At 62.1% G+C, this 56,366-nt stretch carries 56 protein-coding genes (2 of these 56 running past the window's edge); 22 read left to right on the top strand and 34 right to left on the bottom strand.

Translation table 11 applies throughout. The annotated features are described in order from the left end of the window. The 3 genes in view from mobB to AC6GQJ_RS14815 are tightly spaced (at most 46 nt apart) and all read right to left on the bottom strand, a layout consistent with a single transcriptional unit that may run on beyond the window. Positions 1-434: the 5' portion of a molybdopterin-guanine dinucleotide biosynthesis protein B gene (gene mobB / locus AC6GQJ_RS14825; protein ID WP_500769602.1), read on the bottom strand. The gene continues 58 nt to the left of window position 1, outside the view; only the first 434 of its 492 coding nucleotides appear in the window; the start codon lies at positions 432-434; its stop codon lies beyond the left edge, outside the window. Then, positions 431-1,033 carry a molybdenum cofactor guanylyltransferase MobA gene (gene mobA / locus AC6GQJ_RS14820; protein ID WP_500769600.1) on the bottom strand — a complete coding sequence of 201 codons (603 nt, stop codon included), beginning with the start codon at positions 1,031-1,033 and terminating at the stop codon, positions 431-433. Before mobA ends, mobB begins: the two co-directional genes overlap by 4 nt. A 46-nt stretch (positions 1,034-1,079) precedes the next feature. Continuing rightward, positions 1,080-1,970: a formate dehydrogenase accessory sulfurtransferase FdhD gene (locus tag AC6GQJ_RS14815; protein ID WP_500769598.1), complete on the bottom strand. Its 891-nt coding sequence runs from the start codon at positions 1,968-1,970 to the stop codon at positions 1,080-1,082. A 49-nt stretch (positions 1,971-2,019) separates the two neighbouring features. Between AC6GQJ_RS14815 and AC6GQJ_RS14810 the strand changes: the two genes are divergently transcribed. The 3 genes from AC6GQJ_RS14810 to AC6GQJ_RS14800 all read left to right on the top strand — a co-directional run bounded on the left by AC6GQJ_RS14810 (position 2,020) and on the right by AC6GQJ_RS14800 (position 3,502). Continuing rightward, complete coding sequence (locus AC6GQJ_RS14810; protein WP_500769595.1) at positions 2,020-2,757, top strand: AzlC family ABC transporter permease; 738 nt, start codon at positions 2,020-2,022, stop codon at positions 2,755-2,757. Further along, entirely contained in the window at positions 2,754-3,077 is a 324-nt protein-coding gene (locus AC6GQJ_RS14805) for an AzlD domain-containing protein (RefSeq protein ID WP_500769593.1), read from the top strand. The genes AC6GQJ_RS14810 and AC6GQJ_RS14805 overlap by 4 nt, the downstream gene beginning before the upstream one ends. Before the next feature lie 101 nt (positions 3,078-3,178). Continuing rightward, positions 3,179-3,502: a DUF3775 domain-containing protein gene (locus tag AC6GQJ_RS14800; RefSeq protein WP_500769592.1), complete on the top strand. Its 324-nt coding sequence runs from the start codon at positions 3,179-3,181 to the stop codon at positions 3,500-3,502. A 61-nt stretch (positions 3,503-3,563) separates the two neighbouring features. On the opposite strand, the gene AC6GQJ_RS14795 is transcribed toward AC6GQJ_RS14800, so the two are convergent. The 6 genes from AC6GQJ_RS14795 to AC6GQJ_RS14770 form a co-directional block, all read right to left on the bottom strand. After that, a complete protein-coding gene (locus tag AC6GQJ_RS14795) occupies positions 3,564-4,103 on the bottom strand; it encodes a GNAT family N-acetyltransferase (protein WP_500769590.1) in 540 nt (179 codons plus the stop codon). 38 nt (positions 4,104-4,141) lie between these two features. After that, positions 4,142-4,747, bottom strand: a complete 606-nt coding sequence (locus AC6GQJ_RS14790; protein ID WP_500769588.1) for a hypothetical protein — start codon at positions 4,745-4,747, stop codon at positions 4,142-4,144. Positions 4,748-4,776: 29 nt separating this feature from the next. Next, the gene (locus AC6GQJ_RS14785; RefSeq protein ID WP_500769586.1) at positions 4,777-4,911 is read right to left on the bottom strand and encodes an aa3-type cytochrome c oxidase subunit IV; all 135 of its coding nucleotides are present in this window, start codon (positions 4,909-4,911) and stop codon (positions 4,777-4,779) included. 91 nt (positions 4,912-5,002) lie between these two features. Continuing rightward, positions 5,003-5,461, bottom strand: coding sequence for a DUF6173 family protein (locus tag AC6GQJ_RS14780; RefSeq protein ID WP_500769584.1), 459 nt, complete (start codon positions 5,459-5,461; stop codon positions 5,003-5,005). A 10-nt stretch (positions 5,462-5,471) separates the two neighbouring features. Further along, entirely contained in the window at positions 5,472-6,518 is a 1,047-nt protein-coding gene (locus AC6GQJ_RS14775; protein WP_500769582.1) for an MBL fold metallo-hydrolase, read from the bottom strand. 3 nt (positions 6,519-6,521) lie between these two features. Further along, a complete protein-coding gene (locus AC6GQJ_RS14770) occupies positions 6,522-8,231 on the bottom strand; it encodes an acyl-CoA dehydrogenase (RefSeq protein ID WP_500769580.1) in 1,710 nt (569 codons plus the stop codon). Between the two features lie 149 nt (positions 8,232-8,380). Here AC6GQJ_RS14770 and AC6GQJ_RS14765 point away from each other — a divergent pair, with 149 nt between their 5' ends. After that, complete coding sequence (locus AC6GQJ_RS14765) at positions 8,381-9,307, top strand: L-threonylcarbamoyladenylate synthase (RefSeq protein ID WP_500769578.1); 927 nt, start codon at positions 8,381-8,383, stop codon at positions 9,305-9,307. 7 nt (positions 9,308-9,314) lie between these two features. Here the strand turns inward: AC6GQJ_RS14765 and AC6GQJ_RS14760 are convergent, their stop codons facing one another. Beyond that, a complete protein-coding gene (locus AC6GQJ_RS14760) occupies positions 9,315-9,869 on the bottom strand; it encodes a YqgE/AlgH family protein (RefSeq protein ID WP_500773939.1) in 555 nt (184 codons plus the stop codon). 177 nt (positions 9,870-10,046) lie between these two features. Here AC6GQJ_RS14760 and AC6GQJ_RS14755 point away from each other — a divergent pair, with 177 nt between their 5' ends. Continuing rightward, a complete protein-coding gene (locus AC6GQJ_RS14755) occupies positions 10,047-10,868 on the top strand; it encodes a protein-disulfide reductase DsbD domain-containing protein (RefSeq protein ID WP_500769576.1) in 822 nt (273 codons plus the stop codon). 14 nt (positions 10,869-10,882) lie between these two features. Here the strand turns inward: AC6GQJ_RS14755 and AC6GQJ_RS14750 are convergent, their stop codons facing one another. The 5 genes from AC6GQJ_RS14750 to AC6GQJ_RS14730 form a co-directional block, all read right to left on the bottom strand. Then, positions 10,883-14,503, bottom strand: coding sequence for an efflux RND transporter permease subunit (locus AC6GQJ_RS14750; protein ID WP_500769574.1), 3,621 nt, complete (start codon positions 14,501-14,503; stop codon positions 10,883-10,885). A gap of 2 nt (positions 14,504-14,505) precedes the next feature. Beyond that, on the bottom strand, positions 14,506-15,966 hold the full coding sequence (locus tag AC6GQJ_RS14745) for an efflux RND transporter periplasmic adaptor subunit (protein WP_500769572.1): 1,461 nt from the start codon (positions 15,964-15,966) through the stop codon (positions 14,506-14,508). Positions 15,967-16,064: 98 nt separating this feature from the next. After that, entirely contained in the window at positions 16,065-16,607 is a 543-nt protein-coding gene (gene moaB, locus AC6GQJ_RS14740) for a molybdenum cofactor biosynthesis protein B (protein ID WP_500769570.1), read from the bottom strand. Then, a complete protein-coding gene (locus tag AC6GQJ_RS14735) occupies positions 16,604-17,215 on the bottom strand; it encodes a LysE family translocator (RefSeq protein WP_500769568.1) in 612 nt (203 codons plus the stop codon). Before AC6GQJ_RS14735 ends, moaB begins: the two co-directional genes overlap by 4 nt. Continuing rightward, complete coding sequence (locus tag AC6GQJ_RS14730) at positions 17,208-17,978, bottom strand: uracil-DNA glycosylase (protein ID WP_500769566.1); 771 nt, start codon at positions 17,976-17,978, stop codon at positions 17,208-17,210. Before AC6GQJ_RS14730 ends, AC6GQJ_RS14735 begins: the two co-directional genes overlap by 8 nt. Before the next feature lie 129 nt (positions 17,979-18,107). On the opposite strand from AC6GQJ_RS14730, the gene AC6GQJ_RS14725 reads away from it, so the two are divergent. From AC6GQJ_RS14725 to AC6GQJ_RS14705, 5 genes are read left to right on the top strand one after another with little or no spacing between them, the layout of a single operon-like run. After that, the gene (locus tag AC6GQJ_RS14725) at positions 18,108-19,052 is read left to right on the top strand and encodes an aspartate carbamoyltransferase catalytic subunit (protein ID WP_500769564.1); all 945 of its coding nucleotides are present in this window, start codon (positions 18,108-18,110) and stop codon (positions 19,050-19,052) included. Next, complete coding sequence (locus tag AC6GQJ_RS14720; protein WP_500769562.1) at positions 19,049-19,612, top strand: hypothetical protein; 564 nt, start codon at positions 19,049-19,051, stop codon at positions 19,610-19,612. Before AC6GQJ_RS14725 ends, AC6GQJ_RS14720 begins: the two co-directional genes overlap by 4 nt. Next, positions 19,609-20,892, top strand: coding sequence for a dihydroorotase (gene pyrC, locus AC6GQJ_RS14715; protein ID WP_500769560.1), 1,284 nt, complete (start codon positions 19,609-19,611; stop codon positions 20,890-20,892). The genes AC6GQJ_RS14720 and pyrC overlap by 4 nt, the downstream gene beginning before the upstream one ends. A gap of 17 nt (positions 20,893-20,909) precedes the next feature. Further along, a complete protein-coding gene (plsY, locus tag AC6GQJ_RS14710; RefSeq protein WP_500769558.1) occupies positions 20,910-21,524 on the top strand; it encodes a glycerol-3-phosphate 1-O-acyltransferase PlsY in 615 nt (204 codons plus the stop codon). Then, on the top strand, positions 21,521-21,778 hold the full coding sequence (locus tag AC6GQJ_RS14705) for a hypothetical protein (RefSeq protein WP_500769556.1): 258 nt from the start codon (positions 21,521-21,523) through the stop codon (positions 21,776-21,778). The genes plsY and AC6GQJ_RS14705 overlap by 4 nt, the downstream gene beginning before the upstream one ends. Before the next feature lie 54 nt (positions 21,779-21,832). On the opposite strand, the gene AC6GQJ_RS14700 is transcribed toward AC6GQJ_RS14705, so the two are convergent. From AC6GQJ_RS14700 to AC6GQJ_RS14685, 4 genes are all read right to left on the bottom strand, one after another. Further along, positions 21,833-23,203: a glutamate--cysteine ligase gene (locus AC6GQJ_RS14700; protein ID WP_500769554.1), complete on the bottom strand. Its 1,371-nt coding sequence runs from the start codon at positions 23,201-23,203 to the stop codon at positions 21,833-21,835. A gap of 169 nt (positions 23,204-23,372) precedes the next feature. Next, complete coding sequence (locus AC6GQJ_RS14695; protein WP_500769553.1) at positions 23,373-23,909, bottom strand: hypothetical protein; 537 nt, start codon at positions 23,907-23,909, stop codon at positions 23,373-23,375. Continuing rightward, on the bottom strand, positions 23,906-24,781 hold the full coding sequence (locus AC6GQJ_RS14690; RefSeq protein ID WP_500769551.1) for a GNAT family N-acetyltransferase: 876 nt from the start codon (positions 24,779-24,781) through the stop codon (positions 23,906-23,908). Before AC6GQJ_RS14690 ends, AC6GQJ_RS14695 begins: the two co-directional genes overlap by 4 nt. Continuing rightward, on the bottom strand, positions 24,778-25,497 hold the full coding sequence (locus AC6GQJ_RS14685; RefSeq protein ID WP_500769549.1) for a 16S rRNA (uracil(1498)-N(3))-methyltransferase: 720 nt from the start codon (positions 25,495-25,497) through the stop codon (positions 24,778-24,780). The genes AC6GQJ_RS14690 and AC6GQJ_RS14685 overlap by 4 nt, the downstream gene beginning before the upstream one ends. Positions 25,498-25,508: 11 nt before the next feature. Here AC6GQJ_RS14685 and ubiA point away from each other — a divergent pair, with 11 nt between their 5' ends. From ubiA to AC6GQJ_RS14670, 3 genes are read left to right on the top strand one after another with little or no spacing between them, the layout of a single operon-like run. After that, a complete protein-coding gene (ubiA, locus tag AC6GQJ_RS14680; protein ID WP_500769547.1) occupies positions 25,509-26,495 on the top strand; it encodes a 4-hydroxybenzoate octaprenyltransferase in 987 nt (328 codons plus the stop codon). Between the two features lie 60 nt (positions 26,496-26,555). Next, positions 26,556-28,466 carry an OmpA family protein gene (locus AC6GQJ_RS14675; protein ID WP_500769545.1) on the top strand — a complete coding sequence of 637 codons (1,911 nt, stop codon included), beginning with the start codon at positions 26,556-26,558 and terminating at the stop codon, positions 28,464-28,466. Next, complete coding sequence (locus AC6GQJ_RS14670; protein ID WP_500769543.1) at positions 28,459-28,785, top strand: hypothetical protein; 327 nt, start codon at positions 28,459-28,461, stop codon at positions 28,783-28,785. The genes AC6GQJ_RS14675 and AC6GQJ_RS14670 overlap by 8 nt, the downstream gene beginning before the upstream one ends. 105 nt (positions 28,786-28,890) lie before the next feature. Here AC6GQJ_RS14670 and AC6GQJ_RS14665 read toward each other — a convergent pair whose 3' ends face one another. The 10 genes from AC6GQJ_RS14665 to AC6GQJ_RS14620 form a co-directional block, all read right to left on the bottom strand. Continuing rightward, the gene (locus tag AC6GQJ_RS14665) at positions 28,891-29,331 is read right to left on the bottom strand and encodes a molybdenum cofactor biosynthesis protein MoaE (RefSeq protein WP_500769541.1); all 441 of its coding nucleotides are present in this window, start codon (positions 29,329-29,331) and stop codon (positions 28,891-28,893) included. Between the two features lie 3 nt (positions 29,332-29,334). Then, on the bottom strand, positions 29,335-29,580 hold the full coding sequence (gene moaD, locus AC6GQJ_RS14660; RefSeq protein ID WP_500769539.1) for a molybdopterin converting factor subunit 1: 246 nt from the start codon (positions 29,578-29,580) through the stop codon (positions 29,335-29,337). Between the two features lie 5 nt (positions 29,581-29,585). Then, on the bottom strand, positions 29,586-30,245 hold the full coding sequence (gene pgsA, locus AC6GQJ_RS14655) for a CDP-diacylglycerol--glycerol-3-phosphate 3-phosphatidyltransferase (RefSeq protein WP_500769536.1): 660 nt from the start codon (positions 30,243-30,245) through the stop codon (positions 29,586-29,588). 57 nt (positions 30,246-30,302) lie between these two features. After that, positions 30,303-32,189 carry an excinuclease ABC subunit UvrC gene (gene uvrC / locus AC6GQJ_RS14650; RefSeq protein WP_500769534.1) on the bottom strand — a complete coding sequence of 629 codons (1,887 nt, stop codon included), beginning with the start codon at positions 32,187-32,189 and terminating at the stop codon, positions 30,303-30,305. A 286-nt stretch (positions 32,190-32,475) separates the two neighbouring features. Then, complete coding sequence (locus AC6GQJ_RS14645; RefSeq protein ID WP_500769532.1) at positions 32,476-33,336, bottom strand: SDR family oxidoreductase; 861 nt, start codon at positions 33,334-33,336, stop codon at positions 32,476-32,478. Beyond that, the gene (locus AC6GQJ_RS14640; RefSeq protein ID WP_500773937.1) at positions 33,279-34,232 is read right to left on the bottom strand and encodes a calcium/sodium antiporter; all 954 of its coding nucleotides are present in this window, start codon (positions 34,230-34,232) and stop codon (positions 33,279-33,281) included. The genes AC6GQJ_RS14645 and AC6GQJ_RS14640 overlap by 58 nt, the downstream gene beginning before the upstream one ends. Before the next feature lie 176 nt (positions 34,233-34,408). Continuing rightward, the gene (locus AC6GQJ_RS14635; protein WP_500769530.1) at positions 34,409-35,203 is read right to left on the bottom strand and encodes a S49 family peptidase; all 795 of its coding nucleotides are present in this window, start codon (positions 35,201-35,203) and stop codon (positions 34,409-34,411) included. Positions 35,204-35,282: 79 nt separating this feature from the next. Further along, positions 35,283-36,044 carry an ABC transporter permease gene (locus AC6GQJ_RS14630; protein ID WP_500769528.1) on the bottom strand — a complete coding sequence of 254 codons (762 nt, stop codon included), beginning with the start codon at positions 36,042-36,044 and terminating at the stop codon, positions 35,283-35,285. Further along, the gene (locus tag AC6GQJ_RS14625) at positions 36,041-36,979 is read right to left on the bottom strand and encodes an ABC transporter ATP-binding protein (RefSeq protein WP_500769526.1); all 939 of its coding nucleotides are present in this window, start codon (positions 36,977-36,979) and stop codon (positions 36,041-36,043) included. Before AC6GQJ_RS14625 ends, AC6GQJ_RS14630 begins: the two co-directional genes overlap by 4 nt. 88 nt (positions 36,980-37,067) lie before the next feature. After that, on the bottom strand, positions 37,068-37,589 hold the full coding sequence (locus AC6GQJ_RS14620; RefSeq protein WP_500769524.1) for an SRPBCC family protein: 522 nt from the start codon (positions 37,587-37,589) through the stop codon (positions 37,068-37,070). Between the two features lie 111 nt (positions 37,590-37,700). On the opposite strand from AC6GQJ_RS14620, the gene AC6GQJ_RS14615 reads away from it, so the two are divergent. After that, positions 37,701-38,675, top strand: a complete 975-nt coding sequence (locus AC6GQJ_RS14615; RefSeq protein ID WP_500769522.1) for a DMT family transporter — start codon at positions 37,701-37,703, stop codon at positions 38,673-38,675. On the opposite strand, the gene AC6GQJ_RS14610 is transcribed toward AC6GQJ_RS14615, so the two are convergent. From AC6GQJ_RS14610 to AC6GQJ_RS14595, 4 genes are all read right to left on the bottom strand, one after another. Continuing rightward, positions 38,659-39,624: an NADPH:quinone oxidoreductase family protein gene (locus AC6GQJ_RS14610; protein ID WP_500769520.1), complete on the bottom strand. Its 966-nt coding sequence runs from the start codon at positions 39,622-39,624 to the stop codon at positions 38,659-38,661. The two genes, AC6GQJ_RS14615 and AC6GQJ_RS14610, sit on opposite strands and share 17 nt — an antisense overlap. Positions 39,625-39,644: 20 nt before the next feature. Continuing rightward, a complete protein-coding gene (locus tag AC6GQJ_RS14605; RefSeq protein WP_500769518.1) occupies positions 39,645-39,920 on the bottom strand; it encodes a hypothetical protein in 276 nt (91 codons plus the stop codon). 81 nt (positions 39,921-40,001) lie between these two features. Beyond that, complete coding sequence (gene putA, locus AC6GQJ_RS14600) at positions 40,002-43,673, bottom strand: bifunctional proline dehydrogenase/L-glutamate gamma-semialdehyde dehydrogenase PutA (RefSeq protein ID WP_500769516.1); 3,672 nt, start codon at positions 43,671-43,673, stop codon at positions 40,002-40,004. A gap of 3 nt (positions 43,674-43,676) precedes the next feature. Continuing rightward, the gene (locus AC6GQJ_RS14595; protein WP_500769514.1) at positions 43,677-44,585 is read right to left on the bottom strand and encodes a carbon-nitrogen hydrolase family protein; all 909 of its coding nucleotides are present in this window, start codon (positions 44,583-44,585) and stop codon (positions 43,677-43,679) included. Between the two features lie 234 nt (positions 44,586-44,819). Between AC6GQJ_RS14595 and AC6GQJ_RS14590 the strand changes: the two genes are divergently transcribed. The 5 genes from AC6GQJ_RS14590 to AC6GQJ_RS14570 all read left to right on the top strand — a co-directional run bounded on the left by AC6GQJ_RS14590 (position 44,820) and on the right by AC6GQJ_RS14570 (position 50,340). Further along, positions 44,820-46,157: an aminotransferase family protein gene (locus AC6GQJ_RS14590; RefSeq protein ID WP_500769512.1), complete on the top strand. Its 1,338-nt coding sequence runs from the start codon at positions 44,820-44,822 to the stop codon at positions 46,155-46,157. Continuing rightward, positions 46,154-47,083, top strand: coding sequence for a 3,5-dioxohexanoate:acetyl-CoA acetone transferase (gene kce, locus AC6GQJ_RS14585; RefSeq protein WP_500769510.1), 930 nt, complete (start codon positions 46,154-46,156; stop codon positions 47,081-47,083). Before AC6GQJ_RS14590 ends, kce begins: the two co-directional genes overlap by 4 nt. A gap of 269 nt (positions 47,084-47,352) precedes the next feature. Then, on the top strand, positions 47,353-48,357 hold the full coding sequence (gene dctP, locus AC6GQJ_RS14580) for a TRAP transporter substrate-binding protein DctP (protein ID WP_500769508.1): 1,005 nt from the start codon (positions 47,353-47,355) through the stop codon (positions 48,355-48,357). 79 nt (positions 48,358-48,436) lie between these two features. Then, a complete protein-coding gene (locus AC6GQJ_RS14575) occupies positions 48,437-49,051 on the top strand; it encodes a TRAP transporter small permease (protein WP_500769506.1) in 615 nt (204 codons plus the stop codon). Continuing rightward, positions 49,048-50,340, top strand: a complete 1,293-nt coding sequence (locus AC6GQJ_RS14570; protein ID WP_500769504.1) for a TRAP transporter large permease — start codon at positions 49,048-49,050, stop codon at positions 50,338-50,340. The genes AC6GQJ_RS14575 and AC6GQJ_RS14570 overlap by 4 nt, the downstream gene beginning before the upstream one ends. Positions 50,341-50,861: 521 nt before the next feature. Here AC6GQJ_RS14570 and AC6GQJ_RS14565 read toward each other — a convergent pair. Beyond that, a complete protein-coding gene (locus tag AC6GQJ_RS14565; RefSeq protein WP_500773935.1) occupies positions 50,862-54,473 on the bottom strand; it encodes a hydantoinase B/oxoprolinase family protein in 3,612 nt (1,203 codons plus the stop codon). A gap of 112 nt (positions 54,474-54,585) precedes the next feature. Here AC6GQJ_RS14565 and AC6GQJ_RS14560 point away from each other — a divergent pair, with 112 nt between their 5' ends. From AC6GQJ_RS14560 to AC6GQJ_RS14550, 3 genes are all read left to right on the top strand, one after another. After that, on the top strand, positions 54,586-55,551 hold the full coding sequence (locus AC6GQJ_RS14560; protein ID WP_500769502.1) for a TRAP transporter substrate-binding protein: 966 nt from the start codon (positions 54,586-54,588) through the stop codon (positions 55,549-55,551). A gap of 102 nt (positions 55,552-55,653) precedes the next feature. Then, positions 55,654-56,178: a TRAP transporter small permease gene (locus AC6GQJ_RS14555; protein ID WP_500769500.1), complete on the top strand. Its 525-nt coding sequence runs from the start codon at positions 55,654-55,656 to the stop codon at positions 56,176-56,178. 1 nt (position 56,179) lies between these two features. Then, positions 56,180-56,366 carry the 5' portion of a TRAP transporter large permease gene (locus AC6GQJ_RS14550; RefSeq protein WP_500769498.1) on the top strand. Its footprint extends 1,115 nt past the window's final position, so only the first 187 of its 1,302 coding nucleotides appear in the window; it begins with the start codon at positions 56,180-56,182; the stop codon falls past the right edge of the window.

The raw sequence follows: 56,366 nt of genomic DNA, 5'->3' as shown, positions 1-56,366 counted from the left end.
AAGGCAGGGATATCCAGTTCAAGCGGCATGTCGCTGGCAACGGCGCGCACCGTCGGATCATCGGGCGCGATTAGCGGGTTGCCGGTCACGGCGCGATGCGCCTCGACCTTGGGATGAGCGTCGCGCTTGTACCCTTCGATCAACACCAGATCGACCGGAGACAGTTTGGTCAGCAGTTCGGCCAGCGCGGGTTCATCCGCGTCACGCAATTCGTGCATCAGGGCAAAACGGTTGCGCGAGGCAAGCAGCACCTCGGTCGCCCCTGCGACGCGGTGGCGGTGGCTGTCCTTGCCCGCATGATCCACGTCGAAACTGTGATGGGCATGCTTTACCGTCGACACCGAAATGCCGCGCCCCGTGATCTCGGTCACAAGCCGCTCCATCAGGCCGGTCTTGCCCGCGTTCTTCCACCCTACGATGCCGTATAGTCTCATTGCATTGCCTCGGCCCGCGCCAGATCATCCGGCGTGTTGACGTTGAAAAAAGCGGCCTCGTCCGGAAAAGTGGCAAAGCGTGCATCATGGCGTGCGGTCCATTGCACCACCTTGCGCACACCGTCCTGCAACGCGGCGCGCAGATCGTCGCGCAGTGCCACGGGCCACAGGCCAAAAGTCGGGTGACGGGCAAGGCCGCGTTCGGGATCGGGGGTCGCGGCCAGTGCCAGCGGATGCGCCATCCCCTCGCTCGCCAATTGCAGGCGCGGCACCAGATCACAGGGAAAGAACGGCGTGTCGGCGGCTGCGGTCACAATCGCCTCGGCCCCTTGTGACGCGGCCCAGTCCAGCCCCGCCAGAACCCCCGCAAGGGGGCCGGCGAACCCTTCGACACTGTCGGCAATCACCGGCAGGCCCAACGACGACAGGCGCGCCGGATCGCCATTGGCATTCAGCGCCAGCCCGTCCACCTGCGGGTCGAGACGGTCGATCACATGGTCGATCAGACGCCGCGACCCGATGCGCAACATGCCCTTGTCACCACCGCCCATGCGCGTGGCCTGCCCCCCGGCCAATATGACCCCGAGCGGCGCAATCATGGCGCCACGCCCCAAAGGACGGACGCGCCCGTAGCAGTCAAAAGGCTCATACCGACGCCCCCTTGCGCCGGTACTTTGCACTGTCCTCGGGCACGGCATCGGGATCGGCATCGCGGATCAGTCGGTTTTCCCCACTTAGGCAGACAAAACGCTGCCCCCGCATCCGGCCGATCAACGTCAGGCCTACCTGCTGGGCAATCTCGACCCCCCAAGCAGTAAAGCCCGAACGCGAGGCCAGCGCAGGGATACCCATCATCGCGGTCTTGATCACCATTTCAGAGGTCAGACGCCCAGTGGTGTACAGGATCTTGTCCTCGGCGGTGGTGCCTGTCGCCATCATCCAGCCCGCGATCTTGTCCACCGCATTGTGGCGGCCCACGTCCTCCATATAGACCAGCGGCTGATCCTGCTGACACAACACCGTGCCGTGGATCGCCCCCGCCTCAAGATACAATGACGGGGTGCGGTTGATTCGCGCCGACAGCGCATACAGCCATGAGGTCCGCAGCGGTGTGGCAGGCAGAGTCACGCCCTCCAGCCCCTCCATCATGTCACCGAACACGGTACCCACCGCGCAGCCGCTGGTACGGGTCTTCTTGCGCAGCTTTTCCTCGTGATTGGTCGGGGTCTCTGTGCGCACTACGACAGTTTCCAGTTCCTCGTCATAATCGACGCGGGTCACAACCTCGTCCGCGGCCAGCATCCCCTGATTGCGCAGAAACCCAAGCGCAAGGTAGTCGGGATAATCCCCGATGGTCATCGCCGTCACGATCTCTTGCCCGTTCAGAAAGATGGTCAGGGGGCGTTCCTCGATCACGGAGATATCCGTGGCCGCGCCCGTCTGGTCATAGCCCGTCACACGGCGGGTCAGCCGCGCCGCTGACGGATCAGGGGCAATCAGGTATCCGTCGATGTCGTCGCGTTGTGCCAATTGCATCCCCCCTGCCGGACCGCTAAGCGTTACAGGACCAGTCTAAGGCCCCTACATGCCCTTCACCACCACCAAATCCGCCTTTTGGGCGGGCGTACGCGACGGCGCGCCTTTCATGGCAGTCGCAGGGCCTTTTGCGCTTTTGTTCGGCGTGTTGGCGACCGAGGCGGGGCTGAATGTCTTTGAAGTCATGAGCTTTTCCATCGTGGTGATCGCGGGCGCGGCCCAGTTTACCGCGCTGCAACTGATGCAGGATCAGGCCCCGACAGTGATCGTTTTGCTGTCCGCCCTTGCGGTGAACCTGCGGGTGGCGATGTATTCGGCGGCGCTGACCCCGTTTCTGGGACGTGCGCCGATCTGGCAGCGCGCCTTTGCCGCCTATCTGCTGGTCGATCAAAGCTATGCGCTGAGCCATGCGAAGTTCGACGCGGACCCCGCAATGACGGTACCGCAGCGCATGGCCTATTACTTCGGCACCTGTTTTCTGGTGCTGCTGGTGTGGTTCGGGTGCAGCTATCTGGGCGCGGCCATCGGCACCACGCTGCCCGCCGATCTGCCGCTGGATTTTGCGCTGCCCATCGCCTTTCTGTCGATGGTCGCACCGATGATGCGCACCGTGCCGCACCTGATCGCCGCCGCTGTTGCGATTGTGGTCAGCCTGTTTGCCGTCGCGATCCCCTATTCCCTTGGCCTGATCGTCGCGGGCACCGCTGGCATGATCGCGGGCGCACAGGCCGAACTGTGGTTGAAGACCGAACCGATGCTGCCGCCCGACCCCGAGGACGCGCCATGATCGACAAACAGACATTGTGGATCGTGATCTTTGGCCTTGGCGTCGGCAGCTTTCTGTTACGCTTTGCCTTTCTGGGCTTTGTAGGCGACCGCCCCTTGCCCGCATGGCTGGTGCGGCACCTGCGCTATACGGCGGTGGCGATCCTGCCCGCGCTGGTGGCGCCGCTGGTCGTTTATTCCGGCGAAGGCGGCACAACCGAACCGTCGCGCCTGCTGGCGGCGATTGCAGCCCTTGGCGTCGGCATGTGGACGCGCAATGTCTTTGCCGCCATCGCTGCGGGGGTTCTGGTGCTGTTCGCCATGGTCTACGGGCTGGGCTGACGCGGCCAAACCGCCCATACGGCGATGGCAGCCTTGCCAAACACCGCGCGCCACGTTTGACTGTCCCTACCACCGACGCATCAGCGAAAAAGGGGGCCATCATGCCAGAGATCAGTTCGAACAAGGTCGTGCGCGTCATTTTCCTAGCCCGCGAATACGGACCGGAAAGCCATCAGTTCCACGACTATGTCCAAAGCCTGAACGAAGACGAGGCGGCAAACCTTGTCGCGATCATGTGGGTTGGACGCGACAGTTTTGATGCCAGCGATTGGGACGAGGCATTGGCCACAGCGCGGGCCGAAGCCACCGCACCGACCGCAGATTACCTGACCGGCATTCCCGAACTGCCCGACCATCTTGAGGCAGGTCTCGAAGCGCTCGGCATCGACGTTGCAGATGCCGAGGACCATTTCGACGGGCGGTAAGGGACGGCGGGCGGGGCGTCTTTTGCGGCACGCAAAACAGCGTCCGCACGACGTTGCGCTGCTACCAGAGTTCGGGTTTTTCCAGCGCGGGCACGCAATGCGACGGCCCCTTCAGCGGCTCCGCCCCTGCTTCTGTCAGCGCCTGCATCAACCACCCCTCAGGCTGGCTAAGCGTGAGCGGCGGGCGCGCTTCCTGCTCGCTAATCTGCGCAAAACCGGTTTTGCCGTAATATTGCGGATCGCCATAGGTCAGCGCCACATCCACGCCCCGCGCACACAGATCGTCCAGCCCATGTCTGATCAGGCGCTGGCCCACACCGCTTTTCTGGCTTTCCGTGCGAACGGCCACCGGCGACATAATGAAGACTGTGCGCGCATCCTGCGGATAGCGCATGCGCGAAAACATCGCGCCGCCCAGCAGTACGTCGCCGTCATAGGCAGACCACACCACCAGATCATCGGGCGGGGTCGATTGCATCATGTCAGTGACAAAGGCGCTGATCGCCGCGCCTTCTTCGGCCCCTGCGGCATCGCCGAAGGACTGCGTGAACAGGGTGCGAATGTCATCTTCGCGGCCTTTATGGCCCAATCGGAAGTCCATTGGCATTTCTCTGTCGGCTGCCACGCGGGCGCTTTGCCTTAATCGGGCAGTACGATGCCTTGGACGCCATCAACAATGCTGCCCTCGTCATCTTCATAATATTTCTCTTCGATGACGCCTGCGCGGGTGGAAAGCTGTTCCATCAACTGGGTCGGGAAATAGGTGCGCTTGATATCCGAAAACCCCGGAACCTGTTGCAGCAGTCCAGTGGTCGCATCGGCGCAGAACGCCCCTGCCACGGCCCCGTTTGTCTGCGCAAGACGCAGCGCCACGGCGGCCTGTTCGGGTGTCACGTTAAAGGTCTGGCTGACCACGTGATAGGTGCTGCGGGCATGGGCGCTTTTGTATCCGGCCAGCACAGCAGGGGTGACGCCATAAAGGACGTCTTCCTGCTCGGGCACGCGCTCGTTCTCGAACGAACCGGCGGGGTCAAAGATAACCCGCTGGCTGCCATTGATCATCAGCGCGGAATGCGCGCCTTTGCCGGTGCGGTTGCTGACCATGGTGAACACGGTCAACGACGCCGGACCGGGGGCGCGATAGGCCACTGCGGCCACACGCTCGTCCGAGGCATAGGGGATATCCGGTGCTTCGGCACATGCCGCAAGCCCGAGGCACAGCGCGACCGCCGCCAAAACACGCATAACAAGCACTCCCTGCCCCGTACCGTCTATCAGGTGATGAAAATCGCCATACCGACGATGATCGCCAGAATCACGATCACCGACCAAGTTGTAAACTTCATGAAACCGTCAAACGTCTTTTCTTGCGCTTGGTAGTCCATTTCACCGTGCTTGTGGTCTGCCATGTGGGGTCCCTTTTCGAAATTGGTTGGCCGCGATGTAGCCTATCACGCGGCCCGTGTCACTGCGTCTTTGGCGCGCGCCTGCACCAAAGGGTTATGCCTCGTCCAGATCCTGCGCAAGACGAAAGCCGATGCGCCGCGGTGCGGCCTGTTTGACCTCTTTGGGCAAGGCGCGCAGCAGCACATTCATCTGCGTCACGTGTTGCACCAGTTGCGTTTTGGCCCCCGTAGGATCGCTGCCATAGAAGGTCACGATGTCAGGATCGAAATAACCCATGCCCTCGATCCGCAACACGCCCGCATCGCCACCGGCAAAACCCATGGCGACCTCGTGTTCATTGTCGAGGTTCTCTTCGAAGTTCTTGAGGTAGATCACCAGCCGCTCATAAGCCCATTGTGCGGGGCTTTTCTGGGCGGTCGGGGTCTTTTTCACCGATGCAGGCACCGGTTTGGAGGCGACATTGGGCGTATCGGGGTCGGTGTGGACCTCGTGACAACGCGGCAACGCCTCGGCTTCGACAGCTTCGGCTGTTGTCTTGATCTGGTCATCCATGTGTCACCCTTTAGCCTGCGCGCTGGTACACCCACGCGCCATCCTCGCGCCGCTGCCGTGTGGCGGCACCCGTCTGGTAAAGGTGCGACAGATGCGCGACGGATTCAACCAGTGCCAGCCCGTATTCCCCCGCCCCGATCCGGCGTTTGAACAGCGGTGCAAAACACTCCGCCGCCGATTTGGGCGTGTCGATATGATCCAGCAGACGCGCAAGCGCGCCATGGTGGTTGTCGATCAACTGACGCATCCGCGTCGGCAATCCGGTAAAGGGCAGCTTGTGCCCACCCAGCACCAACTGGTCCTCCCTCGCCAGCGGGCGCAGCCGCTCGCACGCCTCAAGCCATTCGCCAATCGGGTCGGCCATCGGCTCGGTGGCATAGACCCCGACATTCGGGCTGATCGACGAAAGGATCTGGTCACCCGAGATCACCAGATGGTCATCGCGGCTCCAGAAGGTGGCGTGTTCCGGCGCGTGCCCGTTGCCCATGTGGATGTCCCATGTGCGCCCGCCCATGGTGATCGTTTGACCCTGCTGGATGCGGGTAAAGCCCAAGGGCATTGGCGCGACGATGTCGGCAAAGTTGAAGGGGCGTTCGGCGGCGCGCTGCGCAAAAATCTCGGCATCCATGCCCGCACTACGCCAGAAGGCCAGCGTTTCGGCCACGGGGGTTTCCTGCACATCCAGCGTCAGCATCCGCGCAAACAGCCACGCGGTGCGCGTTGTAACCAGCTCCGCGCCGAACTCACTCTGGAACCAGCCCGCCAGTCCCACATGATCGGGATGATGGTGCGTCACCACCACGCGGGTGACAGGCTTGCCCGCCAACGGGCCGTCCATCAACGAACGCCAGATGCCGCGTGTCTTGTTGGAGGCAAAGCCGGTGTCGATAACCGTCCAGCCGTCGCCGTCATCCAGCGCGTAGACGTTCACATGGTCCAGCTTCATCGGCAGCGGCAAGCGCATCCACAGCACACCTGTCGCCACCTCTATGGCCGCGCCCTGTTCAGGCGGGGTGTCGAACGGATATCTCAGACCGGCGGGGCTGCCATCCGCCACGGGTCAGGCTGCCAGTTCGTCAACGGACAGGGCAAAGAGATCGTCCGCACCCGCCTGCGCCTGTGCCAGCAGGCTGACATGTTCGGGCAACAGGCGCTGGATATAGAAACGCGCCAGTTTCGTGCGCGCACCGCCCTTGTCCGACATGGCCGCCTTCAGGTGCATATAGCCGCCCAACACGCGGGCAAAGGCGCGCAGGTAAGGCACTGCCCCCGCGAAACGCTGTTGCAGATCGCTTTGCCCGACCAGCCAGTCGGTCGCTTCACGCAAGGATTCGCTGGCCTGCCAAACGGCTTCGGCCATGTTCGGGAAATCGGCGCGGGCGGATTCTGCGCATTCCTCAATCTCGTCCAGCAGACGGCCTGCGGCCTCGCCCCCGTCCATCATCTTGCGTGCGACAAGGTCCATGGCCTGAATGCCGTTGGTACCTTCGTAGATCGCGGTGACGCGCACATCGCGGCTGTATTGTGCCGCGCCCGTTTCCTCGACAAAGCCCATGCCGCCGTGCACCTGCACCCCTTGGCTGGCCACGTCAATGCCCACATCGGTGCCGAACGCCTTGGCAATCGGGGTCAGGAAGGCGGCGCGCGCTTTCCAGTCCGCGTCGCCCGTCGCGGTGGTCATGTCGATGGCCACGGCACAGGACAGGCCGATGGCGCGGGCGGCAAAAATATCTGCCTTCATGCCGGTCAGCATGCGGCGCACATCGGCATGATCGACGATGGTGCCGGTGGGGCCAGCGGTCTTGCCCTGTTTGCGTTCCAGCGCATAGGCCAGCGCGTGCTGATAGGCACCTTCGGCCGCGCCCACACCCTGCCCGCCGACGCCCAGACGCGCGTTATTCATCATGGTGAACATCGCCGCCATGCCGCCACCTTCGGGCCCGATCATCCACCCCTTTGCGCCGTCATATTGCATCACGCAGGTGGGCGATCCGTGCAGGCCCATCTTGTGTTCAAGGCTGACGACCTTGAGGCTGTTGGCCACGCCTGCATTGCCGTCTTCATCCGGCAGGTTGCGCGGCACCAGAAACAGGCTGATCCCCTTGGTGCCCGCAGGTGCACCGGGCAAGCGGGCCAGTACCAGATGGCAGACGTTTTCGGTAAAGTCGTTGTCGCCCCACGAGATATAGATTTTCTGACCCGTGATCGCGTAGGTGCCGTCGCCGTTGTCCTCGGCCTTGGAGGTCAGCGCGCCCACATCCGATCCGGCCTGCGGTTCGGTCAGGTTCATCGTGCCCGCCCATTCGCCCGAAATCAGCTTCGGCAGGTAGAGTTCCTTGATCTCATCACTGGCGTGGTGTTCCAGCGCCTCGATCTGGCCTTGGCTCATCAACGGGGCCAGTTGCAGCGACAGGCAGGCCGCGCTCATCATCTCGTTCACCGCCGAGGTCACGGTCATTGGCAGGCCCATGCCGCCATATTCGGGATCGGCGGACATGCCGACCCAGCCGCCTTCAGCAATCGCCTTGTAGCCCTCGGCATAGCCGGGCGATGTGCGGACAACCCCGTTTTCCAGCCGCGCGGGATGCAGATCACCGGGACGTTGCAGCGGGGCCATGATATCCTCGCACAGCTTGCCCGCTTCGGTCAGGATGGCCGATGTCACATCCGAGGACGCCTCGGCAAAGCGGTCTGTCGCCGTGACCTGATCCAGTCCGACAACATGGTCGAACAGAAAGGAATAGTCGTCTACGGGTGCGCGATAAGGCATGGGCAACAGGCTCCGGCTCAGAGTGACTTGGCAACAGTTCAGCGCGCGCGTAAACCGCGCAGTGTTACGGCATGTTTGCGGAAGCGCATGGGTATGCGCAACTGCAACGCGGCGTCACGGGAACCCGCAGGCGGATCGAACAGGATAAAATGCACACGCAACGGCTTTTGGTGGAAAACGACGGGATCGCGCAGGCGGCGGCCATTCTGGCGCGCGGCGGTCTGGTCGCTGTGCCGACCGAAACGGTCTATGGCCTTGGCGCGGATGCGCGCAATGGCGATGCCGTGGCCCGCGTTTTCGCCGCCAAAGACCGCCCCACGTTCAACCCGTTGATCGTACATGTCCCATCGCTTGAGGCCGCGCAGCGCTATGGCCGGTTCGACGCCGAGGCGCGGGCCTTGGCCGACGCGTTCTGGCCCGGTCCGTTGACGATTGTTGTGCCTCTGGCTGACGGGCATGGCCTGTCGTCGCTGGTGACTGCGGGGCTCGACACTGTGGCGCTGCGGGTGCCTGCGCACCCTGTGGCCCAAGCATTGCTCGCGGCCTTTGACGGCCCCGTCGCCGCGCCGTCGGCCAACCCGTCGGGGCGGATCAGCCCGACCACCGCCGATCATGTCCTGAATGGTCTGTCGGGCCGGATCGAGGCTGTGCTGGATGCGGGTCCGTGCGCCGTGGGCGTCGAATCCACCATTGTGGGTGGTGCGCCCTTGGCCCTGCTGCGCCATGGAGGCGTTGCGCAGGAACGGATCGAGGCGATTACCGGCCCGCTCGCCGCCGCTGGCCCCGCCATCACCGCACCTGGCCAACTGGCATCCCATTACGCGCCGCGCGCCTCTGTCCGGCTGAACGCCAACCACGCGCAGATGGGCGAGGTGCTGTTGGGCTTTGGCCCCATGCAGTCGGATCTGAACCTGTCGCTTGAAGGGGATCTGGTCGAAGCCGCCGCGCATCTGTTCGAATATCTGCATATGCTGGACGCGCGCGGGCATCCCATCGCCGTGGCCCCCGTTCCCAACATCGGTCTGGGGCGGGCGATAAATGACAGGCTGAAACGCGCCGCAGCACCACGGCCCTAAGGTCAGGTCAGGCGCGCCCCGCCATGCCGGACAGGCCCAGCGGATCAATCCCCAACGTGCCAAGTGCGGCCGCCCATTTCGCATCATCGTCCGGCCCGAAAACCAGATCGGCCTGCGCATCGACCGTCAGCCAGCCGTTATGCGCTAGTTCCGCCTCAAGCTGACCCGGCCCCCAACCGGCATAGCCCAGCATTACCAGCGCATCCTGCGGCCCGTTGCCCGAGGCGATATCCTCCAGCACATCCAGCGTCGCGGTCATGCCAAAGGACGCGCCGACCTCTAGCGTCTTGAGTTGCGAGCTATAGTCGTTGCCGTGCAGAACGAAACCGCGGGCCGGTTCCACCGGACCGCCGATATAGACCTGCGTCTGGCTCAGTCCCTCGGCCACGGGGATGTTCAACTGTTCCATCAACGCGCCCAGCCTGACATCCGAGGCGGGCTTGTTCACGATCAGGCCCATCGCACCCTCGCCCGAATGGGCGCAGATAAAGATGACCGAGCGATCAAAGCGCGGGTCATTCATGCCCGGCATCGCCACCAGCATTTTTCCGGTCAGGTCCATCGAAAACGGGTCGGGCATCGCTGCCTCCTGTCGGGCACGGCACATCGGTTGCGTCTGGGTGTGAGGCCACAATGGCCCCCCGCGCGCCCTGCGACAAGCCCCGTCGCCGTAATGGGCAAAGCGGCGCGCACCGGATCGTGACTTGGATTTCATCGCGTGCGTAGGCACATAGGGGCCATGAACGCGAAAACACACCTGCTGGCCACTGCCGCCGCCCTCGTCACCATGCTTGGCCCTGTGGCGGCCATGGCGCAGAACACTTTTGTCAGCCCGATCCGCCACGAGGTGCTTCAGGGCTGGGACATGCCCGACGGGCGACGTCTGGCGGGCCTGCGCCTGACCTTGCAACCGGGGTGGAAGACCTATTGGCGCAGTCCGGGCGATGCAGGCATCCCGCCGCAGTTCGACTGGACCCGCGCACGCAATCTGGCCGGAGTCGCCATCGCATGGCCCACGCCTGAGGTGTCCGAAGAAAACGGCATGCGGTCGATCGTCTATACCAAGCAGGTGGTAATCCCGCTTTATGTGACGCCCGCGCGGTCGGGCAAGGATGTTCGGCTGCGCGGCACCATGTCATTGGGCGTCTGCGCCGACATCTGCATCCCGCACGAGATCAACATCGACACGCTGCTTGATGCGCCCGACACATCCCCCACACCAGAGATTGTCGCCGCCCTTGCCGACCGCCCCTATTCGCAGGCCGATGCAGGTGTACGCGCCGCCACCTGCCGCCTGCGCCCCACCGATCAGGGCATGCAGATCGAGGCCCGTGTGACCCTGCCCCATACCGGCGGGCGCGAGGTCGCAGTGATCGAAACCGGCACCGCGGGGCTGTGGATCAGCGAAAGCCGCACCAGCAGACAGGGCGACACGCTGATCGCTGTCAGTGACATGATCCACCCCGATGGCGGTGCCTTTGGCATTGATCGGTCCGATGTGCGGATCACGATTCTGGGCGGCAAATACGCCGTGGATGTCCAAGGCTGCACAGCGGGCTAACACAAGCCGATCCGTTAGGGCGCTTCGCGCCGCGCCCGCATCATCTGGAACAGCGTCACACTGACGATATAGGCGACCAGCCCCACCACCAGCACGCCCAAGCTGAACAGCAACAGCGCCGCCAGCATCGGGCTACTTGCGGCAAGGGCGGGCATCAGTGCGGCCAGACCGCTCGGCAAATCCCCATAGACCAGCGCGTGCCCCATGGTCAGCGCCAGCCAGCAAAGCACCAACGCCCAGATGCCGACAATACCCAACCGGATTGACGCCGCAGGCGAGGACAGGCCGCGCCGCATCGACTGCACCTGCCGTGCCACGTCGTGCTGCACCGCGATCAGCGCAGGCACCACCAGCAGAACCAGCACCATGCCAAAGCCAAGCCCGTAAACCAGCGTCACAATCGTCGGCTTGAGGAACTGCGCCTGTTGCGACGTTTCATATAGCAGGGGGCTCATCCCCAGAACGGTGGTCAGCGTAGTAAGCATCACAGGGCGCAACCGATCCGCCGCGCCGTCGATGATCGACGGCACCAGACCGCGTTCGCCCGCGTATTCGTCAATGGTGGTCACCAGCACAATCGAGTCGTTGATGATGATCCCCGTCATGCCTAGCAGGCCCACGACGGTGAACATGCTTAGCGGGATATCCCACAGCGCGTGACCATAGATCGTTCCGACCAGCCCGAAGGGGATCACCGCCATCACAACCATCGGGCGCGTCCAGCTTGAGAACACCCAAGCCAGCACAAGATAGATGCCGGTCAGCACCAGCGTCAGCCCCGTAAGGCTATCACTCAGGAATTCGTCCTCCTGCTCGCTCAGTCCCGCCTGTTCATAATCCACCTGCCGTTCGGCGGCGATGGTGGGCAGGATATCATCGGCCAACGCCTGATTTATCTCTGTGGCGCGGGCAGGGTCGTCTTCGGAAATGTCCCCCGTGACCGAGATCAGTCGCACGCCGTTCTCGCGCCGCACGGTGGAAAAGCCGGTGCGCCGTTGCACGCTGACAATATCGGCCAGTGGCACATATTGACCGTCCGGCGTGCGCATCTGGGTGCGGTCCAGAAAATCCGCCGTCAACTCGCCCTCTGGCAATTCCACACGGATTTCGGCGCTGCGCGGCCCGTCAGGATACGTCGCCGCCTCGATCCCGTTCAGGCGTGCGCGCAGGGCGCTACCCAATGTGTCGATGGTGAACCCAAGCGCCTGCCCTTGGGGGGTCAGATCAAGGATTAACTCTTCTTTATCGTAGGCGAGGTTATCTTCGACTGCGCTGACCTCGGGGTACTGGCGCAGGGCGCGTTTCAGATCCTCGGACGCGGCCTTGAGCGTATCGGTATCCGCGCCAAAGAATTCCACATCCAGCGCATCGCCACCGGGACCGGAGCGCCAGCCGCGAAAGCTGACCGTTTCGGCCATCGGGTGATGCACCACCGCATCCTGCAACTGCGTCACAAAGGCGAACGAGGTGTAGGGGCGCAAATCCGCGTCGATCAACTCGATCGAGATACCCCCCAGCAGGTCCGCATCCTTGGTGTCCGTGCCCGACAGGCCGCGCCCCGCATTGCCGCCGATTTCCGCGATCACATAGTCGATGGGATTGCGGCCATGCTTGGCCTCCAACTCCGCGCCTAGCGCCTCGGTCGCGCGCTGCATCTCACGCATCATCTCAAGCGTATCGGCGCGCGTGGCCCCTTCGACCATGGCAAAATTGCCGGTGACCGACCCGCGCTCTGGCGCGTTGAAAAAGCGCCATTGAACGTCGCCATTGATGAACAGCGCCACTTGCGAGGCCAGAATGGCGCAGACACCGGCCAACACCACATAGCGGCAGGTGATCACCCCTGCCATGAACGGGCGGAAGACGCGTTCGCGCATCCATTCAAAACCGCCGTTCACAATAGCCGACGGCGTATCAAGCCCGCGCAGCGCCATCAGGTTCAGCCATGCAACCTTCTTGGGCCGTGGCGACAGCATGAACAGCGCCGCCGCGATCACCGGTCCGATCAGCAGATAGGGCACCGCACTGGCCAGTCCCGTCATCGCATCAGGCCACAGCACAAAGCATACCGCGCCCGAAATCACGGCACTGAGCACGGCGATACTCGCCACCGCCACGGCCAACCGCGTGCGGCTGAACTGCGTCGGGTTGGACCCCGCCAGCGCATGGGACATGTGGTGCGGCAGGATCAGGAAGCATTCGACCAGCGAAGCGATCAGAACCACGATCACGGTAAAAGGAATGTCCTGTATCAGATCGCCAAAACGCCCCCCCACAGCCACCAAGCCGAAAAAGGCAATCACAGTCGTCAGGGTCGCGGCAAAGACAGGCATCGCCATCCGCTTGGCCGCGTTTTCGGCAGCTTCGGCGGCGCCCTCCCCATAGGCGCGAAAGCGGTGATCGGCATGTTCGCCCACCACGATGGCGTCATCGACCACGATGCCCAGCGTGATGATCAGCCCGAAAAGCGAGATCATGTTGATCGTCAGCCCGCCCGCATACATCAGCGCAATCGCCGCCAGCAGCGCCACGGGAATACCTGCCGCCACCCACAAGGCAGTGCGCGCATTCAAAAACAGGAACAACAGCGCAATCACCAGCGCCAGCCCCGCAATCGCATTGTCCACAAGGATGTCGAGCCGTGCGGAAATCGCCTCGGCCCGCGTGCGGATCAGTTGCACCGTGACGGCGGGCGGCAAGGTGGATTGCAACGCATCCGCCGCCTCTTGGACCTGCGCCTGCATTTCGATGGCGTCGCCACGGTTGGAACGGTCAATGCGGATCGACACCGCCGGATTGTCGCCGACAAAATAGCTGCGGTTACGGTCGGCCCCCAATTGCTCTACCCGCGCCAGATCACGGATGCGGAGTTTTGATCCGTCAGGGTTGGACCGCAGCACGATGCCGCCGATCTCGTCGGGTGTGCGTTTCTGCGTGCCGGTGCGCACACGGGCGTTTGCGCCGGTCACATCGCCTGCAGGGTCAGTGTCGACCTCGGAGGCGATGGCGGCAGCGATCTGCGACATGGTGACGTCATTGGCGATCAGTTGCAGCGACGGCACTTCGATCAGGGTTTGCGGCGCGGCGATGCCACGGATCGTGGTCCGAGTGATCCCTTTGGCAAACAGGCGCACAACAAGTTCGTCCGCGAACAGGCCCAGTTGTTCTGTCTCGACAGGGCCGGTTATGACCACATCGGTAACCCGATCCCGCCATGCGCCGCGCCGCACGCTGGGTTCGTCCGCGTCATCCGGCAGGGTCGTGACTGCATCAACCGCGGTCTGCACGTCATCCGCCGCACGGCCCATATCCCAGCCCGGTTCGAATTCGAGGGTGATCGACCCGCCGCCCTCACGCGATGTGGCGGACGAGGATTCGACCCCCTCCACCGCCAGCAATCCGGGCTCCAGCACCTGTACGATGCCTGCATCCACATCCTCGGCACCCGCCCCGTCCCAGTTCACGGAGACCGTGACATTGTCGATGATCACATCGGGAAAAAACTGGGCGCGCATATTCGGAACCGCAGCGGCCCCCGCCACCAGCATCAGCAGCAGCAACAGGTTCGCAATGGTGCGATGGCGCACAAAGTAACTGAGGATACCGCCCGCTGCCGGAGGGATGCTGCGCGCCATGCTCAGCCCCCCATCCGGCTTTCAATCCGCTCAACCATCTGGGCAGGCACGCGGGCTTCGGCCAGTTGGGCTAGCACGCGGGCCTTAGCCTCGGCAGGCATGCGCGCATTGCTTTCGACAAAGGCAATCAGCCGCGCGCGCCGTTCCGAGGATAGTTCCAGCATCTGCGGCTCAGCCGGGGTGGCGTCCGCCGATTGCGGGTTCAGTGGCCGGACCGAGATTCCGGGGCCAAGCAGCGGCGTGCGGGATTTAACCACATCGCGCCCCGCAATGTCGGGACTGCGCACCAGCACATCATCGCCTTCGCGGTGCATCACCGTCACCTCCAGTGCCTCAAGGCGGCTGTCTTCGGTCAGGACCAGCACCGTGTTCGACGCATCCACCGCCGAGGCGGGCAAACGCACCACGTTTTCCAAGGGCGGTTCCTGCACGGTCACCGTCACAAAATCACCGGGTTTGAAGCCACGCGGCGCATCCAGTCGGGCAAAGATTAAGCGGCCGGTCTGCATTTCGCCGGCACCGGCACTGGCGCGATTAATCACGCCCGTTGCCTGCAAATCCACACCGGACACTTCCAGCGTTGCGCGGATCGGCGCGGCCATGATCTGCCCGTCCTCATCCAGCAGGCGGGCATATTGCGCGGTGGACACGCGAAACGCGACCTCAAGCGCGTCAGCGTCAATCAGCACGGCCAACTTTTCATTGGCCGACGCCAGACGCCCCGCAACCACATCCGTTTCACTGAGAGTACCGTCAAAGGGGGCAACCAGCGTAGTGTCATCCAGCGCGCGCTGCGCCTCGTCCAGCGCGATATTGGCACGGGCCAGACGGGTCTGGGCCTGATCAATACGCGCCTCAGCCACGGTCACGGCCTGCCTGCGTGCCAGCACCGACTGGCGCGCGGACGCCGCGGCGAGTTCGGCCGTTTCCACCGCTGCCGCAGTACCAACGCCGCGATCCGCCAGATCGACCTGCCGTTCATAGGCGCGCTGTTGCAAATCGGCCTGATCCTGCGCGGCGGCCTCTTCATCCAGCGACAATAGCAGGCCCCGTTCCGCATCGCGCACCTCGGCCTGCGCATCCATCAAATCGGCTTCGGCCCGGCTTAGCGCCGCATCGGCATCCGCCGGATCAATCCGCACCAGCACTTGGCCTGCCTTGACGGCGCCGCCATCCTCAAACCCGTCATATAGTTCGATGATCCGCCCAGAGGCGGCTGCGCGCAGTTCAAGCTTGCGACGGCTGTCCACCTCTCCGAAAGTCTCAAGAACTGGGTCTTCCCGCCCCGGCACGGCGCGCATCACCCCCACTGCAAAGGTCCGTTCACGTGCAGGGGCGGCACGGGTTTCGCGTGCCATACGGTCCTGCACCGCGCTGCCCACCAGCTGTGCCGCATAGACCATCAACCCGAGGCTTAGCGCCGTAAGGACCAAGCCGATCAGGCTTTTCCGAATGAATCGCATAAATCCAATGCCCGTCATTTTTGCTGCGGATATCCTAGCACAAAAGCTAGAATGCCAAGAAATTTAACCAATAAACAAAACTGTTACGCGCCCGTCGGCTATTTACGCCGCTGATGTTCATCCAATCGCGGCAGAATCTCCACAAAGTTGCAGGGCCGGTGCCGGAAATCGAGCTGTTTTCCAAGGATTTCATCCCACGCATCCTTGCACGCACCGGGACTGCCGGGCAGCGCGAACAGGTAGGTACCGTTGCGCACGCCGCCCGTGGCGCGGCTTTGGACGGCGCTGGTGCCGATCTTTTGCATGGACACGATGGTAAAGACGGTGCCGAAGGCGTCGATTTCCTTTTCATAGACATCGCGATGCGCTTCGACAGTTACATCCCGCCCCGTCAGTCCCGTCCCACCGGTCGAGATCACGACGTCAATGTCGGCATCCTCGCACCAGTCACGCAACTGCGCGGCAATCTGCGCCCGCTCATCCGGCAGGATCTTGCGGTCGGCCAGCACATGGCCTGCCCCTTCGATCCGCCCAACCAGCACATCGCCCGAACGGTCCTCGTCCAGCCCGCGCGTGTCGCTGACGGTCAGCACAGCGATGCGCACAGGGATAAATTCCTTGGTCTCGTCTATCCGGCTCATGTCCGCTCCAGTATTGCTAGGCGCAGGGCGAGGGCGGCAAAGATACTGGCCGACACCGTGTCAAGAACGCGACTGCCACGGGCCAGTCTGCGCCCCGCCCCACCGGCAAACACGCCCACCGCGCCATTGATGACAAAGCCGCCCACGCTCAGGATCAGGCCAAAGGTCAGGAACTGTCCCAACACGGAGCCCGCTTCGGGGACGACAAATTGCGGCACAAAGGCCAGCACGAAAAGGATCACTTTGGGATTGGTCAGGTTAACAAGGAACCCCGCCCGAAAGGCGCGCCGTGGCGTGCTCACCGGCACATCGCCTGCCTGACCCGCGTGGCGCAACGTCTGCACCGCCAGCCAAAGCAGATACGCCACCCCGATCCAGCGGATCACCTCGAACGCGACAGGCACCGTGGCGACCAACGCGCCAAGGCCCAGCCCCGCCAACGCGGCATGCACAAAGGCTCCCATCGAAATGCCCGCACTTGCCGCCAAAGCCGCACGCGGTCCCGACCGCAGCCCCTGCCCAAGACAGAACATCATATCCGCCCCCGGCGTCAGGTTCAGCGCCAGCCCCGCAGGCACAAAGGCCAGCATCATGACCGGATCAACCATCCCGCAACCGCGCCTTCAGGGCCAGCAGATCGGCCCACGCCTCGCGCTTGCTTGCCACATTGCGCAGCAGATAACCGGGGTGGAACATCGGCAGAACCGGCTTGCCCACCGCCTCGGTCCAGTCCCCGCGCAAGCGGGTGATCCCGCGCTTGCCCAACAGGGCCTGACAGGCCTGATTACCAAACACCACCACCACATCCGGCGCGGCCAGCGCAATATGGCGGTGCAGGAACGGTAACATCATCGCAATCTCGTCCGGCTTTGGGTCACGGTCCTGCGGTGGCCGCCACGGCAACACATTGGCCAGATAAACGGAACTCTCACGACTCAGATCAATTGCGGCCAGCATCCGGTCCAGCAACTGGCCCGTCCGCCCGACAAAAGGCCGCCCCTCGCGGTCCTCTTCGCGGTCCGGCGCCTCGCCGATGATCATGACCCGCGCACCCGGCACCCCGTCCGAAAACACCATATTTCGCGCACCACGCTTCAACTCGCACTGCTCGAACCCCGCGAGTGCGGCACGCAAACCGTCAATGTCCTGCGCCGCATCTGCTGCCGCACGGGCCATTGCCACCGCATCCACCTCAACCGGACGCGGCATCGCGCCACTGGGTGCAACAGGGGCCGCCGCAGCGGCAGGCTTGGCCACACGTGCAGGCACGTCATAGCGGTTCACCGGCGTGTCCCCGATGGTTTCATCGGCCCCCAACTCGATCTGCCAAGCCAATGCGCTCAGCGCGCTATGATATTCCGCCGATTCCATGGTGACAGACTACTCCGCCAAATCCCAAAGCTGAATGCCCCATCATTGTTCTGATAAATATGCAGGCACCGACGCTTGCCGCCAGCGCACAGCACCGCATATAAGGGCGCAACAGCGACAGGGATCTGCATGACCTTCACCCACCGCCACCTTCTGGGCATCGAACATCTGCGCCCCGATGAAATCACCACCCTTCTTGATCTTGCCGAAACCTATGTGGACCTGAACCGCTCTGCCGAGAAACACGGCGATGCGCTGACGGGCCTGACGCAGATCAACATGTTCTTTGAAAACTCGACCCGCACTCAGGCCAGTTTCGAACTGGCGGGCAAGAGGCTCGGGGCGGACGTGATGAACATGGCGATGCAGGCCAGCTCGATCGCCAAGGGCGAGACGCTGATCGACACCGCCATGACCCTCAACGCGATGCACCCTGATCTACTGGTCGTGCGCCATCCGCATTCCGGCGCGGTGGACCTGCTGGCGCAAAAGGTGAACTGTGCGGTGCTGAACGCAGGCGACGGGCGGCACGAACACCCCACGCAGGCGCTGCTGGACGCGCTGACGATCCGGCGCGCCAAGGGGCGGCTGCACCGCCTCAATATCGCCATCTGCGGCGACATCGCCCATTCCCGCGTGGCGCGGTCCAACATCATCCTTCTGGGCAAGATGGAAAACCGTATCCGCCTGATCGCGCCGCCGACGCTCATGCCCTCGGGCATCGGCGAATTCGGTGTCGAGATTTATGACGACATGGCCAAGGGGCTCAAGGACGTGGACGTGGTGATGATGCTGCGGCTGCAACGGGAACGTATGGATGGCGGCTTTATCCCGTCCGAGCGGGAGTATTTCCACCGCTACGGGTTGGATGCGGACAAGCTGGCCCATGCCAAGCCCGACGCCATCGTCATGCACCCCGGCCCGATGAACCGCGGGGTCGAGATTGACGGCGAACTGGCCGACGACATCAACCGCAGCGTCATTCAGGATCAGGTCGAGATGGGCGTCGCCGTGCGCATGGCCGCGATGGACCTGCTGGCCCGCAATCTGGTGGCGGAACGGGGCGCGGCATGACGACGCCGCTGCATATCCCCGCCCACGAGGCTGGCGTGCTGCGCCTGTTTTCCCTGTCCATGACCGAGGAAGAGGCGCAGGCACTGCTGCAAGCCCCCGAAGACGAAGATGCCCCGCACCCGTTGAAAACCGCCCTTGGCGCAGAAACCCTTGATACCGAGTTTGTCGAGGTCTTCCCGATCAGCAATCTCGAAGGGCTGGGGCTGGCCGGATACCTGCACGAAGGCAACGATGTCCCGCGCGAGGCACTGAAACCCGACGCGGCAAAACTGGCCAAGCTGGGCGGTTGGGTGCTGATCGCCCATTCCAGCGCCTTCAGGGATGCGGCCCAGACCCTGCGCCCTGCGCCCGAACTGACCCTTGTGGGCACCTACCCGCAGGAAGGCACCGATTGGCGCGCCACTGAAAACGTGGCCTCGGAAGCCGCCAAGCCCTATACCGCGCCCCCCGAAACGGTGAAAAAGCGCCCCTCGGACGCGGCCATGTCGGGGCGGATCGCCACCGTTGTGCTGATCCTGCTGGGTCTGTTCACATGGGCCATAATCTGGATCGCAGGATGACCGATACCCTTTTCACCAACGCCAAGCTGATCGACCCCGAAGCGGGCACCATCACCACGGGCGCAATCGGCGTCACCAATGGCAAGATCACCGCGATCATCACCGATGACAGCCCCCTTCCCGAGGCGGGCACGGTCGTGGATTGCAAGGGCAAGCACCTTGCCCCCGGCATTGTCGATATCGGCGTGAAAGTCTGCGAACCGGGCGAACGGCACAAGGAAAGCTTTGGCTCTGCCGGATTGGCGGCGGCTGCAGGCGGCGTGACTACTATGGTCACGCGGCCCGACACGGACCCTGCCATCGACAACCCCGAAACGCTGGAATTCGTGATCCGCCGCGCGCGCGAGGCCGCACCTGTCAACGTGCTGCCCATGGCCGCCCTGACCAAAGGGCGCGCAGGGCGCGAGATGACCGAAATCGGCTTCTTGCTGGATGCGGGCGCTGTGGCCTTTACCGATTGCGACCATGTGGTCACCGACAGCAAGGTTTTTGCCCGCGCACTCAGCTATGCGCGCAGCCTCGGCGCACTGGTGCTGGGCCATCCGCAGGACACGGGCCTGTCCAAAGGAGCGGCTGCGACCTCGGGCAAGTTCGCATCCTTGCGCGGCCTGCCTGCCGTGTCCCCCATGGCCGAACGCATGGGGCTCGACCGCGACATCGCCATGGTCGAGATCACCGGCGCGCGCTATCACGCTGACCAGATCACCGCCGCCCGCGCCCTGCCCCCGCTGGAACGCGCCAAAAGCAATGGCTTTGACATCACCGCTGGCACCTCGATCCACCACCTGACGCTGAACGCGCTGGATGTGGCCGACTACCGCACCTTCTTCAAGATCAAGCCGCCCCTGCGCGACGAGGAAGACCGCGTTGCCATCGCCGAAGCGGTTCAAAGCGGGCTGATCGACGTGATCAGTTCCATGCACACCCCGCAGGACGAAGAAAGCAAACGCCTGCCGTTCGAGGCCGCCGCCTCTGGCGCGGTTGCGCTGGAAACATTGCTGCCTGCGGCCATGCGCTTGTTCCATGCCGATCTTATCAGCCTGCCCGTGTTGTGGCGCGCCATGTCGCTGAACCCCGCGCGCCGTCTGGGTCTGCCCTGCGGGCGGATGGCGGTGGGTGCGCCCGCCGATCTGGTTCTGTTCGACCCGCACGCCCCTTTTGTGATGGATCGCGCCACCTTGCGGTCCAAATCGCGCAACACCCCCTTTGACGGCGCGCGGATGCAGGGTAGGGTTCTTGCAACTTATGTGGGCGGCTCCTCCGTCTTTACGCACTCCTGATATTTAAAGTTTTATTGATGCCCCTGATCGAATCCTCCGCTTCCGTTTTGCTGCTTTGGGCCGTGCTTGGCTATCTTCTGGGGTCGATCCCCTTCGGGATGGTGCTGGCGCGGGTGATGAACCTTGGCAACCTGCGCGAGATCGGGTCCGGCAATATTGGCGCGACCAATGTGCTGCGCACCGGCAACAAGACTGCCGCCGCGCTGACCCTACTGCTGGATGCGGCCAAGGGGGCCGTGGCGCTGCTGCTAGCCCGTGCGATCACGGGACACGAGGACGCCGCGCAGATTGCGGGCCTCACTGCGATGTTGGGGCACTGCTATCCCGTTTGGCTGCGTTTTAACGGTGGCAAGGGGGTTGCGACCTTCCTTGGCCTGCTGCTGGCGCTGCATTGGCCTGTCGGTGTGGGGACCTGCATCGCGTGGTTGCTGGGTGCCGGTATCAGCCGGATGTCGTCCATGGGCGCGCTGGTCGCTGCCGCTGCGTCGACCTTCCTGATGATGTTTCTGGGCATGCCGTCCGCGATGCTCCTGGGTGTGATCCTGACGCTGCTGATCTATTGGCGCCACCGCGCCAACATCACCCGCATCCGCGCAGGCACCGAACCCAAGATCGGCGCCAAGACCAAGTGAACGCGTTTGCCACGGCCCTCGACGCGCTGCCCTTTGGTACGTTTCAGGGATACGCGCAGGGGCGGCGGTATGTCGTCACTAAATCCGGCTTTGCCGATGGCCGCGCCATCAAGCTGGTGGCCGAGGAACTGGGTGGTTCCGACTACATCAGCTTGAACTGGTATATCCTGGCCTCTGGCGCGCGCCTGAAACCCTGCGAGATGTCGTCCGAGAAGGTCACAGATTTTGTGCTGGACCTTGTGCCCGACAGCTAAGGGCGACGCCCCTGCCCTTCCGGCCGTGGGCGCGTTGCCGCGCCCGACGCCTGATCAATAGGAATAGGCCCCGAACACTTTGGTCACGTCGCCATTCCAGTCGCCGTGGTAATGTTCGATCAACTCGTCCGCAGGCGCCTTGCCGGTCTCGACACTTTCCTGAAGCGCGTTCAGGAAATGCGTTTCGTCCGGCACCAAACCGCCCGCGCCAGTGCGCGCACGCGCCACCAGACCCGCACGGGAAATCGCCACCGCCTCACGGGCGAGGTCGATCATCTTGATCCCGTTCACCTCGGCCTGCAAACCGTCAACCGAGGCCGCAACGCGTAGCGCTTCGCGGGTTTCGGCATCAAAGCCTTTGACCAGGTCCCATGCGGCATCCAGCGCCGTCTGGTCATACATCAGCCCCACCCAGAACGCGGGCAGCGCGCAAAGCCGCCGCCACGGGCCACCATCGGCGCCGCGCATCTCGATGAACTTCTTCACGCGTGCCTCTGGGAAGGCGGTTGTCATGTGGTCCGCCCAATCGCTGAGCGTCGGCGTCTCGCCCGGCAGGGCGGGCAGCTTTCCGGCCATGAAGTCGCGGAAGGACATGCCGAGCGCGTCGATATATTTCCCGTCGCGATAGACAAAGTACATCGGCACATCGAGCGCATATTGCACCCAGCGTTCAAAGCCGAAGCCTTCCTCGAACACAAACGGCACCATGCCAGCGCGCACGTTATCGGTGTCGCGCCACACGCGGCTGCGCCATGATTTGTGGCCGTTCAGCTTGCCCTCAAAAAAAGGCGAATTGGCGAACAGGGCCACCGCGACAGGTTGCAGCGCAATGGCGACGCGCATCTTTTGGACCATGTCCGCCTCGGACGAAAAGTCGAGGTTCACCTGAACCGTGCAGGTGCGCCGCATCATGGTGCGCCCCATTGTGCCAACGCGGCCCATATAGGCGTCCATCAGCTTGTAACGCCCCTTGGGCATCAGCGGCATTTCTTCGTGGGTCCAGTGCGGGGCCGCGCCAAGGCCGATAAAGCCCGCGCCGATATCCTCGCAAATGTCTTTTACTTCGGACAGGTGCTGGTTCACCTCGTCACACGTCTCGTGGATCGTCTCAAGCGGCGCGCCCGCCAGTTCCAGCGCCCCGCCCGGTTCGAGGGAGATGTTGCACAGGCCTTTTTCCAGCCCCGTGAGCTTGCCCGCTTCGCGCACTTCGGACCAGCCGTGGCGGTCGCGCAAGCCGGACAGGATCGCGTCAATCGACCGCGGACCTTCGAAGGGCAGCGGTTTCAGCGTGTCGATGCAATAGCCGAACTTTTCGTGTTCGGTGCCGATGCGCCAGTCTTCCTTGGGTTTGCAGCCCGAGGCCATGTATTCAGCCAGTTGATCGTGATGTTCGATCGGCCCGCCGCCGGATTGAGGAATAGACATGGGCGCGCGCTCCGGTTTTGTCTGCGTTGAAGGTCTAGGGATGGTGCGATTTGTGCAGGGTGTCAATGCTGCGACGTGCCTTGGCGATCACGAGATTGCGCGTGCAACGCGATGCAGCTTTGGAACCATGGGTGGGGCAACAAGGCGGCAGGATGCGGTACGACCGCCCCTAGGCACGCCCCCGCGGTTTCATCTGCGCCAGCGTCGGCACGGGCCGTTCCCAGATCACAACAGGTTTGCGCGGTGCAGCGCGCAATTGGGACAGCATGTGTTCGGTTTTCAGTTCCGGCAGACTGGCAAAGGCATCAAACAGCGCATCGGCCCCGTCCGCGTCTACTGGGATCATAACGGGCGGATGGTCGGGCTGTTCCAGACGCCAATGGGCGGGGCGTTGTCCGCCATCCAAGGTCAGCCGCGACAGTTCCCGCATCGCGATGGTGCCGCCCGTTAATGGCCCGAAATAGGTCACTTGCCCCTCGTCCACCTGCACCGTGCCAAGGCCGCCGCCCGCGCCGCGAAACCGCCCGCGTTGCAGGCCGATCATGATCAGTGCCCCCGCCGCAACCAGCAAGGCAGGTGCGACAAAGCCCAGCAATCCACGCGGCCCTGCCAGCCACCACAGCGCCAGCACCGCCACGGCGATACCGACCAGAACCTCGCGCCAGCGCCATAGGGTCGCGGTTGCCTCGGGACGGAAAAAGCTCATGCGGTGTCTCCTATGATGCGGGGGGTCAGCAGCAGCGCAACGCGGTAATCCCCGACGCGTCGATAGCCCAACGCCTCGTAAGCGCTGGCGGCAGCGTCGTTGTTGGCAAACAGAACTGACTCGGTCACGCCCTGCGCCGCGCAGCGTCGCAACAGGCCCGCAACAGCGCGGCGGGCATAGCCGTTGCCGCGCAAACCGTCCGGTGTGAACACGCCGCCGACCTGTACAATGTCGGGCAGGCGCGCATTGATCCCCGCCATCGCTAGCGGTTCGCCGTCTTCTTCCAGAATCACAACATCCTCACTGCCAATCGCGGCAGCGGCTCGGGCGCGGGCCGCCTCGGACGGGCCTTCGTCGGGCAGCGCCTGTCCGGTATCAAGCTCGTAGGTCGCAAACCATTTTTCCAGCAGCGGCAGATCGGCGGCGACGGGGGTGCGGACCTCGCCCTCGACCTCGGCAAGATCGGACAGGGGCAAATGGTACAGTGGATCATCCGCCAGCACCCGCCACGGCCCCAAGGCCAGACCGCAAGCGCGCAAACAAGCCTGCACCTGCACAGGGCGTCCGGTCATGCCGATCACTCTGCGCCCCGAGATGGCAGCGGCGAAACCCGCCCACGCGTCGTCCGGCGCATCCGGCGCTTGCGCCATGAGTTGCCCCGCATTGGTGATCCCGAAGACCCCCGTGATACCCTGCCCTGCCTCGGTTACGTAAAAGGCCGTGCCGTGTGGGTGGTCCAGATTATCAGTGCCGAAGCCTGCAAGATTGCTACGCAGGAACAGGGATGTCGCCGCATGCGTGGACAGGAACGCATCCAGCGCCGCCGCATCATCCGCCATGGCGCGGCGCAGGGACACGTTGGCGTCACTCACGTCCAATCCCCCAAGTGCTGCTGCCAGACCGTCATCGCCGCCACCGCCGCCGTATCGGCACGCAGGATGCGCGGGCCAAGTGATACCGGATGGGCATTTTCAAGCGCGTGCAGTTTGGCCCGCTCCGCGTCCGAAAACCCGCCTTCGGGCCCGATCAGGATGGCCCAAGGCCCTGCAATGTCGGGCAAGGTACGGTCCTCTCCGGCCAAGGCTTCGTCACAGAACATCAACTGGCGCGTGCCCAGACCGGCGAGCATCGCGTCGAACTTTATCAACTCTTCGACCTGCGGCACAAAAGTGCCACCGCATTGTTCCGCCGCCTCAACCGCGTGGGCCTGAAGGCGGTCACGCTGCACGCGGCCCGCGTTGGTAAAGGCCGTCTGCACCGGCACAATGCGGCGCGCGCCCATCTCGGCGGCTTTTTCGACAATGAAATCGGTGCGCGCCTTTTTGATCGGAGCAAAGATCAGCGACAGGTCGGGCGGCATTTGCAGATCGCGCGTCTGCGCGGCGCACACCAGCACACCACCGCGTTTGCCTGCCTCGACCACGTCGGCGCGCCATTCGCCATCGCGCCCGTTGAATAGCAGAACCGCCGCCCCGACAGACAGGCGCATCACCCCGAAAAGGTAGTGCGCTTGGTCCCGCGACAGAGCGACCGATTGCGTTGGCCCCAAAGGGTGATCTACATACAGGCGGATTTTCGGCTCATTCATGGACCCTACATATGACCAACATGCCCGCATCGCCAGATGGTCCTGACAGGAACGCCGCAAATGATCAGGTGGCTGACGCGGTTTCCGGCAACTGGGTCGATACATGGGCCCCCGCCGCAACCCGCCCTTATCTAAGGCTTAGCCGCGCGGACCGGCCCATTGGTACGTGGCTGCTGTTGCTGCCCTGTTGGTGGGGGCTGGCGCTGGCCATGATCCACGATCAGCAGATCGGCTGGTTCGACGGCTGGATCGCACTGGGCTGTGCGGCAGGCGCGTGGCTGATGCGCGGTGCGGGATGCACATGGAACGACATCACCGACAGCGACTTCGACGGACGGGTAGAACGGACACGTTCGCGCCCGATCCCGTCGGGTCAGGTCAGTGTGCGCGGGGCGGCCATCTGGATGTGCGCGCAGGCGTTGATCGCCTTTGCGATCCTGCTGACCTTCAACACGAATGCGATTTTGCTGGGTGTCCTCGCGCTGCTGCCTGTCGCCATCTATCCCTTTGCCAAACGGTTCACATGGTGGCCACAGGTGTTTCTGGGGCTGGCGTTCAACTGGGGCGCGCTGCTGGCATGGACTGCCCATAGCGGCACGCTTGGCGCGCCTGCTGTGGTGCTGTACCTTGCGGGCATTGCATGGACGCTGTTCTACGACACGATCTACGCCCATCAGGATACCGAAGACGACGCCCTGATCGGCGTAAAATCCACCGCCCGGCTGTTCGGCACCAAAACGGCTGCATGGTTGCGCCGCTTCCTGATGGCGACCGTCGGGCTAATGGGGATCGCAGTGATCTTTGCCGCGCTCGACAACGCCTCGGTGCTGGCGATGGTGCTGGCCCTTGGCGGGCCGTGGGCGATGGGTTGGCACATGGCATGGCAGCTGCGCGGGCTGGACATTGACGATCCGGCCAAATGCCTGCAACTCTTCCGTGCCAACCGCGACACCGGCATCATTCCGCTTCTCTTTTTCTGTGCTGCACTGCTCGCTTGATTGAAACCTGCCGCACAGGGGCTTAGACCTGTCGCGCAGACACTACACAAAGGCATCTACATGCGCTTGTCCTCGCTTCTCATGGTCGTCGGTATGTTTTTCGCAGCTGCGCTGCTGTCGCTGGTCGCTGCCAACATGTCGGTGAAACTGATCGAGGAAAGTTCCGAAATCGGCGTACGTGACGCACTGGACGAACGCGGCATGACTTGGGCCGAAGTACAGGCAGACGGCCTTCAGGTGCGCCTTGCGGGCCTCGCCCCGACCGAGGCGGTGCGCTTTTCCGCCCTGTCCACTGCTGGCACCGTGGTCGATGCGGCACGGGTCATCGACGACATGCAGGTCGAAGCCGCCGCCGCCCTTGCCCCGCCACGGTTCTCGGCCGAAATCCTGCGCAATGATGCGGGCCTGTCGATCATCGGCCTGATTCCCACCTCGACCGACCGCGAGGAAGTACTGGACCGTGTGCGCGCGATCAGTGGCAACCAGCCCGTCACCGACCTGATCGAGGTCGCCGACTATCCCGCCCCGGATGGCTGGGAAGATGCACTAAGCTACGCGCTGAACGCGATGGAGCGTTTGCCACGGGCCAAAGTCTCGGTCGAGGCGGGCCGCGTGACCATCACCGCCATCACCGACAGCGCCGATGAAAAGGCCCTGCTGGAAAAACAACTGCGCCGCTTGACCCCTGCGGGCCTTCTGGTGGCGCTGGACGTGGCTGCGCCGCGCCCCGTCATCACCCCGTTCACCTTGCGTCTGGTCAAGGACGAAACCAGCACCCGTTTTGACGCCTGTTCGGCAGATACCGAATCCACCCGCTACCAGATCCTGTCTGCCGCGCGGCAGGCCGGTATGGAAGAACAGGCCACCTGCACCGTCGGCATGGGCGTGCCCAGCCCGAACTGGGGGCGTGCCGTGTCCATGGCCATCGCGGCAGTGGATGAACTGGGCGGCGGTTCTGTCACGTTCTCGGATGCGGACATTACGCTGGTCGCCGCAGAAGGCACTCCGCAAAGCGACTTTGACCGCATCGTCGGGGAACTGGAAACCAAGCTCCCCGCCGTTTTCGCCCTCTATGCCAAACTGCCCGAAACCGTTGACCCCAACCAAGGTCCGCCCGAATTCGTCGCCACGCTCAGCCCCGAAGGGCTCGTGCAATTGCGCGGTCGCCTGACGGACGAGAACCTGCGCAACGTGGCCGACAGCTATGCCAAGGCAGCGTTCGGTTCCTCCAATGTCTACACCGCGACGCGCATGGTCGAAGACCTGCCAAACGACTGGCCTCTGCGCGTGCTGACCGGCCTTGAGGTTCTTTCGCAACTCTCCAACGGTGCGGTCACCGTGACGCCCGATACGCTGGTCGTGTCCGGCAACACCGGCAACCCCAAGGCCAGCACCAATATCGCCTCCCTGCTCGCCTCCAAACTGGGCGAGGCCGAAACGTTCGAGATCAGCGTTACCTATCAGGAAAAACTCGACCCCGTCGCCGCCATGCCCACCGCCGAGGAATGCGAGGCCGAAATCGGTGAAATCGTCGCCACCTCGAAAATCAACTTCGAACCAGGCAGTGCGACCATCGACGCCGCTACCTTGGGCACCATGGACGACATCGCCGAAGTGCTGAAGCAATGCGGAAACATCCCGCTTGAAATTCAGGGCCATACCGACAGTCAGGGTCGCGAGGAAATGAACCTGAACCTCAGTCAGGCCCGCGCCCAGTCGGTCCTGAACGAATTGCGCGCCCGCCGCGTGCTGACCTCGACCTTCACCGCCAAAGGCTACGGCGAGGCCGATCCAATCGCCGATAACGAAACCGAAGAAGGCCGCGAAGCGAACCGTCGCATCGAATTCAAACTGCTGCGCACCAAAGCAAGCCTGCGATCAGGTGAAACAGCGCTGGAATCCCTCGCCCGTTCGGGCGATACAGACGACAGCACTGAAGAAGACACCGAGGGAACAGGCGCCGATGAGTAGAACCGAGTTCGTCATAGCCACAGCGATTGTTCTGTTTGTTGCCTTCTGTTTGGGATGGTTCGCCAATTGGCTGATCCACCGCTTTACCCGCGTCGCGGCAGGGGATGTGGCCGAACTCGACCGGATGAGTCAGGAACTGCACGAAGCCGAAGAAACCCGCGATCAGGCGATCACCTATCTGCAACAGCGCGAGGCGGAACTGACAAACCAGCTCAGCCAGACCGAAGCAGAACTGCGCGCCGCTATGGACGGTCTGCGCGACGCGCGCCACGAAACCGAAGAACTCCGCGCCTGGATCGACCGCCAACAAGCCGGCTAACTCCACGCCCCCTTCTCTGTTCGAAAAAAATCCCGGGGAGTCCGAAGGACGGGGCAGAGCCCCTAAAACTTCGTATCGCGTAAGCGGCCTTTGGATCAACGCGGCTTACCAGCGTTTCAACGCATCTTCGTCCTCGTCACGCGCCGCCACCCATGCCTCGCCGTCTTCCGTGATCTCACGTTTCCAGAACGGGGCTCGGCTTTTGAGGTAATCCATCAGGAACTCCGCCGCCTCGAACGCATCCTTGCGGTGCCGTGCGGCGGTGGCGACCATCATGATCATCTCGCCCACGGCCAAGGATCCATGCCGGTGGATGACCAGCGCATCCTCCAGCGACCAGCGCTCCATCGCTGTTTGCGCAATATCGCGCAGGGCTTTTTCCGTCATGCCGGGATAATGCTCGATCTCCATCGTCTTGAGGGAACCGTCGACATCGCGCACCACGCCGGTGAAGGTCACGATGGCCCCCGACACGCTGCGCCCATGCGCAAAGCGCGCGGCCTCGGCACCGAAATCGAACGGGTCGGACTGGACGGTTACCTGCACAGCCTACCCGCCTGTCATGGGCGGAAAGAACGCCACTTCGCGCACCCCGTCCAAGGGGGCGTCGAAATCGGTCAACTGCTGGTCCACCGCCACGCGCAGGGCCGAGATATCGGCAAAGGCCGCTTCATAGCGTTCCTCGCGCGCGCGCAATTCCTTGACCAGCTCCATCACAGTGGCAGCACTGGTTTCGACCGCTTCCCGCGGCAGTCCGATGCGCTCGCGCACCCACGCAAAATACAAGACGTCCATCCCGATTACCCTTTCAGATACGGCATTGCTTTGCGGTAATAATCCATGCCTGTGATCAGAGTCAGCGCCGCCGCAACCCACAGTAACCACAGCCCCGTGCGCCCTGCCCATTCCGCACCAGACAGTTTCCAGCCAAGTCCGTGCAGGTCCGGCTGTTCGCCGTTCAGGATTGCCGAAACCATATCCTCGTCCATGCCCCAAATCGACATACCGAAGTAATGCTCGAACACACCTTGGGAAAACAGCACCGCAATCGCGACCATCTGGAAGGTCGTCTTCCACTTGGCCAGTTGCGTCACCTTCAGCGTTCCCGCCGTGTCACCCAGAAATTCCCGCAGGCCCGAAACAAAGACCTCGCGGAACAGGATCACGGTGGCGGGCAGGACCAGCCACGGCGACCAAGAGGAAAACGCGATAATCACCATCAGCGCAATCACCACCATCGCCTTGTCCGCGATCGGGTCAAGCATGGTGCCAAAACGTGTCTGCTGCCCCCATGCGCGCGCCAGATAGCCGTCAAACCAGTCGGTGATCGCCGCGCCCACGAACAGCACGACCGCGAAAATATCCGCATGGGGCCGCGTAAAATACAGGAACATCACCGCCACCATCGGCGCCGCCAACAGTCGCAAGGTCGTCAGGATATTTGGAATGTTCCAGATCATATGCAATCTCTATCGCGTTCTATTGCGCGCAGGAAGGGGGCGCATCATCGGGCGAACTTACTTTTCATGGAAGAAGTCATAGACCTTCTGCGCCAACCCTTCAGAGACCCCGTCCACCGCCTTGAGATCGGCCAGATTGGCCCGCCCCACCGCCTTGGCCGAGCCGAAATGCGCGAGCAGCGCCCGTTTGCGCGCTGCCCCCACGCCGGCGATATCGTCCAGCGGATTTTTCATGTTCGATTTGGCCCGTTTGGCGCGGTGGGTACCGATGGCGAAACGGTGCGCCTCGTCGCGCATACGCTGGACGAAATAGAGGACCGGATCGTTGTGGCGCAGCGCAAAGGGGCGCTTGCCCATGCGGTGGAATTCCTCTTTGCCCGCGTCGCGGTCGATGCCTTTGGCCACGCCGACCATGGGGATGTCGGCCACACCATGTTCGGCCATGATCTGCGCCACCGCACTCACCTGCCCTGCCCCGCCGTCGATCAACAGCAGATCGGGCCACATGCCTTTCTGACGGTCTGGGTCTTCGCTCAGCAGCCGTTTGAAGCGGCGATGCAGCACTTCCTTCATCATGCCGAAATCGTCCCCCGGCGTCAGGTCGTCGCCCTTGATGTTGAACTTGCGATAGCTGTTTTTCATGAACCCGTCAGGGCCGGCCACAATCATCGCGCCCACCGCGTTGGTCCCTTGGATGTGGCTGTTGTCGTACACCTCGATCCGTTCGGGCGGAGCGGGCAGATCGAACGCCTCGGCCAGTCCCTTAAGCAGCCGCGTCTGCGTCGCACTTTCCGCCATCTTCCGCGCGAGGCTTTCGCGGGCATTGCGCAAGGCGCTGTCCACCAGTTCCGCCTTTTCGCCGCGCTTGGGCACCAGCAATTCGACCTTGCGCCCCAGCTTGCCACTCAACGCCTCAGCCATCAGGTCGGGGTTCTCGATCTCGTTGGACAGGATCAACTGGCGCGGCGGTTCTTTCGTGTCATAGAACTGGCCGAGAAACGCCTCCAGCACTTCGGCCGCATCCACATCCGCCCCGACGCGCGGGTAAAAGTCGCGGTTACCCCAGTTCTGCCCCGCACGGATAAAGAACACCTGCACGCAAGCCTGACCCTGTTCGAGGTGCAACGCGACGATGTCGGCCTCGTCCACACCCTTGGGATTGATGCCTTGGGCCGTTTGCACCTGCGTCATGGCGCGGATGCGGTCGCGCAGGGCGGCGGCGCGTTCGAACTCCATATCCTCTGACGCCTTTTGCATCTGCGCGGCCAGTTCCGCCTGAAGCTCGGTGCTGCGCCCTGACAGGAACCGTTCGGCATCCTTGACCGTGGCGGCATAATCCTCGCGCGAGATCAGGCCGACACAGGGGCCGGAGCACCGTTTGATCTGGTATTGCAGGCAGGGGCGCGTGCGGGTGGAAAACTGGCTGTCGCTGCAATTGCGCAGCAGGAATACCCGCTGCAACTGGGACAGCGTGCGGTTCACCGCGCCCGCATTGGCGAAAGGGCCGTAATAGGCGCCCTTTTCCTTTTTCGCGCCGCGATGCTTTTTGATCATGGGATAGTCGTGATCGCCCGTGACCAGAATATTGGGGAAGGATTTGTCGTCGCGCAGCAGCACGTTAAACTTGGGTTTCAACTGCTTGATCAGGTTCTGTTCAAGCAACAGCGCCTCGGTCTCGGTGCGCGTGGTCAGGAACATCATGGATGCGGTCATCGAGATCATGCGCGAAATGCGGGCCGAATGCCCTTTGGGCCGCGCATAGTTCGACACCCGCGCACGCAGGTTGCGCGCCTTGCCCACGTACAGAACGCGGCTCTCCCGATCCAGCATCCGGTAGACACCCGGCGACGCATCCAGCGTCTTGAGATAGCCTTGGATAACCTCATGCCCCACCGGTGCGGCGGGGTCTGGGTCTGGCGTCATGTGATCATCGGTCTGTGTCATTCGATTCGAGCTTTTTTCGCGATCGGCTGCAATGATTCAATAGGGGGATCAAGCATCCTTCCATCCACCGAAGCGGTGGATAAGTCTGGAGACAACTTATGGGCATCAGGAATTTTTTGTTAGTTTCCGCACCTTTCCCTGCGCTGCCTAATTTTTAGGCAGCAACGCAACCTGTTGTTTTCGCTTGGTAAAAAATGTTAACCTCTCCAAGCGTTTGAATCTAAAGGGCTTTTGGTAACGCTTTTGTAACAGAGTTTAACGCAGTGCAAAACTCACCTAGCGTCACCTACTCGACCCCCACCACATCAGGCGTACGCCATGCCAGATGCTGTCCGCCATCCACACACAGCAACTGGCCCGTGATCGACGGTGCGTCGAGGAAATAACCCAATGCGGCGGTAATATCCGACGGATTTGCCCCGCGTTCCAGCACGGTTGCGGCACGTTGCTTGGCAAAATGGTCGGCGCTCTGACGCTCTCCCTGCAGGGTGGGTCCGGGGCCGATGGCATTGACCCGAATGGCAGGCGCAAGGGCGCGCGCGCTGGTCTGGGTCAACGCCCACAGGCCCATCTTGGCCAGCGTGTAGGTCATAAACTCGGGCGTGAGTTTGCGCACCCGCTGATCGACCATATTCACGATCAATCCTGAAGCGACGGGTTCGTCCATATCGTCGTAATCCGGCGCCAATTCCTGCGCCGCCATGGCCTGCGTCAGCATAAAAGGTGCGCGCAGGTTGCTGTCCATATGCCGGTCCCAGCTGTCGCGGGTGGCGCTGTGCACCGTGTCATATTCGAAGATGGACGCATTGTTGATCAGGCAGGTGATCGGCCCGCCCAAGGCATCCACCGCACGCCCCAGCAGAAACTGGGTCGCGTCCTCGTCCAGCAGGTCGGCCTGCAGGGTGATGCCCCGCCGGCCTTTGTCCTCGATCTGGGCGACGGTGTCGCGCGCGCCCTTGTCGGAACTGGCGTAATGCACCGCCACGTCATATCCACGCCCCGCGAGATAGACCGCCATGGCCTGCCCCAACCGGTGCCCTGCCCCTGTCACAAGTGCGCGTGTCATCGCACCCTCCTTGCTATGATGTTCTAGATCAGTACCACGATCAGATAGGCCGCGTAGAGCGCAGACAAGACCACAGCCCACACGCGGGTGATATCGCGGCGCAAATAGACGAACGGCACCAGCAGGACGGATGCCGCCAGCATGACCCACAGGTCAAACACCAGAAACTCGCGATCCACGGGGATTGGCCCGACAAGGCCAGCAATGCCGATGATGGCCAGCAGGTTGAACATGTTCGACCCGATCACGTTGCCCAATGCGACATCCGCCTGACGGCGCAGCGCGGCCATGACGGTTGTGGCAAGTTCGGGCAGCGAGGTGCCCACCGCCACAAGGGTCAGGCCGATGACTGTGTCGCTGACACCATATGTCTTGGCAATGATCGTTGCGTTCTCGACCAGCAGGCTGGCACCCAAGGGCAGGCCGATCAGGCCGAGGATCAGGAAAACCCCGATGCGCCACCATGGCAGGTCGGGATCGACGCCTTCGATTTCGCCTTCGTCCTCCGGCAGGGCGGAACAGGCGGCACGGTGGCATTTCGCCTCCATCGCCTGATCGAACAGCACATAGGCCAGCGCCGCCAGCAGGATAACCGACGACATCCAGTCAAAGACCCCGCGAAAGGCCAGCACGATGAACAGCAGCGACGCACCGATCATGTAATTAAAGGATTTGCGCGTGTTGCATTCGGATGTGTGCATCGTGGCCAGCAGCGCGGGTATCCCCAGCACAAGCAGGATGTTGGCCGTGTTCGACCCCACCACGTTGCCAAGGGCCAGCCCCGGCGCGTCGTCCAAGATCGCCTCGATCGAGATCAGAAGTTCAGGCGCAGAGGTGCCAAAGGCCACAATCGTCAGGCTGACGATCAGCGCAGGCACGCCAAGGCGCAGGCTGAGGTTCACCGCTCCTTTGACCAGTGAATCTCCCGCAAGCAGCAGGATCAGCAGACCAAGTCCGCTTAACAGCCACGGCATCAGTTCCGCCATCAACGTTTACCCCGCCCGCAGGCACATGGCCCTTTGCCAATACGATACCGACCGCAGTCGCATTTTACCTGACCCAACCGCTTGCCCCCGATCCAGTGCAATTTGCCGAACATGGCAAGCACACCCATAAAGACCAGAAAAAGGACAACAATCTTGGCCAGCATAATTTACAGCCCAAACTGAGCGAAGGCCGCCCGTTCCTGAACGCTGGCCAGCGCGTCATCCATGACCTGCGCACCGAAACGCGACAGGAAGGGACGGCGCACGCCGTAGCGGCGCAGTTGCACCTTATCGCCAAAACGCTCTTTCAGAATGGGCTTGAGGTGGCCGATCCCGTCGATCAACCCAAGGGCCTGCGCACGTTGTGCCAGCCAGTAATCTCCGTTGAACAGGTCGGCATCCTGATCCAGTTTGCCGCCCCGCCGCGCTTTTACGTGGTCGATGAAATTCTCGTGCACATCACCCAGCAGCGATTGCAGTTGCGCGACATCCTTGGGCTGCTCCGGTTTGAACATGTCCAGTTTGGATTTCGATTCACCGGCCGTATAGATGCGCCTTTCGACCCCGTGGCGTTCCAGAAGCTCATGCGCGCCAAATCCGGCCGAAATCACGCCGATGGAGCCGATGATCGAGCTTGGATCGGCAAAGATTTCATCCGCCGCCACCGCCAACCAATAGCCGCCCGATGCGGCCACATCTTCGACAAAGGCCAGAACGGGAATGTTCTTGTCGTCGGCCAATCTGCGGATACGCGCCGCGATCAGCGACGATTGCACAGGGCTGCCCCCAGGCGAGTTGATTTCCAGCGCAATGGCGGCAGGCTTCCCGCGAGAGAACACCTTTTCGATCACGGGGCCAAGGGATTGATCGCTCAAGCCCCCGCGATTGTTGGCAATCATCCCTTGCAGCCGGACAACGGCCACGACGGGTTCGGATTTAACAAATGGGATCCAACGCTTCATCCCGTTCATGTAGATTGCCGCGCGGGGTCAAACAAGGTCACAAGGCAAAGGAGTTGCGCGACACTTGTCCGACGCGACGTTATTGCCGGATCCGCCATCCGGTTTTGAAGATCCACCCGACCGCCGCAAGACACAGCGCAGTGAATGCTCCGATGGCCAGCAGCGAAATCGCAATCGGCACATCCGCCACCCCGAAGAAGGCCCAGCGGAAACCGGAAATCAGGTAAACCACCGGATTGAACATCGAAATCGCCTGCCATACCGGCGGCAGCATCGAGATCGAATAGAACGAGCCACCCAAGAATACCAAGGGCGTCACGATCAACAGCGGTATCAGTTGCAACTGTTCAAAGTTCCCCGCCCAGATGCCGATGATGAACCCGAACAGCGCAAAGCTGACGCAGGTCAGCACAAGGAACAGGATCATCGCCAGCGGGTGCGCGATGCTGATATCCACAAAGAAGAACGAGGTGATCAGGATGATAATCCCGATAAACATCGACTTGGTCGCCGCCGCCCCGACATAGCCCATGACGATTTCAAGGAAATTTACTGGCGCGGAAAGCAGTTCGTAGATCGTGCCGATGAATTTCGGAAAATAGATGCCGAACGACGCGTTCGAGATCGCCTGCGTCATCACGGTCAGCATGATCAAACCCGGCACGATAAACGCGCCATAACTGACGCCCTCGACCTGATCGATGCGACTGCCGATCGCGGCGCCGAAGACCACAAAATAAAGGGACGAGGACAGCACAGGCGACAGAAAGGACTGCGCCAGCGTGCGGAAAAACCGCGCCATCTCGAAAACGTAAATCGCGCGAACAGCGGACCAGTTCATTGGGCGTCCTCCGGTTTGTCCTGAACAAGCGAGACAAAGATGTCTTCCAGACTGCTTTGCCGTGTCTGCACATCGCGCAACTGCAAGCCCGCGCCCGACACATCGTTCAGAAGTTTGGTGATGCCCGTCCGTTCGCCCTTGGCGTCGTAGGTATAGACCAAGGTCCACCCGTCATCGCCAAGCGTCAGATCATAGCCCGACAGCGCGGCGGGAATTTCGGTCAGTTGCGTGGTCAGTTGCACATCAAGCTGCTTGCGCCCCATGCGCGACATCAGCTTGTCCTTGTCCTCGACCAGCAGGATTTCACCCTTGTTGATCACGCCGATGCGGTCAGCGATGGCTTCGGCCTCTTCGATGTAATGGGTGGTCAGGATCGTGGTCACGCCATCGGCGCGCAACTGTTCAACGATCTGCCACATGTCCTTGCGCAGTTCCACATCCACGCCCGCCGTCGGTTCGTCCAGAAACAGGACGCGGGGGTCGTGGGCCAGTGCCTTGGCAATCAGCACGCGGCGTTTCATGCCGCCGGACAGGGCGCGGATCTGGCTGTCGCGTTTATCCCACAGAGACAGGCGGCGCAGGATATCCTCGACCGCGCCATCCTTGCGTGGTTTCCCGAACAGGCCGCGCGAAAACCGCACCGTGTTGATCACACGTTCGAACGGTTCCAGCGCGATTTCTTGCGGGACCAGCCCGATCAGGCTGCGCGCGGCACGATAGTCAGTCAGGATGTCATGGCCCGCCACAGTCACCGTGCCCGATGTGGGCATGGTGATGCCGCAGATGGTCGAGATCAGCGTCGTCTTGCCCGCGCCATTGGGGCCAAGCAGGGCGATAATCTCGCCCTGTTCGATGTCCAGCGACACGCCCTTCAACGCCTCGAAACCGTCGTCATAGGCTTTGCGCAGATTTTTGATGCTTAGGATAGCAGCCATGGTTCCTCGGCCTTTGTTCTTGCGCGCCACAGGTAACCCGCCGCGTGCGACCCGACCAGCGCGCAGGCGCACAGTCGGGTGTGCGGGGTCATTCCTTGCCCGTCAACCGGCCCAGCCAGCCCTTCTTGGCACCGGCTTCCGGTGCGGCGTCGGCATCGCCATCCTCGGCAGGCCCTTCAAGCGCGGTTTGCAGGTTGTTAAACAACTGGTCGGCCATCTTCTTGGCGAAACCGTCAATGATGCGGCTGCCCAGCTGTGCCAGCTTGCCGCCCACCTTGGCCTCCACATCATAGCTGAGCGCGGTGCCGCCATCGACATGTTCCATACGCACCACCGCGCCGCCCTTGGCAAATCCGGCAGCGCCGCCCTTGCCTTCGCCGGTAATGGTCAGTTTCTCGTTTTCCACCATGTCGGACAGGCTTACCTGCCCTTTAAACGTCGCCTTTACGGGGCCGACTTTCTGGGTCACCGACGCCTCGAAACCGTCATCGGGGTTGCCCGTGACCTCGGTCGCGCCGGGCACGCAGGCCTTCAGGACATCGGGGTTCAGAAGGGCGGCGTAAACTTCGGCGGGCGGGGCCGCGATCTGGCGGGTATCTGACATTTTCATGGTCTGGTGTTCCTTCCGTCTCGGTCTGGCAAAAGCCTAGCGCACCCGTGCGCGCGGCGCCATCTGCTTTCGTGCGTGACAGGATCGCGGCGCATGGATAGGGCTGGGATCATGACCGATACCATCCTGAACAAATCCGGCCCCGCCATCGCCTTTGTGCTGTTTGGCGTGTTTGCCATTTCGATCAACGACATGCTGATCAAGGAATTGTCGGGCGGCTATCCGCTGCACCAGATCGTGTTCACGCGGTCGCTGATCGGCATCCTGTTCAGTCTGGTCATCGTCCAGTTCGAGGGCGGCTGGCACATCCTGCGCACCGACCACCCGTGGCTGCACGCGATGCGCGGCCTGTTGATCGTGATTGCCAACATGACCTTCTTTGTCGGGCTTGCGGTGCTGCCGCTGGCGGATGTGACGGCGCTGTTCTTTGTGGCGCCTTTGTTCATCACCCTGTTGTCGATCCCCCTGTTGGGCGAAAAGGTCGGGCCGCTGCGCCTTGGCGCGGTGGCGGTCGGATTTGCAGGCGTCGTCATCATGCAGCGCCCGTGGGCCGCCCCCGCCGCGCTTGAGGTCAGCCGCATTGTCCTTCTGTTGCCGGTGCTGGCGGCACTGACCTATGCGCTGAACCAGTTGCTGACCCGCAGGCTGGGCGTGACCAGCAAGGCAAGCGCGATGTCTGTCTATATCCAACTGACGTTCATCGTAGTTTCCGTCGGCTTTTTCGCGGTCGCGGGCGATGGGCGCTATGCCGAGGGCGCGACCAGCGGGTCGATGATTTTCCTGTTGCGCGCATGGGTGTGGCCCGCGGGCAGTGATTTCTGGGTCTTTGTCGGGCTGGGAGTCAATTCGGCAGTTGTCGGCTACTGCCTTAGCCAAGCCTACCGCCTTGCCGACGCAGCCACCGTCGCACCATTCGAATATGTGGGCCTGCCGCTGGCCGTGTTCTGGGGCTTTGTCGTCTTTGGCGACCTGCCGGTGATCGAGGTCTGGATCGGCATTGCGCTGATCCTCGGCTCGGGGCTGTTCGTGTTCTTGCGCGAACGGCGCAAGACACGCCAGCCGACGCGACCTAGCCGTCGATGGTGATGACGACCTTGCCCGTAGCCTTGCGCGCGCGCAGCAACTCCAGCCCCTCGTTCGCGTCTTCGAGCGGCAGCACATGGCTGACATGGGGTTTCAGCTTGCCCGCCACGTACCAGTCGAACAGTTCGGCAAAGCTGTCGGTCAGGACAGACGGGTTCACCCGCGTGTAGCCGCCCCAGTAATAGCCGATCACGGTCAGGTTCTTGACCAGCAGGATATTGGCCGGAATTTGCGGCACGGTCCCGCTGGCAAAGCCCAGTGGCAACAGGCGCGCTTCGGGGTTGCAGGCGCGCAGGGCCGCATTGAACAGATCCCCCCCGACAGGGTCATAGACCACATCCGCACCACCCAATGCCTTGACGTCGGCGCGCAGATCGCAGGTGTCACTGTCCAGCAGATGGTCGGCCCCTGCGGCCTTGGCCACCGCCAGTTTTTCAGCGCCACGGGCCACTGCGATCACCTCGGCCCCCATCAGCTTGCCCAGTTCGACCGCCGTCAGCCCGACGCCGCCCGACGCGCCGAGCACCAGCAACCGCTCGCCCTTTTGCAAGCGCGCCTTATAGCCAAGCGCGACGTGGCTGGTGCCATAGGCGATCAGAAAAGCCGCCGCGTCCACATGGGACATCTCGTCCGGCACGGGCACACAGATATCCGCCGACAGGCAGGCGTATTCGGCAAGCCCGCCAAAGCCGGAATAGGCAGCGATGCGCTGGCCGACCTGCAAGTGGGTGACACCCGCGCCAACCGCTTCGATCGTGCCACACATCTCCATCCCGATGGTCGCGGGCAAGGGCGGCTTTTCCTGATAGGTGCCTTTCAGGATCAACGTGTCACCAAAGTTCAACCCGCAGGAATGGATACGCACCAGCACCTCGCCCGCGGCGGGATCAGGGCGCGGCACATCGCGCATTTCAAGGGGCTGACCGAGGGTCACAAGTTGCATGGCGCGCATCGGGATTGTCCTTCTTGGCTTTAGCCGCCGTCGCGGCCCATTTGCCAAAGCGCATAGCCGATTTGCACACAGGCAAACAACAAGCCATTCGAAAACCACAGGATGAACAGCAGCAAAAACGCATCCGGAGACTGCGCCATACGGCTGGCCAGCCCCGACACATCCATCACCCACAGCGCCACGGTGAACAGGGCCGACACGGCGAAACCGATGGCGGTCGCATTCAGAAACATGCGGATCAACGGGTTGGGATTATCACTGTGCATGAGGGAAAGGTAGGGCGCTGTGGCGGCCACGGGTAGTTTTTTGTTCCGCCTGCCAACGGGGGACGGGGCGCGCGTTCAGGCGCGTCCCGTCTTTTCGTGGTTGGTCCCCTCTTACGAAGAAGAGGCCAGGAGGCTCGCGTTGCCACCCGCCGCTGTGGTGTCGATGCACAGGTGGCGTTCGATGGCGTAGCGTTCGGGTGCGATCTGTTCTGTGATCAGCGGCAGGATCGGGCCGTCACGTTGCGCCAAGGCGCGGCGTAGCGCGCCGGTCCAGTCCGACGATCCGGCGGCCGCCACAGCGGCGATCCCTTTCAGCTTGACCAAGTCTTCGGGTGCAACCGTACCCTCAAGCATGACCACCGGTGCACCGGCGGCAGCAAGGACCACGCCCATCGACTGCAAGGCACGCGGCGTAACGATCAGCGCGCCGCATCCGGCACCAAGGGCCTGAATGGCCTGGGCCACCGCGATGTCTTCTGTCGGGCCAAGGCACAGGATCATGCCGCGCGCAAAGCTGCGCAAGCGGTTGCTTTCGCCGGTCGGGCCGGGCAGCGTTTGCGGGGTCATGTCAAAGGCTGCCGTTTCGGCCAAGGCGCGCCGCACGACGCCGGAGCGCCCCGACAGCGCCTGCCGCAAGACCGACACCTTATCCACGCGGGCTGCCCAGTTGCGCGCATCGATCTGGTCCATAGCCAGTTCGACATCGGACGGGTCCACGGTTTCACCCGTCGGGGCGTCAAACGCCTTGGGCTTTTCGGTGCTGCGGAAGCGGGTCAGGTACAGCGGTCCGCCCGCCTTCGGACCCGTCCCCGACAACCCTTCGCCGCCAAAGGGCTGGCTGCCCACGATGGCGCCGATCTGGTTGCGGTTCACGTAAACGTTGCCGACCTGAATGCGCTCGACAATCTCTTCGACGCGGTCGTCGATGCGGGTGTGCAGCCCGAATGTCAGACCGTATTCGCGGTCATTGATGGCGTCGACCACCTTGTCGAGGTCACGGGCCTTGAACGTGGCGACATGCAGAACGGGGCCAAAAATCTCGCGCTCCATATCCGTGATGCCGTCAACCTTGACGATGGCGGGGGTGACATAAGTGCCGTTGTCGTTCGGCACAGGCATCTTTTTAAGCAATGTGCCCGCCTGTTCATGGGCCGCGATATAGTCGGTGATCTGGGCCTGCGCATCCGCGTCGATCACGGGCGAGACGTCCACATCCGTGCGCCACGGGTCCCCGATCACCAACGCATCCAGCGCACCGGACAGCATCTCCATCAACTTGTCATGGACGTCTTCCTGCACGTAAAGAATACGCAAGGCAGAACAGCGTTGTCCCGCAGACTGGAACGACGAGATCAGGATATCGCGCACCGCCTGTTCCGGCAGGGCCGTGGAATCGACAATCATCGCGTTCAATCCGCCGGTTTCCGCAATCAGCACCGCGTCGGGTCCGGCATTTTCGGCCAGCGCCTTGTGGATGATCATTGCCACTTCGGTCGATCCGGTAAAGCACACGCCAGCAATGCTTGGATCACTGGTCAGCGGGCCACCTACCGTGGGGCCATCACCGGGCAGCAATTGCACAGCCGCATCCGGCAAACCGCAATCGCGCATCATCTGCACGGCGCGGGCCGCAATCATCGGCGTTTGTTCGGCAGGTTTGGCAAGAACCACATTGCCCACCGCCAGTGCCGCCGCGATCTGGCCGGTAAAAATGGCCAGCGGGAAATTCCACGGGCTGATGCACACAAACACACCGCGCGCCGTTCCGGGGGCCTCCTCTTCCAGACGCTCGGCCTCGTTTGCGTAATAGCGCAGGAAATCGACCGCCTCGCGCACTTCGGCAATGCCGTCCAGCACGGTTTTACCGGCTTCGCGGGTGGTGATAGAGGTCAGCTCGGCGATGTTGTCCTCGTACATGTCGGCCAGTATACGCAGGATATTGGCGCGCTCGCCCACAGAGGTTGCGGACCAGTCCTTGAAGCCGTCCGACGCCGCCTTGATCGCAAAGGCCACATCTTCGGAGGTCGCCTCTTGGACCGTGCCCACCTTGCGGGTCTTGTCCGCGGGCGAGAACACGTCACGCACCGCGCCTTTGGGTTCGTGACCAGCAGCAAGCATCGGCGTGGCAGACCATGTGGTTTCGGCAAATGCCTCGCGCGCGGCCAGAAGCGGCAGGATTGAGGCCGGTTCATTAACCCTGAACCCTTTAGAATTCGCCCGCCCGGGCATGAACAGATCCCATGGCTGCGCAATCGACGGGCTTTTGATCTCGTCTTTCATCCGTTCCATTTCGCTGACCGGATCGACCGAAATGGACTCGGCGGGAATATTATCGTCCACGATCTGGTTCACAAAAGACGAGTTCGCGCCGTTTTCCAGCAGGCGGCGAACCAGATAGGCCAGCAGGTCCTGATGCGCGCCGACAGGGGCATAGATACGGCAATGGGTGCCTTCGGACTCTTTCACGATCTGGTGCAGGGATTCGCCCATGCCGTGCAGACGCTGGAATTCAAAGCTGTCCTTGTCATTGCCAGCCATGGCCACAACGGCGGCGCAGGTATGGGCGTTATGGGTGGCAAATTGCGGATAGATGCGGTCGCGCCGGTCCATCAGCATCTGCGCGCAGGCCATATAGCTGACATCGGTGTTGTTCTTACGGGTAAAGACGGGGAATCGTTCGACCCCGAGTTCCTGCGCCAGCTTGATTTCGGTGTCCCAATAGGCGCCTTTCACCAGCCGCACCATGATCTTGCGGTCATAGCGTTCGGCCATGTCATAGAGCGCCTCGATCACCGGACCGGCGCGACGGCCATAGGCCTGCACAACGACGCCGAACCCGTGCCAGCCGTCCAGCGCCGGATCGGCAAGCATCGCTTCGATCAGGTCCAGCGACAGGTCCAGACGGTCCTGTTCTTCGGCATCGATGTTGAACCCGATGCCCGCCGCAGCCGCCTGTTTCACAAGGTCGAGCGCGCGGGGCAGCAGTTCCTTAATCACCGTGTCTTTATGGGGGTATTCATAGCGCGGATGCAGCGCGGACAGCTTGACCGAGATACCGGGGCTGGTACGCACATCGCCCTTGGCCTGTTTGGCAATCGCGTCAATAGCGCGGGCATAGGCTGCGTGATACCGCACCGCGTCCGCGTCCGTGCGGGCCGCTTCGCCCAGCATGTCATAGGAATAGGTGTACCCCTTTTTCTCAAGCTCGCGGGCGTTTTTCATGCCTTCTTCGATGGTCTGGCCCAGCACGAATTGCCGCCCCAGAATTTTCATCGACTGGCCCACAGCCGTCCGCACGACCGGTTCGCCCAGACGTTTGACCAAAGCGCGCAACGCCTGCGCGGGGCCTTTGCGTTCGTCATCCAACACCTTGCCCGTCAGCAACAGCGCCCATGTCGAGGCATTGACCAATGACGAAGACGAATGCCCCAGATGCGCGCCCCAGTTCGACGGGGCCACCTTGTCTTCGATCAGATCGTCGATGGTTTCGGCATCCGGCACCCGCAACAGCGCCTCGGCCAGACACATCAGGCCCACCCCTTCGGCGGTCGACAGACCGTATTCGGCCAGAAACGCCTCCATCATCGACGGAGAGGTCTCGTTGCGCACGCGTTTGACATATTGAGCCCCTGCCGCTGCCGCCTTGGCGCGCTCGTCCTCGGACAGACCAATTCGTTCAGCAAGGGACCGGACCAGTTCGGCCTCTTCCGCGGTGTAATAGGCCCGAACCTGCGCGCGTTTGGGATTTTCGTGCAGGGCGTTTGCGGTGGCGGCATCTGTCATGGGTTACTCTCCGGTTACAGGGGCGGGTAAGGGCTGTGGTGGGCAGGTCAAATAAGGGGCGGACGGCTGCACAGGGCGGTCGTACGTGTCCCGCCTATCGCTCAGAAATGTATAGCTGTCACGCGCAACATTCAGGGCGGATCGGTTGATCGCAATCACGCGCAAATCTTCGCTTTGGGCGCTGAACTTTTCGGCATGGGTCGCCTCGTCCATCCACGGATAACAGAACAGCGAATTGCCATAGGACGCGCCCGCTCGGTTCAGGGACAGCAGGAACACTTGGTTCTCGATTGCCCGCGCAGTGGCAAAGGCGTGCCATGTGGCAAAAGACGGATCGCGGTAATAGGCACCGCAATGCAGGATCACATCAACCCCGTGGTCCAGCACCAGCGTGCGGGCCAGTTCGGGAAAGCGGATGTCGTAGCAGATAAAAGGCGACAGCCTGAAACCCTTTACCTCGAAGACGAACAGGTGATCGCCCCGTGTGAAGTATTCCTTTTCCATCGACGCGCCGTATTGCGCCAGATGCAGCTTGTCATAGTGGCCGACAAGCTCTCCATCAGGGTTCAAAACCGCGATGGTGATATAGGTGCCGTCCTGCCCCGCACGGGCAAATCCATAGCAGACAAAGCAGCCCGCGCGCTGCGCCACTGCGCGCCAGCATTGAAATGACGGGCCATCCAGCGGCTCGGCCAGTACATCCAGCGCCGCAAACGCTTCGCGGCTGTAATCAATGCTGGAAAGTTCGGGCAAAACGACGATGTCGGCGGGGGTGGTGGCCAGTTGCGCCTCGACCACGGCGGCACTGCGGGCAAGGTGGCGGTCGCGGTCCTGAACTGTCGTCATCGCAGGGATATCAATCTGGCAAGCCAGCAGCACAAGCGTTTCTTCCAACGCAGACATCTCCGCCATGATTCCGTTCTTGTCTGGGATGCTGTTTCCCCCCCTGACTCGGGTTTCATCGTGCACCAGTTGCGTAAACTTGACCAGCGCCTTGTGCCAAACAGGCTGTGTGGCGCGCGCCATTTGGGCATGTGGTGAAAAATGCGCCGCGACATTGCGCTTTGCGGCAAAGCGGCACAGAGTTGGCAGAGGCCAGTGGCCCGAACGGTCCACTGGTGCGCCCCCGATGCAAGGAAGGCTGCCGTGAAACCGTCCAACCTGTTCTACCAGAACCGCCAGCGCCGCCCCGAGGTCGCCCGCGCCGAAGGCATCTATATCTGGGACACGGACGGCGCGCGCTATCTTGACGGATCGTCCGGCGCGATGGTCAGCAATATCGGCCATTCAAACCCGAATGTGCTGGCCGCGATGAAGGCACAGATGGACGACGCCACCTTTGCCTACCGTTTGCATTTCGAGAACGCCGCCGCCGAGAACCTCGCCACCGCGATTGCGCAGCGGATGCCCAAGGGGCTGAACAAGGTGTTCTTTGTCTCTGGTGGGTCGGAGGCGATGGAATCCTGTGTGAAGTTCGCCCGCCAGTGGGCCGTGGCCGCAGGCCAGTCCAGCCGCTGGAAGGTGATCTCGCGCTATCCGTCCTATCACGGGTCGACCTTGGGCGCGCTTGCGCTGACCGGATATGGGCCGCTCAGCGATGCGTTCGCGCCGTTGATCCAGCAAATGCCGAAAATCCCCGCGCCGACCTGCTATCTGGATCGCGACAACCTGTCGGACGACGAACGCGGCCTGAAATATGCCGAGATGCTGCGTGACGAGATTATCGCCCAAGGCCCCGACAGTGTTCTGGCCTTTGCCATGGAACCTGTAGGCGGAGCATCGACGGGCGCGCTGGTTGCACCGGACAGCTACTATGCCCGCGTGCGCGAGATTTGCGACGAGTTCGGCATTCTGCTGATCATGGACGAGGTGATGTCCGGCGTCGGCCGCACCGGCAAGTTCCTAGCGAGTGAGCACTGGACTGTGCGCCCTGACCTTGTGGCCGTATCTAAGGGGTTCGGCGCGGGCTATGCCCCGCTGGGCGCGATGATCGCGGATGCGGCGATGGTCGACACCGTCCTAGACGCGGGCGGTTTTGCGCATGGACACACCTATGCGGGTAACCCGCTGGCGTGTAGCGCGGGCCTAGCCGTGTTGCAGGAAATCGACCGTTTGAACCTGATCGACAACGCCCGCGTCATGGGCGACGTTCTGATGGCGGGCCTGCGCGACTTGATGGACCGTCATGCAATGATTGGCGACGTGCGCGGCAAGGGTCTGTTGACCGCCTTCGAACTGGTCGCGGATCGCGAGACGATGGCCCCCTTGCTCAAACATCTGAATGCCTACGAACGGCTGGTCGAAATGTGCTATGCCCGCAAGCTGATCACCTACTCCCGCCGGACACGCGGCGGGGTCGAGGGGGATCATTTCCTGATCTGTCCGCCGCTGATCGTCACCAAGGACCAGATAGGAGATATCCTGCACATTCTGGATGACGCCCTGACAACCTTTGCCCAAGAATGCGAAAGGACCGGATCATGAGTGAGAAGATCATCCTGACCTGTGCGATCACCGGCTCGATCCACACCCCAAGCATGAGCCCACATCTGCCCGTCACACCGGACCAGATCGCCACTTCGGCCATCGAAGCCGCCGAGGCGGGTGCGTCGATCCTGCACCTGCATGCGCGCGACCCTGAAACGGGGCGCCCCAGTTCAGACATCGACGTCTTTCGCGACTTCCTGCCGCGCATCAAGAACGCTTGCGACGCTGTCATCAACCTGACCACCGGCGGCAGTTCGCAGATGAGCGTGGAACAGCGCCTGTCCGCCCCCGCCGCCCTCGCCCCCGAGATGTGTTCGCTGAACATGGGGTCGATCAACTTCGGTCTGTTCCCGATGAAGGACCGCTATTCCGACTGGAAACATGATTGGGAGGAACCGTTCCTCGAAAACACTCGCGATGTGGTTTTCAAGAACACGTTCCACGACATCGAAACGGTGTTTCAAATGCTCGGGGAAGGCGGTGGCGCGCGGTTCGAATTCGAATGCTACGACGTGGGCCATATCCAGACCGTCGCGTTCTATTTGCGCCAGAAGCGGATTAAGGCTCCCGTCTTCCTGCAATTCGTGATGGGCGTGCTGGGCGGCATCGACGCCAGCCCCGAAAGCCTGATGATAATGAAACAGACCGCCGACCGGTTGCTGGGCGACGCCTACCGCTTTTCCGTGCTGGCAGCGGGACGCCAACAGATGACCATCGGCACGATGAGCGTGATCCTTGGCGGTCATGTGCGGGTCGGACTGGAAGACAGCCTGATGATCGCACGCGGCGAGTTGGCCACCAGCAACGCCCAGCAAGTGCGCAAGATTCGCGGCGTTCTGGAAGGGTTGGGATACGAGATCGCGAGACCGGACGAGGCGCGCAAGATGCTGGGCCTGAAAGGCGCGGATAAAGTCGGGTTCTAGAACGCCGCCCGCGACTCAGCCGCGTGAGAACTGCGCGAAAGGGCGCGCCCTGCCCCCGCACAGGGGCCGTCGGACACCCCGAAGACACGGGGCCAATACACATGCCCAAATGACAGCCGCCAAAGGGGCAAATTACCTGTCTAGACGGGCCGTTTCGCTAAACAATTTGCAGATAAGGGACAATCGGCCTAGGCTCGAAGGATGTCACGATTGACGTAAGGCACAGAGTTTTCTTTGCGCCTGAACATAATCCATAGGGAGAATACTTGATGAGTTTCAACAAGATCACCAAGGTCCTGTCCGTCGGCGCGTTGAGCGCCTTGATGTCCACGGCCGCTTTCGCCGAAGATATGACACTTCGCTTTGCAGGCGTGTTTCCAATCGACCATCAAGGCACCAAAATGATGGAGCAGGTGGCCGCGGATGTTGCGGCTGCGGATGTCGGTCTGACCATCAACGTGTTCCCCGCCAACCAGCTTGGATCGGGTGAGGCCCTGTTCGAAGATGTCGCGCGCGGCAACATCGACCTTGCCTCGGCCTTTATCTATGCCGACACCGATCCGCGCCTCGAATTCCTGTCCATGCCATTCCTTGTCAGCGGCTGGGACGAGATGGACAGCATCATGCGGAACATGGATTCGCAGTATAACCAAGTCCTTCAGGAACTGACCGACGAATACGGCGTACACGTGTTCGCCCAAAACCCCGAAGGGTTCGTGGGCATCGTCGCCACCAAAGAGCCGACAAACTGGAACACGTTCGAAGACAAGGGCATGAACATCCGCGTCTGGTCGTCGAGCATCGTGAAATCCATGGTCGAACTGCTGGGCTATAAAGCGACGACAATGGCATGGGGCGATATTTTCCCCGCGATCCAGTCCGGCATTGTGGACGGCGCGATCTGCTGCACCAAAACCGCGACCTATTCGATCTTTGCCCAGTCCGACGTCGGCACGCACTTTGTCGAAATCAACGCGATCTCCGAGCTGACGACCTACTACGCGTCGCAGCGCACTTTGGACAAGCTGAACGACGAACAGCGTGAAGTGCTGCAAACGGCGCTGACCAAAGCGTCCGACGACTTCTTTGCCTATAACCGCGAAAACGACGCGGCCTTCGAGGCGAAACTGGTCGACAGCGGCTATACGATCCTCAAGCTGAACGAAGAAGACCAAGCAGCCGTGGCTGCGAAAGTGCGCGAAGAAATCTGGCCGATGATGGCCGACAGCGTCGGTCAGGAAATCGTTGACCGGATGCTTTCCGGTCAGAACTGATCCTGAAATGCCCCAGAGGGCCGGCCTGATCGCCGGCCCTCAATCGTATTTACCCACGCACAGAATTTAAGGGGGACACATGGTCAAGACAAAGGTCGATCGGCCGGCATTCTTTGGCTATACCACCGCCGAGGGCAAGCAGCGCATAACGGACGAATTACCACCCGTCCTTGGCGTCCCGATGAAAATCATTGCCTTTGTCATGCGACTGATCGTGACCCTATCCGGTTTCCTCATGGCGTTCACCTTCGGCGCGGTTGTCGTGATCCGCTATGGCTTTGGCGGCGACCTGTTCGCCTATGAGGAATGGCTGCTGGCCGCCAGCATCATCGGCTTCTTCGCCGGTGCGGTGCTCGCCTCCTCTCGCAATTTGCACATCAACGCCGACATCCTTGGCATTGTCATTCAGGATCCGCGCCTGATCTGGTGGCGCAGCTTTGTGGTACTGACGATCGAATTGGCTGTGATCCTGTTCCTGTTTTACGCCTGCTATGTCTCGCTGCTTGACGACTTTTCGTTCCCGCGCCTGCGCGCCACGCCCGTTCTGCGCATCCCCTTTGTGTCATGGCGCATCGCCATCATGGTGGCCTTCGGCTTTATGGCCATGTTCACCGGCGCTTACCTTTACGTGCATATCCGAAAAGGGCTCGGCCTTCCTCTGAGATCTGAAACCGTGAAAGGGGCCGAACAGTGATCATCACCGGAAGTCTGATTATCGTATGCCTGATGCTCCTTCTGGGGGTCAGCGTCTATGTGGCCTTTGGCGCGGTGCTGATCTTTATCGCCGTGGTCGGGGACCAGTCGATCACGGGCTACCTGCCCACAGGATCGACGGGCATCCGATCACTGGTGCTGCTGGCCATTCCGCTGTTCATGATCGCCGGTGGCATCATGGAAAAGGGCCGGATCGCTGCGCCGCTTGTCGCGCTGGCCGAGATGTTCATCGGCCATATCAAGGGGGGCCTCAGCGCAGCGGGCGTCATCGCCTGTGGCATCTTCGGGTCGATCTCGGGCAGTGCGAACGCGACGCTGACCTGTATCGGTGGCATCATGATGCCGCACCTGAAACGCGCCAACTATCCCGGTGGCCAGTCTGCCGCGCTGATCGTGTCAGCCAGCCCCTTGGGCCTGCTGATCCCGCCCAGTTCGTCGCACATCCTCTATGGCTGGGTCGCACAGCAGCACGTGCTGAAATGCTTCCTCTCGACGGTCATTCCGGCGATCATCCTGATCACGCTACTAATCATAACCAACCAGTTCATGCTGCGCAAACACAAGGACATCATCCTGTCCGAGCGCCCCTCGCCCTTCCTGCCACAGCTTGGACGGCAAGGGCGTCTGGCCGGTCCTGCGCTGATGATGCCGATCATCATCCTTGGCGGTATCTATGGCGGCATCATGACCCCGACCGAGGCCGCAGGCATCGCCGTGGTCTATGCGATTCCGATTGCGATCTACTTTTACCGTGGCCTCACATGGCGCACCCTTGCCCAGACCATCCAGACATCGGGTGTGACCATCGGTGTGGTCATGGTCATGATCTTTATGGTGCTGATCGTGTCGGACAACCTGATCGCCCAAGGTGCGCCTGATCTGGCCAAGAAGATGGTCTATTCCGTGTCGGAAAACCCGATTGTGATCCTGTTGATGATCAACGTCGTGATGATCCTGATCGGCATGCTGATGGACGACATCTCGGGGCTGCTGCTGGCAACGCCGATTCTGCTGCCCATCGCGCAAAGCACTGGCATGGACCCGATCCATTTCGCGGCCGTCATCGGTGTGAACCTTGGCATGGCGAACATCACGCCACCCACCGCGCCGCTACTGTACCTTGGTGCGCAGATTTGCGACGTGCCCGTGTCCAAGATGCTGTGGCCGACGTTGATCTTCATCATCTTTGCATGGCTGCCCACACTGATGCTGACCACCTTTGTGCCGGAACTGGCGCTGTGGTTGCCGGAACTGCTGCTCGGGCGGTAAGAAATCCAGCACTAGAACAACAAAGGCGCCCCAAGCGAGGGCGCCTTTTTATATCTTGAGGGGCGCAGATCCATGAACCGCTGCGCTGGTATCACCGGCTGCCGCAGATGCGGCGTGCCGCCTCGGACCGACTACTGGATAAACGCCCAGGAATGCAGACCAAGAAAGAGTGCTGTCACGGAGATCAGCGTCGCGATCCCGAGAGCATGTCTTACAGTACGTGCCATTTTCCCGATCCTTTCGAGGTACAGGGTTACAGACGCCAGATAGGGGGGCGCGAAAGCACAATCCACTCCTACAAACCGCATGCCAGATATGCAGTTTGTGCATGTCTGAGGGCTGTCGATTACCTATGCCACAGTGGCTGCGTGGGCCCGCTGGACCACTTTGTCGGCCACCTATTTTATCGCGGCATTGATCAGCATTCTCCTACCGCTTTGAAATGGCCGGATTCTACAGTCATGTCGAACCCGGCCCCTCTCAATGCAGCAAAGGCGCGGCACCCCTTTGCACGGGTTACATCACCCGCTAACGGCGCCGAAACCGCCACCGCCAGGCGTGCGCATAATAAAGGTATCACCCGCCTCCATCGCCCGTTGATCATTGCCTTGCAGGCGTTCCACTGTTCCGTCCGCCCGTTGAACGAGGTTCTCACCCGGCGCACCGTTGCCGCCTCCGTTCACACCGAACGCCGTTGTTTCGCGATGTGACGACAGCACGGTGACAGTCATCGGCGACAGGAACTCCAGCTCGCGATTGATCCCCTCCCCGCCACGATGCAGCCCGTCGCCCCCCGACCCTTCGCGGATCGAAAACGCGCGGACGCGCACAGGAAAGCGGGTTTCAAGAACTTCGGGATCGGTCATGCGGGTGTTGGTCATGTGGCTATGCACGGCGGAACAGCCATCGAAATCTGGTCCCGCCCCGGTGCCGCCGCAGATCGTCTCGTAATTCTGCAAGGCGTCATCACCGTAGACAAAGTTATTCATCGTGCCCTGACTGCCCGCCACAACGCCAAGCGCACCATAAAGGGCGTCTGCGATGCTTTGACTGACTTCTGTATTCCCCGAAATCACGGCGGCGGGGTAGTCCGGATTGATAAAGCTGCCCTCGGGCGCGATGATGTTGATCGGCTTCAGGCACCCTTCGTTCATCGGGATGTCGGTGCCGACAAGCGTGCGGAATACATACAGCACAACCGCGTGGCAAATCGCCAAGGGCGCGTTGTAGTTCAGCGCGTCCTGCGGGCTGGTGCCGGTGAAATCCACCGTCGCGCTGCGGTCTGCATGATCGACCGAAATCGCCACTTCGATCCGCGCCCCACTATCGAGCGGATAGGAAAAGCGGCTGTCTTCCAGAACGTCGATGACACGGCGCACGGATTCTTCGGCGTTGTCCTGCACGTGGCCCATATAGGATTGCACCACCTTGGCACCGAATTGATCGACCGCCTTTTGCAACTCGGCCGCGCCCGTGGCATTCGCCGCTATCTGCGCGGTGAGGTCTGCCATGTTGTGATCAATATTGCGGCAGGGATACTGCCCCGATGCCAACAGCGCGCGCGCCTCTGGCTCGCGCAGGCGGCCGCCCGTCACCAGTTTGAAATTGCGGATCAGCACGCCTTCCTCATCGATATGGCGGCTGTCGGGCGGGGCCGAACCGGGGGTCTTACCGCCAATATCCGCGTGATGCCCGCGTGAGGCGACAAGGAACTGCACCTCGGTTCCTGCATCGTCAAAGACGGGGGTGATCACCGTTACATCCGGCAAATGGGTGCCACCATTGAACGGGTCGTTCATCATGAACACATCACCGCGCGCGATCTGGCCTGCGTTCTCGCGCAGGATGGATTTCACGCTCGCGCTCATGGAGCCGAGGTGCACCGGTACATGGGGCGCATTGGCGACCAGATCACCCGATGCATCGAAAATGGCGCAAGAAAAATCAAGACGCTCGCGTATGTTCACAGAGGCCGCTGTCTTAGCCAGCGTCGCCCCCATCTGTTCGGCAATGGACATGAACAGGTTGTTGAAAACCTCGAGCATGATGGGATCGACAGAGGTTCCAATCGCCTCTTTCCGCTTGATCGGGACAGTGCGGCGCAGCACCAAGGCACCGCCGTCTAGGCAGGTGGCCTGCCAGCCGTGTTCGACCACGGTTGTGCCTGTCGGTTCATTGATGATTGCGGGCCCCTGCACCGTCACGCCTGCGCCCATTTTCGTGCGGTCATGGGTAGGCACGTCCTGCATGGTGTGTTCCGCCCACATCTGCGTGCGGCCATGTTCACTGTTTTCCTGCGCGGCGTTGGGCAGTTGCGCAGATGCGCCCGAGGCACCAACCGCCTCGACCGAGATCATCTCGGCCACGATGTCGTCGCGATCGGGGCGGAACCCGAATTCGACCGCGTGCGCCTGACGGAACGCTTCGACCATCTCGGCAGGGGTGCCAAACGGGACAGGCAGGGTGGTCTGCGATGTGGCCATGCGCAGATAGACCTTTTCGTGCACCGCGATGTTGGTGCGATCCACGCCTTGTCGCAACACTTCGTCCATGGCGCTGGCGGTCAGCGCGGCAGAGGCGTCGCGGATCGCCGCGACATCATCCACCGGCACCAGCAACTGCTGTTCGCGCATCGCGACAATATCGGCCAGCCCCATGCCAAGCGCCGACAATACGCCCGCGAACGGGTGCAGATACACCGAGGTCATCCCGAGTGCATCGGCAACCAGACAGGCGTGTTGCCCCCCCGCCCCGCCAAAACAGTTGAGCGTATAGCCGGTCACATCATATCCGCGCGCCACGCTGATCTCCTTGATCGCGTTGGCCATGCTGTCGATGGCGATCCGCAGGAACCCTTCGGCCAGTTCCTCGATTGACATGGGGGCCTCGCCGGACTGGTCTGCGATCTCTTGGGCAAGCTGTTCGAATTTCTGGCGCGGCGTTGCGATATCCAGCGGTTCGTTGCTGTCCGGCCCGAAGACGTTCGGGAAATTTTCGGGCTGCAACTTGCCCAGCACGGCGTTGCAATCGGTCACGGTCAATGGCCCGCCACGGCGGTAACAAGACGGTCCGGGATCCGCGCCCGCGCTTTCGGGGCCGACCTGAAGGCGGCCATCCCTGAACGACAGGATCGACCCGCCCCCCGCCGCCACCGTGTGGATGTTCATCATCGGCGCGCGCATCCGCACACCAGCCACCTCGGTTTCGAAACTGCGCTCGTATTCTCCGGCATAGTGGCACACGTCGGTCGAGGTGCCGCCCATGTCAAAGCCGATCAGCTTGTCAAAACCGTCCTGCGTCGCGGTTCTGACCATGCCGACCACGCCGCCCGCCGGTCCCGAGAGGATCGCGTCGCGTCCGTGAAACAGGCTGGCGTCGGTCAGACCGCCATTGGATTGCATGAACATCAGCCGTTCGACCGCACCCGCACCCAATGCGTCGCGCACCTGATTGACGTAGCGCTTAAGGATCGGCGTCAGATAGGCATCCGCAACCGTGGTGTCCCCGCGCGAGACAAGCTTGATCAGCGGGCTGGCTTCGTGGCTCAGGGAAACCTGCGTGAACCCCTGCTGGTCGGCCATCTCGCCCAGTGCCTTTTCATGCGCGGGGTTGCGGTAGCTGTGCAAAAGCGCAATCGCCACCGACCGATAGCCCGCGCCATAGGCACGGCAGATTTTCTCTCGGGCTTGGGCAAGGTCCATCGCTTCGATGATGTTGCCATCCGCATCCAGACGTTCATCAATTTCTACGACATGGGAATACAGCAGATCGGGCAACTGGATGTTCAGGGCAAACAGATCGGGGCGGTTTTGATACCCGATTCGCAGCAGATCCCTGAAGCCGCGCGTGATCAGCAGGACAGTCTTCTCGCCCTTGCGCTCCAGCAGCGCATTTGTGGCGACCGTGGTGCCCATCTTGATCCCCGCAATGGCACCTTCGGGGATGGCTTCGGCGTCTTTCAGGCCCATGATCTCGCGAATTCCATGAACGGCGGCGTCTGCGTAAGACTCTGGTTTCTCAGACAGAATCTTGTGCGTCCGCAATTCCCCTTCGGGCGTTCGGGCCACGATGTCGGTAAAGGTACCCCCACGGTCAATCCAGAAATCCCACTTCGAATCAGCGCACACGTTCATCATTCTCTCCAAACCATAAAACTGTTGCTTTATTTTCAAAACGCTGACAATTTGTCAACGTAACGAATTACGAGCACAAAGTTCGAGTTCAATCCAACAGAGGAGTAAAACGTTGAAACATTTCATCTTGGCCGCCGGTCTTGCCGTCGGTTCCGTCAGTGTTGCCACCGCCGACACTTGGGACATGCCGACCCCTTATGGCGACGCGACCTTCCACACGCAGAACATCTCGCAATTTGCCGCAGACATCGCGGCGGCAACGGACGGGGCGCTGGAAATCACCGTCCATTCCGGCGGTTCGCTGTTCCCGCACGGGGAAATCCGCAACGTCGTGCGGTCAGGGCAAGTGCCGATCGGTGAATTCTTCCTGTCGCTGCTGGTCAACGACGACGCGGCTTTCGGCATCGACAGCCAGCCCTTTGTCGCAACCAGCTATGACGACGCCGAACGCCTTTGGGCCGCGCAGCGCCCCGTCGTGACAGAATTGCTGGCCGAACAGGGCCTGATGCCGCTTTATTCGGTGCCGTGGCCTGCGCAGGGTCTGTACACCAATGGTGAGATCGCAACCGTTGAAGACCTCGCCGGCCTGCGTTTCCGCGCATATAACGCCGCGCTGGAAGAGTTCGCCGCCCTTGCCGGTGCCGCGCCAGTGCAGGTCGAAGCGCCGGACATCCCCCAAGCCTTTGCCACCGGTCAGGTCGAGGCGATGGTGACATCCCCATCCACCGGTGCCAACTCCACCGCGTGGGATTTCGTGACCCACTACACACCGATCAACGCGTGGGTACCCAAGAACATCGTCGTGGTGAACGAACGTGCCTTCCGCCGCTTGTCTGATGACGTCCAGGCTGCCGTGCTAGAGGCTGCTGCCGCTGCCGAGGCTCGGGGCTGGGAAATGTCCGCCGCAGAGGCTGAGGCGCAAACCGCCGTTCTGGCCGAAAACGGGATGACAATTGTAGAGCCAAGCGCGGAACTGACCGCAGGCCTGCAAGAGATCGGCGCGCAGATGCTGTCCAACTGGGAAGCCAGCGCATCCGACGCCGCCATGTCCATTCTGAAAACCTATCAAGGTCAGTAAGACGGACGGGGCGGGCCATTCCGCCTGCCCCTGTTTGACGAAAAGAGCCTGGCGCTGGCACCCCGATGCGCACGCGCCAGGTTTTTCCATGAGGAATATGTAATGCGACTATTACTGGACCGGATCTATCTTGCGGCGGGATGGGTGTCGGCATTCACCATCCTTGCCATCGCAATCTTGATCAGCGCACAGATTTTTCTGAACTTCGCGACGCGGGTGTTTGGCCTGCCCCTGCCTTCGACCATTCCGTCCTATGCGGATTTCTCGGGCTATATGCTTGCCGGTGCGACCTTTCTGGCGATGCCCTACACGTTTCGCACAGGCGGACACATCAAGGTATCACTGGTCACGGCACGCCTGCCCGCAACAGCGCAGCTTGTGGCCGAGGTGATCGCCCTGCTGGCGGCGGCGGCACTGACCCTGTTTGCTGTCTATTACATTTGGGCACTGGTCGCCGAAAGCATCCATTATGGCGATGTCTCCAACGGCACGATCCCGATCCCCCTATGGATCCCGCAATCGGTGATGGCCCTTGGGATGTCGTTGCTTGCCCTTGCTGTGATCGACAGCCTTGTCCAAACAATTCACCGCCGCGCGCCTGTGATCGCTGCATCCGAGGAGGTCTGATATGTCTGATCCTGTTGTTGGCCTTATCCTTCTTGCGGTCCTGTTCGTGTTTCTGGCGGGGGGCTTGTGGATTGCCCTGTCGCTGACGGCGGTTGCGGCTGTGGCGCTTACCTTCTTTTCGAACTCGTCTGTGGGTCTGAACCTTGCGGTGACGTTCTGGGGGCACAGCCATTCGTGGTCCCTGACCG

This window comes from Tateyamaria sp. 7Alg 36, from assembly GCF_059882455.1.
This window is presented reverse-complemented; position numbering and strand designations above follow the sequence as displayed.

Coding starts and splice junctions, on each gene's coding strand:
- AC6GQJ_RS14675 (WP_500769545.1), top strand. CDS start 26,556: ATGCGCTTGTCCTCGCTTCTCATGGTCGTCGGTATGTTTTTCGCAGCT.
- AC6GQJ_RS14625 (WP_500769526.1), bottom strand. CDS start 36,979: ATGGCTGCTATCCTAAGCATCAAAAATCTGCGCAAAGCCTATGACGAC.
- AC6GQJ_RS14630 (WP_500769528.1), bottom strand. CDS start 36,044: ATGAACTGGTCCGCTGTTCGCGCGATTTACGTTTTCGAGATGGCGCGG.
- AC6GQJ_RS14565 (WP_500773935.1), bottom strand. CDS start 54,473: ATGAACGTGTGCGCTGATTCGAAGTGGGATTTCTGGATTGACCGTGGG.
- AC6GQJ_RS14695 (WP_500769553.1), bottom strand. CDS start 23,909: ATGAGCTTTTTCCGTCCCGAGGCAACCGCGACCCTATGGCGCTGGCGC.
- putA (WP_500769516.1), bottom strand. CDS start 43,673: ATGACAGATGCCGCCACCGCAAACGCCCTGCACGAAAATCCCAAACGC.
- AC6GQJ_RS14770 (WP_500769580.1), bottom strand. CDS start 8,231: ATGCCTTATCGCGCACCCGTAGACGACTATTCCTTTCTGTTCGACCAT.
- AC6GQJ_RS14810 (WP_500769595.1), top strand. CDS start 2,020: ATGCCCTTCACCACCACCAAATCCGCCTTTTGGGCGGGCGTACGCGAC.
- AC6GQJ_RS14805 (WP_500769593.1), top strand. CDS start 2,754: ATGATCGACAAACAGACATTGTGGATCGTGATCTTTGGCCTTGGCGTC.
- mobA (WP_500769600.1), bottom strand. CDS start 1,033: ATGATTGCGCCGCTCGGGGTCATATTGGCCGGGGGGCAGGCCACGCGC.
- AC6GQJ_RS14760 (WP_500773939.1), bottom strand. CDS start 9,869: ATGGACCTGACCGGAAAAATGCTGGTGGCGATGCCGGGCATGAATGAC.
- AC6GQJ_RS14555 (WP_500769500.1), top strand. CDS start 55,654: ATGCGACTATTACTGGACCGGATCTATCTTGCGGCGGGATGGGTGTCG.
- AC6GQJ_RS14755 (WP_500769576.1), top strand. CDS start 10,047: ATGAACGCGAAAACACACCTGCTGGCCACTGCCGCCGCCCTCGTCACC.
- AC6GQJ_RS14780 (WP_500769584.1), bottom strand. CDS start 5,461: ATGGATGACCAGATCAAGACAACAGCCGAAGCTGTCGAAGCCGAGGCG.
- pyrC (WP_500769560.1), top strand. CDS start 19,609: ATGACCGATACCCTTTTCACCAACGCCAAGCTGATCGACCCCGAAGCG.
- AC6GQJ_RS14725 (WP_500769564.1), top strand. CDS start 18,108: ATGACCTTCACCCACCGCCACCTTCTGGGCATCGAACATCTGCGCCCC.
- AC6GQJ_RS14615 (WP_500769522.1), top strand. CDS start 37,701: ATGACCGATACCATCCTGAACAAATCCGGCCCCGCCATCGCCTTTGTG.
- AC6GQJ_RS14730 (WP_500769566.1), bottom strand. CDS start 17,978: ATGGAATCGGCGGAATATCATAGCGCGCTGAGCGCATTGGCTTGGCAG.
- plsY (WP_500769558.1), top strand. CDS start 20,910: ATGCCCCTGATCGAATCCTCCGCTTCCGTTTTGCTGCTTTGGGCCGTG.
- dctP (WP_500769508.1), top strand. CDS start 47,353: ATGAGTTTCAACAAGATCACCAAGGTCCTGTCCGTCGGCGCGTTGAGC.
- AC6GQJ_RS14800 (WP_500769592.1), top strand. CDS start 3,179: ATGCCAGAGATCAGTTCGAACAAGGTCGTGCGCGTCATTTTCCTAGCC.
- AC6GQJ_RS14815 (WP_500769598.1), bottom strand. CDS start 1,970: ATGCAATTGGCACAACGCGACGACATCGACGGATACCTGATTGCCCCT.
- AC6GQJ_RS14765 (WP_500769578.1), top strand. CDS start 8,381: ATGCACACGCAACGGCTTTTGGTGGAAAACGACGGGATCGCGCAGGCG.
- AC6GQJ_RS14720 (WP_500769562.1), top strand. CDS start 19,049: ATGACGACGCCGCTGCATATCCCCGCCCACGAGGCTGGCGTGCTGCGC.
- AC6GQJ_RS14750 (WP_500769574.1), bottom strand. CDS start 14,503: ATGGCGCGCAGCATCCCTCCGGCAGCGGGCGGTATCCTCAGTTACTTT.
- ubiA (WP_500769547.1), top strand. CDS start 25,509: ATGACCAACATGCCCGCATCGCCAGATGGTCCTGACAGGAACGCCGCA.
- moaB (WP_500769570.1), bottom strand. CDS start 16,607: ATGAGCCGGATAGACGAGACCAAGGAATTTATCCCTGTGCGCATCGCT.
- AC6GQJ_RS14670 (WP_500769543.1), top strand. CDS start 28,459: ATGAGTAGAACCGAGTTCGTCATAGCCACAGCGATTGTTCTGTTTGTT.
- AC6GQJ_RS14685 (WP_500769549.1), bottom strand. CDS start 25,497: ATGAATGAGCCGAAAATCCGCCTGTATGTAGATCACCCTTTGGGGCCA.
- AC6GQJ_RS14635 (WP_500769530.1), bottom strand. CDS start 35,203: ATGAAGCGTTGGATCCCATTTGTTAAATCCGAACCCGTCGTGGCCGTT.
- pgsA (WP_500769536.1), bottom strand. CDS start 30,245: ATGATCTGGAACATTCCAAATATCCTGACGACCTTGCGACTGTTGGCG.
- AC6GQJ_RS14595 (WP_500769514.1), bottom strand. CDS start 44,585: ATGGCGGAGATGTCTGCGTTGGAAGAAACGCTTGTGCTGCTGGCTTGC.
- AC6GQJ_RS14745 (WP_500769572.1), bottom strand. CDS start 15,966: ATGCGATTCATTCGGAAAAGCCTGATCGGCTTGGTCCTTACGGCGCTA.
- AC6GQJ_RS14575 (WP_500769506.1), top strand. CDS start 48,437: ATGGTCAAGACAAAGGTCGATCGGCCGGCATTCTTTGGCTATACCACC.
- AC6GQJ_RS14790 (WP_500769588.1), bottom strand. CDS start 4,747: ATGCGTGTTTTGGCGGCGGTCGCGCTGTGCCTCGGGCTTGCGGCATGT.
- kce (WP_500769510.1), top strand. CDS start 46,154: ATGAGTGAGAAGATCATCCTGACCTGTGCGATCACCGGCTCGATCCAC.
- AC6GQJ_RS14785 (WP_500769586.1), bottom strand. CDS start 4,911: ATGGCAGACCACAAGCACGGTGAAATGGACTACCAAGCGCAAGAAAAG.
- AC6GQJ_RS14735 (WP_500769568.1), bottom strand. CDS start 17,215: ATGGTTGATCCGGTCATGATGCTGGCCTTTGTGCCTGCGGGGCTGGCG.
- moaD (WP_500769539.1), bottom strand. CDS start 29,580: ATGGACGTCTTGTATTTTGCGTGGGTGCGCGAGCGCATCGGACTGCCG.
- uvrC (WP_500769534.1), bottom strand. CDS start 32,189: ATGACACAGACCGATGATCACATGACGCCAGACCCAGACCCCGCCGCA.
- AC6GQJ_RS14620 (WP_500769524.1), bottom strand. CDS start 37,589: ATGAAAATGTCAGATACCCGCCAGATCGCGGCCCCGCCCGCCGAAGTT.
- AC6GQJ_RS14700 (WP_500769554.1), bottom strand. CDS start 23,203: ATGTCTATTCCTCAATCCGGCGGCGGGCCGATCGAACATCACGATCAA.
- AC6GQJ_RS14610 (WP_500769520.1), bottom strand. CDS start 39,624: ATGCGCGCCATGCAACTTGTGACCCTCGGTCAGCCCCTTGAAATGCGC.
- AC6GQJ_RS14795 (WP_500769590.1), bottom strand. CDS start 4,103: ATGGACTTCCGATTGGGCCATAAAGGCCGCGAAGATGACATTCGCACC.